Source organism: Mycobacterium sp., assembly GCF_035623875.1.
Lineage (GTDB): Bacteria > Actinomycetota > Actinomycetes > Mycobacteriales > Mycobacteriaceae > Mycobacterium.
The window spans coordinates 1-41,611 of sequence record NZ_DASPSP010000302.1 but is presented as its reverse complement, the minus strand read 5'-3'; the positions used below and the strand labels follow the sequence as shown (position 1 = coordinate 41,611).

44 protein-coding genes are annotated in these 41,611 nt (G+C 65.4%); 24 read left to right on the top strand and 20 right to left on the bottom strand.

Annotation, left to right across the window (positions count from 1 at the left end; translation table 11 throughout):
- Nucleotides 1–93: 93 nt before the first annotated feature.
- A complete protein-coding gene (locus VEI45_RS24330; protein WP_324857072.1) occupies nt 94–537 on the bottom strand; it encodes an SgcJ/EcaC family oxidoreductase in 444 nt (147 codons plus the stop codon).
- Between the two features lie 167 nt (nt 538–704).
- On the opposite strand from VEI45_RS24330, the gene VEI45_RS24325 reads away from it, so the two are divergent.
- From VEI45_RS24325 to VEI45_RS24315, 3 genes are read left to right on the top strand one after another with little or no spacing between them, the layout of a single operon-like run.
- Nucleotides 705–1,949, top strand: coding sequence for an NAD(P)/FAD-dependent oxidoreductase (locus VEI45_RS24325; protein ID WP_324857071.1), 1,245 nt, complete (start codon nt 705–707; stop codon nt 1,947–1,949).
- Nucleotides 1,949–3,040 carry a methyltransferase gene (locus tag VEI45_RS24320; RefSeq protein ID WP_324857070.1) on the top strand — a complete coding sequence of 364 codons (1,092 nt, stop codon included), beginning with the start codon at nt 1,949–1,951 and terminating at the stop codon, nt 3,038–3,040. Before VEI45_RS24325 ends, VEI45_RS24320 begins: the two co-directional genes overlap by 1 nt.
- A gap of 35 nt (nt 3,041–3,075) precedes the next feature.
- On the top strand, nt 3,076–4,545 hold the full coding sequence (locus VEI45_RS24315; RefSeq protein WP_324857069.1) for an HNH endonuclease signature motif containing protein: 1,470 nt from the start codon (nt 3,076–3,078) through the stop codon (nt 4,543–4,545).
- Here the strand turns inward: VEI45_RS24315 and VEI45_RS24310 are convergent.
- The 5 genes from VEI45_RS24310 to fadD3 are packed head-to-tail and all read right to left on the bottom strand — an operon-like array spanning nt 4,524 to nt 10,276.
- Nucleotides 4,524–5,705 carry a pyridoxal phosphate-dependent aminotransferase gene (locus VEI45_RS24310; RefSeq protein ID WP_324857068.1) on the bottom strand — a complete coding sequence of 394 codons (1,182 nt, stop codon included), beginning with the start codon at nt 5,703–5,705 and terminating at the stop codon, nt 4,524–4,526. The genes VEI45_RS24315 and VEI45_RS24310 overlap by 22 nt on opposite strands.
- A gap of 10 nt (nt 5,706–5,715) precedes the next feature.
- A complete protein-coding gene (locus VEI45_RS24305; protein WP_324857067.1) occupies nt 5,716–6,663 on the bottom strand; it encodes an acyl-CoA dehydrogenase family protein in 948 nt (315 codons plus the stop codon).
- A complete protein-coding gene (locus tag VEI45_RS24300) occupies nt 6,660–7,619 on the bottom strand; it encodes an acyl-CoA dehydrogenase (protein ID WP_324857066.1) in 960 nt (319 codons plus the stop codon). The genes VEI45_RS24305 and VEI45_RS24300 overlap by 4 nt, the downstream gene beginning before the upstream one ends.
- Nucleotides 7,620–7,625: 6 nt before the next feature.
- A complete protein-coding gene (locus VEI45_RS24295; protein ID WP_324857065.1) occupies nt 7,626–8,756 on the bottom strand; it encodes an acyl-CoA dehydrogenase family protein in 1,131 nt (376 codons plus the stop codon).
- Nucleotides 8,756–10,276, bottom strand: a complete 1,521-nt coding sequence (gene fadD3, locus VEI45_RS24290; protein ID WP_324857064.1) for a 3-((3aS,4S,7aS)-7a-methyl-1,5-dioxo-octahydro-1H-inden-4-yl)propanoate--CoA ligase FadD3 — start codon at nt 10,274–10,276, stop codon at nt 8,756–8,758. The genes VEI45_RS24295 and fadD3 overlap by 1 nt, the downstream gene beginning before the upstream one ends.
- 49 nt (nt 10,277–10,325) lie before the next feature.
- Here fadD3 and ipdE1 point away from each other — a divergent pair, with 49 nt between their 5' ends.
- The 4 genes from ipdE1 to fadA6 are packed head-to-tail and all read left to right on the top strand — an operon-like array spanning nt 10,326 to nt 14,047.
- The gene (gene ipdE1, locus VEI45_RS24285) at nt 10,326–11,471 is read left to right on the top strand and encodes an acyl-CoA dehydrogenase IpdE1 (protein ID WP_324857063.1); all 1,146 of its coding nucleotides are present in this window, start codon (nt 10,326–10,328) and stop codon (nt 11,469–11,471) included.
- On the top strand, nt 11,468–12,256 hold the full coding sequence (ipdF, locus tag VEI45_RS24280) for a (5R,7aS)-5-hydroxy-7a-methyl-1-oxo-2,3,5,6,7,7a-hexahydro-1H-indene-carboxyl-CoA reductase (RefSeq protein ID WP_324857062.1): 789 nt from the start codon (nt 11,468–11,470) through the stop codon (nt 12,254–12,256). Before ipdE1 ends, ipdF begins: the two co-directional genes overlap by 4 nt.
- Nucleotides 12,253–12,831, top strand: coding sequence for a TetR family transcriptional regulator KstR2 (kstR2, locus tag VEI45_RS24275; RefSeq protein ID WP_324857061.1), 579 nt, complete (start codon nt 12,253–12,255; stop codon nt 12,829–12,831). The genes ipdF and kstR2 overlap by 4 nt, the downstream gene beginning before the upstream one ends.
- A 55-nt stretch (nt 12,832–12,886) precedes the next feature.
- Entirely contained in the window at nt 12,887–14,047 is a 1,161-nt protein-coding gene (gene fadA6, locus VEI45_RS24270; RefSeq protein ID WP_324857060.1) for a steroid 3-ketoacyl-CoA thiolase FadA6, read from the top strand.
- Nucleotides 14,048–14,059: 12 nt separating this feature from the next.
- On the opposite strand, the gene VEI45_RS24265 is transcribed toward fadA6, so the two are convergent.
- The 5 genes from VEI45_RS24265 to echA20 are packed head-to-tail and all read right to left on the bottom strand — an operon-like array spanning nt 14,060 to nt 17,992.
- Nucleotides 14,060–14,485: a nitroreductase family deazaflavin-dependent oxidoreductase gene (locus tag VEI45_RS24265; protein WP_324857059.1), complete on the bottom strand. Its 426-nt coding sequence runs from the start codon at nt 14,483–14,485 to the stop codon at nt 14,060–14,062.
- A gap of 60 nt (nt 14,486–14,545) precedes the next feature.
- Nucleotides 14,546–15,604, bottom strand: a complete 1,059-nt coding sequence (ipdC, locus tag VEI45_RS24260; RefSeq protein WP_324857058.1) for a (3aS,4S,5R,7aS)-5-hydroxy-7a-methyl-1-oxo-octahydro-1H-indene-4-carboxyl-CoA dehydrogenase — start codon at nt 15,602–15,604, stop codon at nt 14,546–14,548.
- The gene (gene ipdB, locus VEI45_RS24255) at nt 15,601–16,356 is read right to left on the bottom strand and encodes a cholesterol ring-cleaving hydrolase subunit IpdB (protein ID WP_324857057.1); all 756 of its coding nucleotides are present in this window, start codon (nt 16,354–16,356) and stop codon (nt 15,601–15,603) included. Before ipdB ends, ipdC begins: the two co-directional genes overlap by 4 nt.
- Entirely contained in the window at nt 16,353–17,237 is an 885-nt protein-coding gene (ipdA, locus tag VEI45_RS24250; RefSeq protein WP_324857056.1) for a cholesterol ring-cleaving hydrolase subunit IpdA, read from the bottom strand. Before ipdA ends, ipdB begins: the two co-directional genes overlap by 4 nt.
- Nucleotides 17,234–17,992 carry a (7aS)-7a-methyl-1,5-dioxo-2,3,5,6,7,7a-hexahydro-1H-indene-carboxyl-CoA hydrolase gene (gene echA20 / locus VEI45_RS24245; protein ID WP_324857055.1) on the bottom strand — a complete coding sequence of 253 codons (759 nt, stop codon included), beginning with the start codon at nt 17,990–17,992 and terminating at the stop codon, nt 17,234–17,236. The genes ipdA and echA20 overlap by 4 nt, the downstream gene beginning before the upstream one ends.
- Before the next feature lie 67 nt (nt 17,993–18,059).
- Here echA20 and VEI45_RS24240 point away from each other — a divergent pair, with 67 nt between their 5' ends.
- From VEI45_RS24240 to VEI45_RS24230, 3 genes are read left to right on the top strand one after another with little or no spacing between them, the layout of a single operon-like run.
- The gene (locus VEI45_RS24240; protein ID WP_414687577.1) at nt 18,060–18,845 is read left to right on the top strand and encodes an SDR family oxidoreductase; all 786 of its coding nucleotides are present in this window, start codon (nt 18,060–18,062) and stop codon (nt 18,843–18,845) included.
- 14 nt (nt 18,846–18,859) lie between these two features.
- Entirely contained in the window at nt 18,860–19,765 is a 906-nt protein-coding gene (locus VEI45_RS24235; RefSeq protein WP_324857054.1) for an SDR family oxidoreductase, read from the top strand.
- Between the two features lie 23 nt (nt 19,766–19,788).
- Nucleotides 19,789–20,481: an MBL fold metallo-hydrolase gene (locus tag VEI45_RS24230; RefSeq protein WP_324857074.1), complete on the top strand. Its 693-nt coding sequence runs from the start codon at nt 19,789–19,791 to the stop codon at nt 20,479–20,481.
- On the opposite strand, the gene VEI45_RS24225 is transcribed toward VEI45_RS24230, so the two are convergent.
- The 5 genes from VEI45_RS24225 to VEI45_RS24205 all read right to left on the bottom strand — a co-directional run bounded on the left by VEI45_RS24225 (nt 20,474) and on the right by VEI45_RS24205 (nt 23,928).
- Nucleotides 20,474–21,496, bottom strand: coding sequence for a phosphoglycerate mutase family protein (locus tag VEI45_RS24225; RefSeq protein ID WP_324857053.1), 1,023 nt, complete (start codon nt 21,494–21,496; stop codon nt 20,474–20,476). The two genes, VEI45_RS24230 and VEI45_RS24225, sit on opposite strands and share 8 nt — an antisense overlap.
- Nucleotides 21,496–21,705: a nitroreductase/quinone reductase family protein gene (locus tag VEI45_RS24220; RefSeq protein WP_414687576.1), complete on the bottom strand. Its 210-nt coding sequence runs from the start codon at nt 21,703–21,705 to the stop codon at nt 21,496–21,498. The genes VEI45_RS24225 and VEI45_RS24220 overlap by 1 nt, the downstream gene beginning before the upstream one ends.
- 216 nt (nt 21,706–21,921) lie before the next feature.
- Entirely contained in the window at nt 21,922–22,380 is a 459-nt protein-coding gene (locus tag VEI45_RS24215) for a nitroreductase family deazaflavin-dependent oxidoreductase (RefSeq protein WP_324857052.1), read from the bottom strand.
- 10 nt (nt 22,381–22,390) lie between these two features.
- Complete coding sequence (locus VEI45_RS24210; protein WP_324857051.1) at nt 22,391–22,768, bottom strand: hypothetical protein; 378 nt, start codon at nt 22,766–22,768, stop codon at nt 22,391–22,393.
- Nucleotides 22,768–23,928: a steroid 3-ketoacyl-CoA thiolase gene (locus VEI45_RS24205; protein ID WP_324857050.1), complete on the bottom strand. Its 1,161-nt coding sequence runs from the start codon at nt 23,926–23,928 to the stop codon at nt 22,768–22,770. Before VEI45_RS24205 ends, VEI45_RS24210 begins: the two co-directional genes overlap by 1 nt.
- A gap of 121 nt (nt 23,929–24,049) precedes the next feature.
- Here VEI45_RS24205 and VEI45_RS24200 point away from each other — a divergent pair, with 121 nt between their 5' ends.
- From VEI45_RS24200 to VEI45_RS24175, 6 genes are read left to right on the top strand one after another with little or no spacing between them, the layout of a single operon-like run.
- Nucleotides 24,050–25,300, top strand: a complete 1,251-nt coding sequence (locus VEI45_RS24200; protein WP_324857049.1) for a cytochrome P450 — start codon at nt 24,050–24,052, stop codon at nt 25,298–25,300.
- Nucleotides 25,301–25,317: 17 nt separating this feature from the next.
- Nucleotides 25,318–26,337, top strand: coding sequence for an acyl-CoA dehydrogenase family protein (locus VEI45_RS24195; protein WP_324857073.1), 1,020 nt, complete (start codon nt 25,318–25,320; stop codon nt 26,335–26,337).
- Complete coding sequence (fadE29, locus tag VEI45_RS24190) at nt 26,322–27,485, top strand: acyl-CoA dehydrogenase FadE29 (RefSeq protein ID WP_324857048.1); 1,164 nt, start codon at nt 26,322–26,324, stop codon at nt 27,483–27,485. The genes VEI45_RS24195 and fadE29 overlap by 16 nt, the downstream gene beginning before the upstream one ends.
- A complete protein-coding gene (locus VEI45_RS24185; protein WP_324857047.1) occupies nt 27,482–28,435 on the top strand; it encodes a bifunctional MaoC family dehydratase N-terminal/OB-fold nucleic acid binding domain-containing protein in 954 nt (317 codons plus the stop codon). Before fadE29 ends, VEI45_RS24185 begins: the two co-directional genes overlap by 4 nt.
- Complete coding sequence (locus tag VEI45_RS24180; protein ID WP_324857046.1) at nt 28,432–28,833, top strand: MaoC family dehydratase; 402 nt, start codon at nt 28,432–28,434, stop codon at nt 28,831–28,833. The genes VEI45_RS24185 and VEI45_RS24180 overlap by 4 nt, the downstream gene beginning before the upstream one ends.
- On the top strand, nt 28,833–30,002 hold the full coding sequence (locus VEI45_RS24175) for a lipid-transfer protein (RefSeq protein WP_324857045.1): 1,170 nt from the start codon (nt 28,833–28,835) through the stop codon (nt 30,000–30,002). Before VEI45_RS24180 ends, VEI45_RS24175 begins: the two co-directional genes overlap by 1 nt.
- A 111-nt stretch (nt 30,003–30,113) precedes the next feature.
- Here VEI45_RS24175 and VEI45_RS24170 read toward each other — a convergent pair whose 3' ends face one another.
- Entirely contained in the window at nt 30,114–30,974 is an 861-nt protein-coding gene (locus VEI45_RS24170) for a MaoC family dehydratase (RefSeq protein WP_324857044.1), read from the bottom strand.
- 1 nt (nt 30,975) lies between these two features.
- Complete coding sequence (gene kstD / locus VEI45_RS24165) at nt 30,976–32,658, bottom strand: 3-oxosteroid 1-dehydrogenase (RefSeq protein ID WP_324857043.1); 1,683 nt, start codon at nt 32,656–32,658, stop codon at nt 30,976–30,978.
- A gap of 73 nt (nt 32,659–32,731) precedes the next feature.
- On the opposite strand from kstD, the gene VEI45_RS24160 reads away from it, so the two are divergent.
- The 7 genes from VEI45_RS24160 (at nt 32,732) to VEI45_RS24130 (ending at nt 39,259) form a co-directional block, all read left to right on the top strand.
- A complete protein-coding gene (locus tag VEI45_RS24160) occupies nt 32,732–33,517 on the top strand; it encodes a 2-keto-4-pentenoate hydratase (RefSeq protein ID WP_324857042.1) in 786 nt (261 codons plus the stop codon).
- 11 nt (nt 33,518–33,528) lie between these two features.
- Entirely contained in the window at nt 33,529–34,449 is a 921-nt protein-coding gene (locus VEI45_RS24155) for an acetaldehyde dehydrogenase (acetylating) (RefSeq protein WP_324857041.1), read from the top strand.
- Nucleotides 34,450–34,531: 82 nt separating this feature from the next.
- On the top strand, nt 34,532–35,596 hold the full coding sequence (gene dmpG, locus VEI45_RS24150; RefSeq protein ID WP_324857040.1) for a 4-hydroxy-2-oxovalerate aldolase: 1,065 nt from the start codon (nt 34,532–34,534) through the stop codon (nt 35,594–35,596).
- A gap of 99 nt (nt 35,597–35,695) precedes the next feature.
- The gene (locus VEI45_RS24145) at nt 35,696–35,989 is read left to right on the top strand and encodes a hypothetical protein (RefSeq protein ID WP_414687578.1); all 294 of its coding nucleotides are present in this window, start codon (nt 35,696–35,698) and stop codon (nt 35,987–35,989) included.
- A gap of 96 nt (nt 35,990–36,085) precedes the next feature.
- Nucleotides 36,086–37,225: a hypothetical protein gene (locus tag VEI45_RS24140; protein WP_324857038.1), complete on the top strand. Its 1,140-nt coding sequence runs from the start codon at nt 36,086–36,088 to the stop codon at nt 37,223–37,225.
- Nucleotides 37,222–38,004, top strand: coding sequence for an SDR family oxidoreductase (locus tag VEI45_RS24135; protein WP_324857037.1), 783 nt, complete (start codon nt 37,222–37,224; stop codon nt 38,002–38,004). The genes VEI45_RS24140 and VEI45_RS24135 overlap by 4 nt, the downstream gene beginning before the upstream one ends.
- Before the next feature lie 109 nt (nt 38,005–38,113).
- Nucleotides 38,114–39,259, top strand: coding sequence for a sulfotransferase (locus VEI45_RS24130; RefSeq protein ID WP_324857036.1), 1,146 nt, complete (start codon nt 38,114–38,116; stop codon nt 39,257–39,259).
- Here the strand turns inward: VEI45_RS24130 and VEI45_RS24125 are convergent, their stop codons facing one another.
- Both VEI45_RS24125 and VEI45_RS24120 read right to left on the bottom strand, forming a co-directional pair.
- Nucleotides 39,260–39,721 carry a hypothetical protein gene (locus tag VEI45_RS24125; RefSeq protein ID WP_324857035.1) on the bottom strand — a complete coding sequence of 154 codons (462 nt, stop codon included), beginning with the start codon at nt 39,719–39,721 and terminating at the stop codon, nt 39,260–39,262. It abuts the gene before it with no gap.
- A gap of 85 nt (nt 39,722–39,806) precedes the next feature.
- Nucleotides 39,807–40,967 carry a Rieske 2Fe-2S domain-containing protein gene (locus VEI45_RS24120; RefSeq protein ID WP_324857034.1) on the bottom strand — a complete coding sequence of 387 codons (1,161 nt, stop codon included), beginning with the start codon at nt 40,965–40,967 and terminating at the stop codon, nt 39,807–39,809.
- Between the two features lie 135 nt (nt 40,968–41,102).
- Here VEI45_RS24120 and VEI45_RS24115 point away from each other — a divergent pair.
- A partial coding sequence (locus VEI45_RS24115) for a gamma carbonic anhydrase family protein (protein WP_324857033.1) occupies nt 41,103–41,611 on the top strand: 509 nt, incomplete at its 3' end.

The window sequence follows — 41,611 nt, the reverse complement described above, 5'->3', positions numbered from 1 at the left end:
CCGGTCACCGCGGCGAACAGCGGGAAGCGTTCAAGCTCGGCCAGCGCGGCCCGCTCTTGGTCGGAGATAGGCAGGCTCACACCGCTGATTTTCTCATTGTGCGTAGGTCGTCTCGGTGTTCGCATCCTGGAACATTTCGGAGACGATCAGCCACGACCCGTCGGCCTGACGCTGCAATGCGCGAAGCGAGAAGTTGTCCCGGTCCAGCGTTCCGCCGCCAACGAGTCCCTGACCTTTGATTCGCAGGTGGGCTGACACCAGGACGACTTCGGGTGTCAGCACCCGGAAACTGGTCTCGGGCGGGCCCTCGGGTTCGCCGCGGTTGAAGTTGTCATCGGCGAATAGGCCCCGCAGGTAGTCGACGATTTCCTCGCGCCCGCGCTTGACCGTGCCGAAGGCGTTGACCCAGTCGGCGTCATCGGAATACACCGCCCGCAGCGCCTCCGCATCGCGGTTCCGGAAGCCGGTCAGCAAGGTCAGCAGCGTCTTGCCGATCGCTTGCTGGTCGCCGGGCGCCAGATTTGAGAACTCGGTCATGTCGCGATGCTAGGCGCCGCGGTGAACCTTTCGTCGAAGTACCGCGTGGTAGCAGCAGTAGGTTTCAGAAAGGTTTGAGCGATGAGTCCGCTGGTGATGCTCTACTTCTCGGTCGGCACGCCCTTCGCCGGATACGGCCTGGTGAGGCTGCAGGCACGGCTCGAGCGATGGGACTACCAGCGGCACGCCGAGGACTGAGGGCGGGGCGTCTTTTGAAGCTTCGAATCCTGGTTGTCGGCGCTGGCGTGAGCGGCATTTCGGTGGCCCGCGGGTTGATGCGCGACGGACACGACGTCAGCATCTTCGACCAGCGCCCGAACGTCACGGCGGGCGGTGGAGCCGTGACCGTCTGGCCCAATGGCGCGACGGTTTTGCGGCAGCTCGGTGTCGATATGGACGGAGCCGGGCAGCTGCTGTCCGCCGTCCGGGTCATGACCTCCACCGGTCGCCCGCTCGTCACGATGGACCTCAACGCGATGGTGAACCGGCTGGGCGCACCCGTGCGGATGGTCCCGCGACGAATCCTGCTGGAACGATTGCTCGACGGGTTTCCGGCCGATCGCATCCGATGCAACTCCCGCGCGCTCGAGGTGGTCAGTACCCGCAACGGGGTGCGAGTCGACTTCGAAGACGGCAGCTCGGTCGACGGGGACGTGTTGATCGGCGCGGATGGCCTGCACTCGGTGATTCGCAATGTCGCCGGCGCGCAGGTCGCAAAGCCGACCGGCTGGTGCAGCTGGCAGGGACTGGGCACCCTTCCGGACATCGCCGACCCGCACACCGCAATGATGATGATCGGCGAGCACGGGAACCTCGGCCTGTGGCCGGCCGGCGGTTGTCACCTGCAGTGGTGGTTCGACCTGCGCTGGTCGCCCGACTTCGTCAGACCGCAACGTCCGATCGAGATGATTCGGTCCCACTTCTCCGGCTGGTCCGACATGGTCGATCAAGTACTGGCGTCGTTGACTGACGACGATCTGGCCCCGTCGCCGTTCCCGCATTTCCGCCACCCGATTCCTCGCGCCGGCGCAGGCCGGCTGACGTTACTCGGCGATGCCGCTCACACGATGCCGCCGACGCTCGCCCAGGGAACCAATCAGGCGCTGCTGGACACGATGGTGTTGTGCAAGGCGCTGTCAGATTTCCGAAACGGTACGAGCCGCAGCAACAGTGAGCTGTGCAGCGCCCTGCGCTGGTACGAGAACACCAGGCGGCGCAAGGTCAAGGCGGTGTCCTGGTTGACCACCCAGCAGGTGTCGCGTCCCGAACCCGTGCTGCGGCCGGCGGCGCTGATCTCAGACCGGTTCATGACGTGGGCGCTGACGATGTTCCTGCGTTGGGTCAGTCACCGCGACATCTCGGCGGAGATCAGCCGAGACCTCGGGGCCGCGCTGGCTGTGGAGGTGAGGTGATGTCGACGACCGACAGGGTGCCGCCCGCCAAACTGGCCCGCATGGTCGAGTGGATTCGTCATCACCTTTATCGGCTCAACCAGCGGCTGGCACCCGCCCCCGCGGCGATGATGGAGATGATCATCGCCACCTGGACATCCCAGGCGATCACGGCGGCGGCCGAGCTAGGTGTCGCCGACGTCCTCGCCGACGGGCCGTTGCCGATCCACGAACTCGCGGCCAAGGTCGGCGCAGACGCCGACGCGTTGCACCGGCTGCTGCGGGCGTTGATCGGCCGGGGCGTCTTCAGCCGCCGCCCGGACGGTCGCTACGAGCTGAATTCCCTTGCTGACACGCTGCGTTCCGATGCGCCGGTGTCCATGGCGTGGGCGGCCCGGTTCTACGGCTCGCGTGAGCAACGCGAACGATGGACCCGGCTGGTGGATTCGATCCGAACCGGACGATCGGTGGTCCCGGTATTGCACGGCAAGGAAAGCTTCGACTATTTCGCGGAGCATCCCCAGCATGCCGAACTTTTCCACCGGACCATGACGAGCATTTCGGAGTTGACCGATGTTTCCGTGGTGGCCGGCTACGACTTCAGTGCCTACCCCACCATCGTCGATGTCGGCGGCGGGCAGGGTCCATTGCTGGCCACTATTCTCTCGGCGGCGCCGGCCTCACAGGGCGTCTTGTACGACCTTCCGGCGGCAGTGTCCGCCGCACCGGACCTCTTGTGCAAGCACGATGTCGCCGATCGGGTGCGTATCGAGGCCGGATCGTTCTTCGACAGCGTTCCGGGCGGCGGCGACGTCTACGTCTTGAAGAACATCATCCACGACTGGCCCGACGAGAAGGCGGTGCAGATCCTGCGCAATGTGCGCGCCGCTGCCGGCCCGCGCGCCACGGTGCTGCTGATCGAATTGGTCATACCAGACCACGACCGGGACTTCCCAGGGAAGTGGGCCGATCTGGAGATGCTGCTGAATCTGGCGGCCCGCGAGCGCACTGCCACCGAGTACCGAAAGCTGCTCAGCCAAGCCGGGTTACGGATGACGCGGGTAGTGCAGACCGCTTCGCCGCTCAGCGTGGTGGAGGCGCGGACGGCGTAGCGAACCTGTCGGGGCACCGTCGTACAATCGAAAATATGTTCGATAGCGTCGCATCGCAGCAGTTCAAGCGCGCCTTGGCCGACCTGGGCGACGCCGGAGTGGTGGATGCCATCATCGCTGCGGCCCGCGAGCAGAACGCGATGTGTGGGCGGGAGTTGGCCGCCATCGGCGAGTTGTATGCGCGACGCTCGCCCGAACTCGATGCGGATCGTCTGAACTGGGCTATCGACGGCCACGAGAACGTAGTTGCCGAGGTAGCGGCCGCTTTGAACATCAGCCGGGGCCGAGCCCGGGGGCGCTTGCGCTACGCGATTGCGTTGCGCGAGCGGCTGCCCCGCGTCGCCGAGGTCTTTGTGCGAGGGCTCATCGACTTCCGCCTGATGGCCGCGGTCGTGTCTCGCACCGAGTTGGTCGAAGATCCGGTCTTGATCGCCAAGTTGGATGCGGCGATCGCCAGGCATGCGCCGAAGTGGATGCGGCTGTCCGAGCCCAGGCTCTTCGAACGTATCGACATGTGGGTGATGCGGTTCGATCCGGCTGGCAGGCGAGTGCAGGGAGAGCGCACTGAGAATCGCTATGTCGAAATCGCACCCACCGATGGTGGGTTGGCAGGGCTATGGGCTCAGGTGCACGCTACGGACGGCGCGGCTCTAGACCAAAAGCTCGATGCGCTTGCGGGAACGGTGTGCGCAGCAGATCCGCGAACTAAGCAGCAACGTCGGGCGGACGCCTTGGCCGCGCTGGCTGCCGGACTGCCGGCGATGCGTTGCCTGTGTGACTCACCGGACTGCTCGGCGGCACAGCGACGCCCGGCCACCGACGTGGTGATCCATGTCTTCGCCGAGCAGGCGACGATCACTGGTGAGTCTCAATCGCCCAGCTATTTACCGAATTTTGGCCCACTTGCTTCAAATACCCTGCGCGACATGGCGACAACCGCGAAGATCAAGCCGCTCGTGAAGCCGTCGACCAGTCCCGAACCAGGTTATCGACCTTCGGCGGCGCTGGCCGAATTCGTGCGCTTTCGGGACTTGACGTGTCGATTTCCTGGATGCGATCAACCGGCGGAGGTTTGCGATCTTGACCACACCGTCCCATTTCCGCTGGGCCCTACTCATCCATCCAATCTGAAACTGCTCTGCCGTTATCACCACCTGCTGAAGACGTTCTACACGGGGTACGGCGGCTGGGCAGATCGTCAGCTACCGGACGGCACTGTGGAGTGGACTGCGCCCAGCGGCCACATCTATGCCACTACTCCCGGCGGCTGCTTCTTCTTCCCTGCCTTAGCCGCGTCGACGGGCGAGCTTAATGTCGCGCGAGGGATCGAACCGTCCGATATCGCACGAGGATTGATGATGCCGCGGCGGAAACGCACGAGGGCAGAAGATCGCCACTACCGCATTGCTTCGGAGCGGCGGATCAACGAAGAACGACTTGCTCAGGAGCGACTTTCCAAACAGCGCCGAAAACACGCGGCGCGTTACGATCCACTGCCCTTCTGACCGGGTAGCCACGCGCCCATGCGGCGTAACGCCTCCTCGATGTCGCTCGTGGGCCCGGCGAACGAGAGCCGGACGAACGAGCCGCCGTGCTCAGGATCGAAGTCGATGCCGGGCGCAATCGCTACTCCGGTGTCGGCCAGCAGCTTTGAGCAGAAGTCCATCGAGTCCGCGGTGAAGTCAGAGACGTCGGCGTAGACGTAGAACGCGCCGTCGGTGGGCGCCAACCGGTCGATGCCGATTCCGCGGAGACCCTCGAGCAGCAGCGAGCGATTGGAGGCGTAATGGTGCAGGTGTCCGTCGGCTTCTTCGACAGCCTCGGGGGTGAACGCCGCGACGGCGGCGTACTGCGACAGCACGGGCGGGCAGATGGTGAAGTTCCCGGTCAGGCGGTCCACCGCCCGGCGCAGCTCGGACGGCACCAGCAGCCAGCCCAACCGCCATCCCGTCATCGCGAAGTACTTGGAAAAGCTGTTGACCACCATGGCATTTCGCGACGTGCTCCAGGCACAACTGGTCTGCGGTGTGCCCGGGTAGACCAATCCGTGGTAAACCTCGTCGCTGATCAGCCGCACGCCGGCGTCATCACACCAGGATGCGATCGCCGCGAGTTCCGCGGGCGGGATGACTGTTCCGGTCGGGTTGGCCGGGCTGGCCACGACGACACCCTGCACCGGTGGGTCGAGTTCGGCGAGCATCTGCACGGTGGGCTGGAACCGGGTCTCGGGGCCACATTCGATCACCACGACCTCGCATCCGAGCGCTGCCAAGATGTTTCGGTAGCAGGGGTAGCCGGGACTGCTGACCGCCACCCGGTCACCGACGTCGAAACAGGACAGGAAGGTCAGCAGAAATCCGCCCGATGAGCCGGTCGTCACCACCACGTCGTCCACATCGACCTGCAAACCGTGCCGATCCAGATACGACGCCGCGATAGCCGCGCGCAGCTCGGGAATGCCCAGCGCCACCGTGTAGCCGAGTTGATTGAGATGCAGTGCCGCGGCGGCGGCAGCGCGCACCGGCTCGGGGGCACCGGCACTGGGCTGCCCGGCCGAGAGGTCCACCAGATCGCCGTGGCTACGCTGGCGCTCGGCGGCCGCCCGCAAGACGTCCATCACGTAGAACGGTGGGACCCCGGCGCGCAGTGCGAGGTGATCGCTCATGTCGCCAAGGTTAGAGCACTTCAGATTCCAGCCGGCGCAAGTATTCGCGCGCCGGGCCCAGCAGCTGCGAACTGCCATGCGCCCGTTTGAAATACAGCTGCATGTCGTGTTCCCAGGTGATCGCGATACCACCATGCAGCTGGATTCCCTCGGCGGCCACCGCGCTCAACGCGTCGGTGGCCGCGACGCGGGCCAGCGCCGCCGACGTGGCTGACGGTGCGTCTATGGCATCGTTCACCACGGCACGCGCGGCCTGCACCGCGACATAGAGATCGGCCATCCGGTGTTTGAGCGCTTGGAAGCTGCCGATCGGCCGACCGAACTGCACCCGTTCCTTGGTGTATTCGACAGTCAGGTCCAGGCAGCGGGCCGCGGCGCCGATCTGTTCGGCGGCCAGCAGGATCGTGGCGACATCGGCGACGCCGGGATCCGCGCCCAGCGGTGTGGTGCTGTGCGGCGTCAGGCGGGCCAGCCGACGGGTGGGATCCATGGTGGTGACCAGCTCGGCGTCAAAGGCCGTCCACCGGTCGAGCGTGCCGTCGTTGGTGGCGATGACGATGTCGGCGATATCGCCGTTGACCACGTAGTCGGGGTCGGTCACCAGCGCGCCGATCGACGCGCCTTCGGCAAGCGCGCCCAATGCTTCGCTGTCGGGATCGTCGGCGGCCAACAGCGCAAGTTCCGCCAGCGTGGTGCCGAGTAGCGGGCTGGGCACCAGCCCCTTGCCGAGTTCTTCGAGGACGACGGCCGCGTCACCGAGACCGCCGCCGGCACCGCCGTATTCCTCGGGCACCACCAGCGCGGCAGCGCCGACCTGCTCGCAGAGCAGCCGCCACAGCGACTCGTCGTAGCCGCGTTCGGATTCCATCGCCTCGCGCACCGCGGCGGGCGACGCATGTTTGGCCACCAGCGCCGCCACGGTCTCGCGCAGCAGTTCGCGTTCCTCAGTCTTGGTCATGTCAGCGCCTCCAGGACCCGACGCCGGTGCGTGGCCGGGTCACCCCAGGCGGACCGCAGCGCCTGCACGCGCAGCAGCCACAGCGACAAGTCGTGCTCGGCGGTGAAGCCGATCGCGCCGTGGGTCTGCAACGCCGACCGGGCCGCCAGCAGCGCGGCGTCCGAAGCCGCAGCCTTGGCCGCACTGACATCGCGAGCGGTGTTGGGCGAGTGATCCGCCAGCGACAGTGCCGCCCCGTAGACCAGTGGGCGGGCCAGCTCGACCGCGATGTGCACATCGGCGAGCTTGTGCTTGATCGCCTGGTACGAGCCGATGACTCGGCCGAATTGGGCGCGCTGCTTGGCGTAGTCGACCGCGGCGTCCAGCAGCGCCTGGCCGGCCCCGACCAGTTGCGCGGCGGTTGCCAGTGCGCCGAACTCGTAGGCGCGTGCGACGTCGGCCTGCCAGGCTTCGCAAACGGCCTCGGCGTCGAAGAGGTGGCGGCTTGGGTCAACGGACTCCCGCCGGTCGCCCACGTGCGCTTCGCTGACCCAGCCATCCTCTTCCGCGGCGAGGACCAGCCCGGCGGCGTCGGCATCCACCGCCCGCGGCACCTGCGGCCATAGCACGACAGTGACCATCAGTTCACCGGTCGCCAGCGCCGCGCAACGGTCGTCTTCCGCCAGCAGAACTGGCGCTACAGCAATGGATTCGGTGACCGGCCCGGGTACACACCAGCGTCCCAGCCGCTCCAACGCCACGACCAGGTCGACCGGGTGCGCGTCCAGGCCGTCGAACCGCTCCGGAACCGCTAGCGCGGTGACTCCCAGGTCGGCCAGCCGCGCCCAGACCTTGCGGCCGGGCGCGGTGTCACCGCCGGCCCAGGCGCGCACCGCGCCCGGCACATCGGCCGCCGCGAGTGCTGCGTCGATGCTGGCCGCGAAATCGCGCTGCTGCGCGTCAACGTCAAAAAACACAGCATCTCACCTTTTCTCCCGGGGCAGCCCCAACAGCCGCTCGGCGATGATATTGCGTTGAATCTCGTTGGTGCCGGCGTAAATCGGGCCGCCGAGGGCGAACAACAACCCGTTGGTCCAGGAGCCGGCCAGCTCGGCGTCGGCGCCCCGGATGTCCAGCGCGGTCTGGTGCACCGCGACGTCCAAGTCGGACCAGAACACCTTGGTCACCGAGGACTCGGCGCCCAACTCACCGCCGTTCGCCAGCCGGGTCACGGTGCCGAAGGTGTGCAACCGGTAGGCCTGTGCTTTGATCCATGCGTCGGCTACCTGGTCACCAAAAGCGCTGTCGCCGTTGGTCTTCCACAGCTGGGCCAGTCGCTCAGCGGCGGCCAGGAAGCGCGCAGGGCTGCGCAGCGACATGCCGCGTTCATTGCTCGACGTGCTCATCGCGGCACGCCATCCGTCGTGCACCTCGCCGATCACGTCGGCGTCGGGCACGAATACGTCGTCGAGGAAGATCTCTCCGAAACCGGTGTCGCCGCCCAGTTGGGCGATCGGCCGCACGGTGATCCCGTCAGCTTTGAGGTCGAACATGAAATACGTGAGCCCGCGATGGCGCTCCGCCACAGGGTCAGAGCGGAACAGTCCAAAAGCCCTGTCGCCGAACGGCGCTCGCGAGCTCCAGATCTTTTGGCCGTTGAGCAGCCAGCCGTCGTCGGTGCGGGTGGCCGTCGAGCGCAGCGAGGCGAGGTCGCTGCCGGATTCCGGCTCCGACCAGGCCTGCGCCCAGATCTCCTCGCCGCTGGCCATCTTCGGCAAAACGCGATCCAGCTGCTCCTCGGTGCCGTGCGCGAACAACGTCGGCGCCAGCATCGAGGTGCCGTTGGCGCTGGCTCGTCCGGGCGCCCCGGCGCGGAAGTACTCCTCCTCGAAGACCACCCACTGCAGCAGGGTTGCGTCGCGGCCGCCGTACTTGCGTGGCCAGGTGATGACCGATAGACCCGCATCGAAAAGCACCTTGTCCCAATGCCGGTGCTGCTCGAAACCCTCGGCCGTGTCATAGGACAGCGTCGGGAACGATTCTCGGTGCGCACCCAAGAACTCGCGCACCTCCTGCTGGAATGTCAGGGTGTCGTCGTCGAAATCCAGGTCCATCAGCGCATCTCTCGCAATTGCGGTTTGACTACCTTGCCACCCGCGTTGCGCGGCAGCGTGTCGACAAACCTCACCGAACGAGGGATTTTGAAGTTCGCCAAGTACTCACGGGTGTAGGCGATCACCGCCTGCTCGTCGAGCCCGGACCCGGGCCGTGTCACCAGGAATGCCCGGCCGACCTCTCCGAGCCGCTCGTCGGGAACGCCGATCACCGCGCAGTCCAGCACACCGTCCAGCCGGGCGAGCACCTGCTCCACCTCGGCCGGGTAGACGTTGAAACCGCCGCAGATGTACATGTCCTTGAGCCGATCGGTGATCTGGAGATTGCCTGCGCTGTCGAGCTTTCCGACGTCACCGGTGTGCAGCCAGCCGTCGGCGTCCACGGCATCCGCGGTGGCTTGCGGGTCGTCGAGGTAGCCGAGCATTACATTGGGCCCACGCAGCAGTACTTCGCCTTGATCGCCAATCCGCAGCTCGAAGTCGGCGACTGGCCGTCCGCAAGTGGTGGCCACCGTGACGGCGTCGTCGTCGGCGCGGCACATGGTGCCGAACCCGTTGCATTCGGTCAGGCCGTAGGCGGTCAGCACGATATCGATGTCGAGTTCGGTTTGCATCCGCTCGATCAACACGACCGGCACCGTGGCCGCACCGGTGACCGCGAACCGCAGCGAGCGCAGGTCGTAGCCGCCGCGGGCGGGATGGTCGAGCAGCGTCTGGAAGATGGTCGGCGGTCCGGGCAGCACGGTAATCCGGTGCTCGGCGATCGCGCGCATCGCCCGCTCGGCGTCGAAGGTCAGCTGTGGGATCAGCGTGGCGCCGGTCTGCAGGCAGGCCAGGATTCCGGCCTTGTAGCCGAAGTTGTGGAAGAACGGGTTGATGCACAGATAGCGGTCGTCGCCGGTGATCTTGCCGCAGGCCGCCCACGCCGCCGAACCGGACAACGATTGCCGGTGCGCGCACAGCACGCCTTTGCTGCGGCCGGTGGTGCCGGAGGTGAAGAGGATGTCGGAGACGTCGTCGGGACGGACCGCGGCGGCGCGGGCATCGGCGGCCGGGAGGTCAGTCCCGGCGGCGACGAAGTCGTCCCAGGTCCCGTCCTTGGCGTCTACTGGCACCCGCACGATGTGACGGAGATTGGGCAGCGCCCCCCGGTCGAGATCGGCGGTCTTATCCGTGCCGAGGAACTCGCCCATCGCCACCAGCAGCGGAGCGCCGGTGCGGACCAGGATGTCGGTGGCCTCGGCCGCGGTATAGCGGGTGTTCAGCGGTACCACGGTGGCGCCGGCGTAGTGGGTCGCCAGGCAGGCAACCACCCAGTGCCAGGTGTTCGGGGACCACAGTGCCACCCGCTCGCCGGTGCTCACGCCCAGCGCGATCATCGCCGCCGCGGTACGGCGGACCTCGTCGCGCAGCTCGGCGAAGGTGACGGTGCGATCTGGCGTGACCAGCGCATTGTGGTCGGGAAGCTCGCGCGCGATGCGGTCCAACACCGCAGGAATGGTCTGCGGATCGCTCGGCATCGATGCATGCTCCTAACAAAGCAAGTGCTTGGTAGGTTAGCCTACAGGGGTGCAGGGCGTCGAGGAGTTCCGGGCCGAGGTACGCGACTGGCTGGGCGAGAACCTGGTCGGTGAGTTCGCCGCGCTCAAGGGACTCGGCGGGCCGGGCCGCGAGCATGAGGCGTTCGAGGAGCGGCGGGCCTGGAACCGGCATCTCGCGAAAGCGGGCCTGACCTGTTTGGGCTGGCCGGTCGAGCACGGTGGCCGCGGCCTGTCGGTCGCGCATCGGGTCGCGTTCTATGAGGAGTACGCGATTGCCAACGCGCCTGCGAAGGTCAACCACTTCGGCGAGGAACTGCTGGGGCCGACGCTGATCGCCTTCGGCACGCCCGAACAGCAGCAGCGGTTTCTGCCCCGAATCCTCGACGTCACCGAGCTGTGGTGTCAGGGCTACTCCGAGCCGGGTGCCGGCAGCGATCTCGCCAACGTGTCCACCTCCGCTGTGCTCGACGGCGACGCGTGGGTGATCAACGGCCAGAAGGTGTGGACATCGCTGGCCCACTGGGCGCAGTGGTGTTTTGTGGTGGCACGCACCGAGAAGGGCTCCAAGCGCCACGCCGGGTTGTCGTATCTGCTGGTGCCGTTGGACCAGCCCGGGGTGGAAATCCGCCCGATCGTCCAGCTGACCGGGGACTCGGAATTCAACGAGGTGTTCTTCGACGACGCCCGCACCGATGCCGACTTAGTGGTCGGCGCAGCCGGCGACGGCTGGCGGGTCGCGATGGGAACGCTGACCTTCGAACGCGGTGTTTCGACACTGGGTCAACAGATCGTCTATGCGCGCGAGCTGAACAGCGTCGCGGAACTCGCCAAACGCACCGGCGCCGCCGGCGATCCGCTCATCCGCGAACGCCTGACCCGGTCTTGGGCCGGCCTGCGGGCGATGCGCTCCTATGCCTTGGCGACCATGGACGTCGAGCAGCCCGGACAAGACAACGTCTCAAAGCTGTTGTGGGCCAATTGGCATCGCGAGCTCGGTGAGATCGCGATGGACGTGCGGGGTAAAGCGGGCCTGGTCTTGGACAGCGGAGACTTCGACGAATGGCAGCGGCTGTATCTGTTCACCCGCGCGGACACCATCTACGGCGGCTCGAACGAGATTCAGCGCAACATCATCGCCGAGCGTGTGCTTGGCCTACCCAGGGAGGCTAGATGACGTTAGCGGTCGCGCCGAAAGAGGTTGCCGGACACGGGCTTCTGACCGGCAAGGTCGTGATTGTCACGGCGGCCGCCGGCACCGGCATCGGGTCGGCCACCGCTCGGCGGGCGCTGGCCGAAGGCGCTGACGTCGTCGTCTCTGACCACCACGAGCGGCGCCTCGGCGAGACGGCCAAGGAGCTGTCGGCGCTGGGCCTGGGCCGTGTCGAGCACGTGCTCTGCGACGTCACCTCGTCTGCTCAGGTCGACGCGCTGATCGCGTCGGCTCACGCGCGGATGGGCCGGATCGATGTGCTGGTTAACAACGCCGGCCTGGGTGGACAAACACCGGTGGTCGACATGACCGACGAGGAATGGGACCGCGTCCTGGACGTCACGCTGACGTCGGTCTTTCGCGCGACCCGGGCGGCGCTGTGCTACTTTCGCGACGCCGACCACGGCGGGGTGATCGTCAACAACGCCAGCGTGCTCGGCTGGCGGGCCCAACACTCGCAATCCCACTACGCGGCAGCCAAAGCCGGGGTGATGGCGCTGACTCGGTGCAGCGCAATCGAAGCCGTCGACTACGGCGTGCGGATCAACGCGGTATCGCCGAGCATCGCCAGGCACAAGTTCCTGGACAAGACCACCTCGGCAGATCTGCTCGATCGGTTGACAGCCGGGGAAGCTTTCGGACGAGCGGCCGAGCCGTGGGAGGTGGCCGCCACCATCGCGTTTTTGGCCAGCGACTACTCCAGTTACCTAACTGGAGAAGTGATTTCGGTGTCGAGTCAGCACCCATGAACCGGCGCGACGAGCTGTTGGCACTGGCGGCGACGATGTTCGCCGAACGTGGCCTGCGCGCGACCACGGTCCGCGACATCGCGGACGGTGCCGGCATCTTGTCCGGCAGCCTCTACCACCACTTCGCGTCCAAAGAAGAGATGGTCGACGAGTTACTGCACACCTTTCTGGACTGGTTGTTCGGCCGCTACCAGGAGATCATCGACAGCCAGTCCAATCCGCTGGAGCGGTTCAAGGGGCTGTTCATGGCGTCGTTCGACGCGATCGAGCACCGGCATGCCCAGGTCGTCATCTACCAGGATGAGGCCAAGCGGTTGCTGTCACAGCCGCGGTTCTCCTACATCGAGGACATGAACAAGCAGCAGCGCAAGATGTGGGTCGACGTGCTGCACCAGGGCATCGAGGAAGGCTATTTCCGTCCCGATCTCGACGTCGATCTGGTTTACCGCTTCATCCGCGACACCACCTGGGTGTCGGTGCGCTGGTATCAGCCCGGCGGACCCCTCACCGCCGAGCAGGTCGGTCAGCAATATCTCGCTATCGTTCTAGGCGGAATCACCAAAGAAGGAGATTAGAAATGGCACGTGTCGGCGACGATGCGGAGCGAAGCGACGAGGAGGAGTGACACAAATGACAGAGGCGTACATCGTCGAGGCCGTCCGTACCGCCGTTGGTAGGCGCAATGGATCGCTTGCCGGCGTGCATCCAATCGACCTGGGAGTGGCTGCATTTCACGGGTTGTTCGGGCGGGTCGACGTGGATCCCGCGGCCGTCGATGACGTGGTGGTCGGATGCGTGGACGCGATCGGCGGGCAGGCCGGCAACATCGGTCGCAACGCATGGCTGGCGGCGGGCTATCCCGAAGAGGTCCCCGGGGTAACCGTCGACCGGCAGTGTGGTTCCAGCCAGCAGGCGATTTCCTTTGGTGCGCAGGCGATCATGGCCAACACCGCCGATCTGATCCTGGCCGGCGGCATGCAGAACATGAGCCAGATCCCGATCGCGTCGGCGATGGTGGTCGGCAAGGAGTTCGGGTTCACCTCGCCGACCGGCGAGTCGAAGAATTGGCTGCACCGCTACGGCGATCAGGAGATCTCGCAGTTCCGCGGCGCGGAGCTGATCGCCGAACGGTGGAATCTGTCCCGCGAGGAGATGGAGCAGTTCGCGCTGACCAGTCACGAGCGGGCGCTGGCCGCGATCCGGGGCGGACACTTCGACAACGAAATAGTCGCCGTTGACATAGATGGGGTCGGCTTCCGGATCGACGAGGGGCCGCGCGAGACGTCGCTGGAGAAGATGGCCACGCTGAAGACGCTGTCCGAAGGTGGCCGACTGACCGCAGCGGTGGCCAGTCAGATCTCCGACGGCGCCAGTGCGGTGCTGCTGGCATCCGAGCAGGCTGTCAAGGATCACAAACTCACACCGCGAGCCCGCATCCATCACATCAGCGCCCGCGGGGCCGACCCGGTATTCATGCTCACCGGGCCGATTCCGGCCACCCGCTACGCACTGGAGAAGACCGGGCTGTCCATCGACGACATCGACACGGTAGAGATCAACGAGGCGTTCGCGCCGGTTGTGCTGGCCTGGCTCAAGGAAATCAAGGCCGACCCGGAGAAGGTCAACCCCAATGGTGGCGCGATCGCACTCGGTCATCCGTTGGGCGCTACCGGGGCAAAGCTTTTCACCACCATGCTCAACGAGCTGGAGCGCACCGGTGGCCGCTACGGCCTACAGACGATGTGCGAAGGCGGCGGCACCGCCAACGTCACCATCATCGAACGGCTTTAGGCGATCAGCGCCTCACGGCTTAGATGGTGCGTCTGTGACTTTGAGGTAATCCTCAATGCCGAGTCGGGCAAAGTAGCGTTGCCGCTGGGTCGACAGCAAGTGCATGGCAGCCGCCGCGTCGATGACCTCAGGCTGCACCACGTCGTAGCTTTCGCCCTGCGACGAGATACTTGCACGCCCGGCCGCAAGGATGTTCAGCAACCAGTCCACTCGTGTGCCATAGGGCAGTGGTACGACGAAACCGTCTGCGAAGCGCTCCACGACGACCGGTGTGGCGTACTGCTTGCCCGACCGTCGGCCGGTGTGGTGGATAGCCGCCGCATACCAGTGCTTGTGGCCGGCTAAGCGCAACATCAGCGGGTTGAGCAGGTATCTGTTGGAAGTACGAACCGCATTCAGCAGCGGCTTGGGCCAAGACCCCGGTGTCACAACACTCATGGCCCCATGGTGGCCCCGAGTCATGAGCCGAAGCCAGGGTCTTTAGTCAACGGCTTAATGCTATTGGACCATCGTCGATGCGGCCTGCAGGTGCTTGACCGCATCGGCGACAATCGCCTGGATCAGCTCCGCGCACGATGGCAGGTCCTCGACGATACCGGCCACCTGACCGGAAGCGAGCACGCCGGCGTCGGTATTGCCTTCGACCAGGCCGGCTTTCAGCAGCATCGGGGTGTTGGCCGCCATCACCACTTGCGACCAGGTGAGCTCCTTGCCGTGCCGCATCGCCAGGCCATCGCGAATCATCGACGCCCAGGTCATCTGAGACATCTTCTTGAACTTCGCGGCATTGCGCACGGCCGCGGTGAAGCCCCTTGCCCGCGAGCCACTTTCCAGCTTCTCGACCAGCCCGGTGCGCAACACTCGGTGCGGCATGCCATCGACGCGGGTGGTGACGACGGTCCCATCCAATCCGGCCTGCAGATAGCGTTGCTTGACCGCGTCAGGCACGGTGGAATCCGACGTGAGCAGAAACCGGGTACCCATGGCCACCCCGGCCGCGCCGTAAGACAACGCTGCGGCCAGGCCGCGACCGTCGAAGAAGCCGCCCGCCGCGATAACCGGGATGCTCACCGCATCGAGCACCGACGGCAACAGCAGCGTCGTGGCGATCGGCCCGGTGTGTCCACCGCCCTCGCCGCCCTGAACAATCACTGCGTCGGCACCCCAGGAGGCCACCTTGCGTGCATGCTTAGCAAGACCGACCGACGGAATCACCAGCGCGCCCGCGTCTTTCAATTTGCTAATCAACTCTTGCTTGGGAGCCAACGCGAACGACGCGATCTTGACGCCTTCGCGGATCATCAGATCCACCCGGTCGGGGGCATCGCCGGCGTCGGCGCGAATGTTCACGCCGAATGGCTTGTCGGTGGCCGCCTTGACCTTCCCGATCGCGGTGGCCAGTTCGTCGAGCGTCATGGTGGCCGACGCCAAGATGCCCAGTCCGCCCGCGTTTGCGGTCGCCGAGACCAGCCGGGCGCCGGCCACCCATCCCATTCCGGTTTGCACCACCGGGTGCTCGATACCGACCAGCTCGGTGAGTGGCGTGCGCAATTTCATGAACGTATCTCTCGGTCGCGCAATGCTTTAGGATCGATGGTCTCGCGGATCAGGCGCAATTCGTCGTCAGTGGGCAGCCGCGTCTCTGCCGCGTCGTCGAGACCGTGCACCTCGAACGAGGTGTTGTGTCGGACGTCGTCGGGCGACACACCCGGATGCAACGTCAGCGCCCGCATCGTATGGTCCGGCCCGCCGAAGTCGAACACGCCGAGATTGGACACCACTCGGTGCGTGTTGGCGAACCGGAATGCCGGGTTGTCGGTGTCCACCTTGTCCCAGCCGACACCGCAGACCACATCGACGGTCTCGCAGAACACCCGCTTGGAGTGGTTGCCGACCCAGTAGCTCGTCGCGTGGTTGATCGCGTTTCCCGGCGCGCCCCGGAGGCCGAACATCTGCCGGGTCGGGTGCTGCAGCGGACCGAACGCCGAGATGTTCTGATTCCCAAAGCGGTCAACCTGATTGGCCCCCATCACCACATGACGGCGGCCCCAGGCCAGTGTCTCGAACACCCGGCCGAACGGCATCCAGCCCTCGACGGCTGCGGACGCGCCGAGCGCCGGGGTGTCTGCCAACAGCTGCGCTTCACCGTCGGTCAGCAGGATGTCGGGGGAGAAGGTCAGGCGCGCCAGCCGCGCGCCGACCGAGGCCATGTTGGTCATCGGGCTGACCATGATCTCGCCGGCATCTCTGAACAACTCGGCGCAGGCGACCGCACAGACTTCAGCTCGGGTGCTTGCGGTGTCAGTCACGAAGCCGCCTGCTCTGCGAACTTGCGCACGGCCGACTGATATTCGGCTTCGCCGCCCGACAGGTAGGTTTGCACGAATTTCTGCCAACCCTCGTCCGTTGAGGCCGCCTCGGCGTAGTGGCGCTGGAACTTTTCGTCTCGGCCGTAATCCGGTGCGGCGGTGGTGAAGTGCGCACCGCCGGGTGCCTCCACCACGGCGTCGACCATCATCCGGTTCACCAGCAGCGCCTGCGGAGGCACCGCTTTGATCAGTTCCTCGGTCGACACGACGCGCTCGACCGACAGGCACCGCTTGTCGGCGGCCATCAGGAACAGGTCGTCGAAGTAGGGGTCGATCCCGGTGTATGCGGCATTGCCTTGCGCGTCACCGAGATTGAGATGCACGAAGGCGGCGTCCAAGCGCAGCGCGGGCATCGCGATCAGCGTTTCGTGTCCGCCGTCCGGCGCCGGGTACGGGCTGGTGACCGTTTGCAATTCGCCCTCCCAGAAGTCCGGGACCGAGCTGCCCAGCCCGGCGCGGATTGGCAGGAACGTCAGCCGTTGCGCTGCAGCCTGCAGTCCGCAGCGGAGCATGCCCTCGTCCATTTCCCGGGCCTCGATGGATCCGGTGGTGCGGGCTTTGGCGAACCAGGGGTCGTAGAACGGCGGCGAATCCAGCGAGACGAACCCGTAGTAGACGCGCTTGACCTTGCCGGCGGAGCACAGCAGGCCCAAATCCGGCCCGCCATAGGTGACCACGGTCAAGTCTTTGACGTCCGTGCGGAGCATGGCGCGAACGAAGGCCATCGGTTTGCGCCGTGAGCCCCAGCCGCCGATGCCAATGGTCATGCCGGTGCGCAGTTGCGCGACAGCCTCGTCGAGGGTGGTGCGCTTGTCGCTCATTCCTTCTTGCCCTTCGCCGTTCCGGCGAACGCGTCGCGATGCTCGTCGGCAACGCCGGCGAGATTGAGCTCGAAGGTAAAGCCTTGCTCCATGCGGTAACTGGAGTTGACCCGCTGGACGTCGATCAAGTTCAGCGCTTCCTTGGCCGCCCGGATCACCCGGGTGTCCTTGGCGGCGATGTCGCGCGCCACCCGCAGCGCGGCTTCGTCGAGTTCCTCGCGCGGCACCACCTCGTGCACCGAGCCGAAGTGGTGCAGGGTGGCGGCGTCCACGGTGGCCGCGGTGAAGAACAGTCGCCGCATCAGGTGTTGCGGCACCAACCGGGACAGGTGGGTAGCCGCACCCAGCGCGCCGCGCTCGACCTCGGGCAGCCCGAAGGTCGCATCCTCGGAGGCCACGATCACGTCGGCGTTACCCACCAGGCCGATGCCGCCGCCGACGCAGAACCCGTTGACCGCGGCGATCACCGGCACCGCGCACTCGTAGACGGCCCGGAACGCGGCAAAGCAGCCCCGGTTGGCGTCGATCAGCGCGGCGAAGCCTTCGGTGCGCTGCATCTCCTTGATGTCCACCCCGGCGTTGAAGCCGCGGCCCTCGGCCCGCAAGATCACCGTGTGCGTGTCCGGATCGTTGCCGGCGGCGGTCAGTGCGTCGGCGAGTTCGAACCAGCCGCGCGACGGGATGGCATTGACGGGAGGGAAGTCGACGGTGACCGCGACTATCCCCGGTTCGGCGGTGCGTGACGTGATTGTCATCGAGATCCTCGACCACTTCCTTGCGGGACGATTACCTAAGCAAGCACTTGCTTGGTACGCTAGCACAGTGACCCATGCCGACGGAGGCCCCGCGATCAGCTTCGGGCTCGCCGGCCGGGTCGTGCTGGTGACCGGCGGCGTTCGGGGGGTCGGCGCCGGCATCAGCTCAGTTTTCGCCGGACAAGGTGCGACCGTGGTGACCTGCGCCCGGCGCGCGGTCGAGGGCCTGCCGTATGAGTTCCACTCCTGCGACGTCCGTGACGACGACGCGGTCAAGGCGATGATCGACGCGATCGTCGACCGGCACGGCCGACTCGACGTCGTCGTCAACAACGCCGGCGGCTCGCCGTACGTACTGACCGCAGAGTCCAGCGCGAAGTTCAACCGGAAGATCATCGAGCTCAATCTCATTGGCGCGCTGTCGGTTTCCCAGCATGCCAACGACAAGATGCAGAACCAGGAGCGCGGCGGTTCGATCGTCAACATCTGCAGTCTCAGCGGTCGGCGGCCCTCCCCGGGCACCGGCGCATACGGGGCGGCGAAGGCCGGCCTGGAGAGCCTCACGCAGACGCTGGCGGTGGAATGGGGGCCCAAGGTGCGGGTGAACGCCTGCGTGGTCGGGATGGTCGAAACCGAACAGGCCGACCTGTTCTACGGCGACGCCGAGTCGATCGCCGCGATCTCCAAGAACGTGCCACTCGGCCGGCTGGCCACACCTGTCGATGTCGGTTGGGCTGCAGCGTTTCTGGCCTCGGATGCGGCGCTCTACATCAGCGGTGCGTCGTTAGAGGTGCACGGCGGGGGCGAGCCGCCGCACTATCTGGCCACCACGAACGCGAGCGCGATCAAGTAGAGGAGACGGGAAATATGGGTGTTGTCGACGGTCGCGTCGTCATCGTCACCGGAGCGGGCGGCGGTATAGGGCGCGCGCATGCGTTGGCCTTCGCCGCCGAGGGCGCGCGCGTTGTGGTCAACGATATCGGTGTGGGCTTGGACGGGTCACCCGCGGGCGGCGGCAGCGCTGCGCAGAGCGTGGTCGACGAAATCACTGCAGCCGGGGGTGAAGCCGTCGCCAACGGCTCCAACATCGCGGACTGGGATCAAGCCGCCGCTCTGATCCAGACCGCCGTCGACACGTTCGGCGGTCTGGACGTCCTGGTGAACAACGCCGGCATCGTCCGCGACCGGATGATGGCCAACACCAGCGAGGAGGAGTTCGACGCGGTCATCGCCGTGCACCTCAAGGGCCACTTCGCCGCAATGCGGCACGCCGCGTCGTATTGGCGGGGGCTGAGCAAAGAAGGCAAAACCGTTGACGCACGGATCATCAACACCAGCTCCGGTGCGGGCCTGCAGGGCAGCGTCGGGCAGGGTAACTACAGCGCCGCCAAGGCCGGCATCGCGGCACTGACCCTGGTCGGCGCCGCCGAGATGGGCCGGTACGGCGTGACGGTCAACGCGATCGCGCCGTCAGCCCGCACCCGGATGACCGAGACGGTCTTTGCCGAGATGATGGCAACGCAGGACGACGATTTCGACTCCATGGCGCCGGAGAACGTCTCGCCACTGGTCGTCTGGCTGGGTAGCGCTGAATCCCGTGATGTCACCGGGAAGGTGTTCGAAGTGGAGGGCGGCAAGATCCGCATCGCCGAAGGCTGGGCACACGGCCCCCAGATCGACAAGGGCGCCAAGTGGGATCCGGCCGAATTGGGACCCGTGGTCGGCGAGCTACTCGCCAAGTCTCGGCCTGCGGTGCCGGTGTACGGCGCCTAGCCAACAGCCGCCCAGGGGTGGGTGTGCACTTCGACTGGGAGCAGCTCACCGACAGCGTGCGTCGTTGTCGGCTACCGTTTCTCGACGTCACCGTCGGTCTGGTGCAAGGCCGCACCGGGGTACTGCTGATCGACACCGGTACCACGCTGACCGAAGCTGCGGCGATCGACGCCGACGTGCAACAGATCGCCGGACGCGGTGTGACGCATGTGGTGTTGACTCACAAGCACTTCGATCACGTGCTGGGTTCCGGAGTCTTCACCGACGCTGAAATATACAGCGCACCAGAAGTTTTCGATTACCTCACGACGGCCACCGATCGGCTTCGCGCCGACGCGTTACGTTATGGTGCCGACGTCGATGAAATCGACCGCGCGATTGCGGCCCTCCAACCGCCGCAACACGCCGTCGACAACGCCGTCGTCGACCTCGGAAACCGCAGCGTGACAATCGCTTACCTGGGTGGTGGCCACACCACCTCCGACCTGGTCGTGCTGGTGCCGGGCGATGACGGCGGCCGGGTCGTGGTCTACTGCGGCGATCTCATCGAGGAATCCGGCGACCCGGCGATCGATGCCGACTCCGATGTGGCGGCGTGGCCGGCCACACTTGATCGCTTGCTGGCGGTCGGCGGACCCGACGCCATCTACGTGCCGGGTCACGGTAGTGTCGTCGACGCGGATTTCGTGCGCCGCCAACGGGATTGGCTCAGATAGTGCCGCCCAACGCGGCGACGATGTCGTCGAAAACCTCGACCGGGAATTGCGAGAGCGCGGTGTCGACTTGGCTGAGACCGGTCTGAAGCGCAGCATCAATCGTCGTCGAATTGCCGGTCAGCAGAGCCTCGTAGATGTCGTAGCCGGCGAACTGCGGCGCCTCCATCAGGTTGCGGAAGTCGACGAAAAGCTCTGTCCCCAATCCCGGGTCTTGCGGCACGGATATCCCGTCATAGCTGACCAGCGTCCAATCCCCGGGACTTCCTTCGACCACGACTTGGCCGGCGTTCGGTAGCAACTGGCCGGTGTCCTCGTAAGTTGTGAGCAGGGCCGAAAAATCGGGATTGTTGACGTTCATCAGCGTCCAGACAACGATCGCGCCTTCGCTGGAGAACGCCACGTCATTCAGGCTGCCACCGGACCCGACGGTGTTGTCGTAGATCGTTTGAACGGCGCCGCTGAAGTCTTGGTCGAACACGACTCCGTTGAGGCTGGGGTCGCCCAACTCTGGCACCAGGACATCGCCGAGCACCCACGAAACCGGGCCCAGGAAGTACAGGATGCCTTGGAGGCTGTTAGTCGGATCGCCGTCGAAAGAGCCCGCGGGGATTTCGTTGAGCCCGGCCAGTTCCTGGGCAGTCACAGTCTGGCCAGTCAGGCTGCTCAGCTCGGCCAGCAACGGCGCCGCGGTCTCCTGGGTCCTGAGCTCCTGCGAGTCGTAGACCCCGGCGATGTTGGTCCCGTACTCCGAGATGATCGAGGTGGCGACGGTGTTGGCCTGGCTTTCGTCGGTGGCGTCGAGCCCAGTCCCGGGCGGCTCCGTGTCGATGATGCCCGCCGCATTGTCGACCGATTCACCGTGCCGCACCAGGTCCAGAATGATCGACTCGTCGTCGGCCCAGGCCAGCGCCGATCCGATGGACATCAGGGCCGTCGAGAGCAGCCCGACGGTAACAAAGCGGAGCCGATTTCTCCGCGATGGAAATACGAAAGGGCGCTGGCGCGGATTGCTCATCACTTCTCCCTTGGCCGCTGGGCGTGTGAGGGCAATGGCAATTTACCGCAGCCAACCTCGCTGTTCGCCGAAATCCGCGGGCAGATCGACGCCGGTTCGCATACCACCAACGGGATAACCCGGTCGGTGGCCGCGCGGTATCCGCGATACGGCGGATACATCTTGATCAACCACGGCCAGTAGCGGTCCCGCTCCAGCCTGGCGCGCATGCCGGCCGTTGGTAGGCCCGTATACCCAGATATGCACGCGGGCAGAGTATTTGAGCAAGGCAGCGAGGAACGCTAATTCCGGATCCATCCCTGCCGCGCCATGTGCAAAGCGTAGGTGTGGCCTCGGATTTCGCGACACTTAACCGAATGCGACGACACGCCGATGCGAGTCGCAATGGCTTAAGTCTCGCGCAGCGGGCGCGGCCGTTGTCCGGGTTAAGGGTCGCAGACGACGATCGGTATGGTCCGGTCGGTCCACGACTGGTAGTCCTCGTATGTCGGATACATCTTGACCAGCTGCGGCCAGTACTTGGCGCGCTCGTCGTCGGTGGCGTCCCGGGCGGTCAGGTCGAGGACTTCTTTTTTGACCTGGACCGAAACCTTAGGGTTGGCCTTGAGGTTGAGGTACCACATCGGGTTCTTCGCCGCCCCGGCCTTGGATGCCGCGACGATCACCCGGTCACCGTCGCGCAGGAAATACAGCGGGCTGACTCGTGGCTGGCCGCTCTTGCGGCCCATGGTGGTCAGCAAGGCGACCGGAATGTTCTGGAATGTGCCGCCCAGTCCTTCCCCGCCGCCACGGCGGTACATGAAGGTGTTGAGGCGCGACATCCACTTGGTGAGGAAGTCGGTGAACGGCAATCTCAGATAGAGCGGTCGTGGTTTGGCGGGCATGACTGCGATCCTAGGGTCGCTGGATGAACGGGTGGAAGCGAACCCTGATGTGCCGGATCGTGGTCTCCCCGGCCGGGATGACGAAGGTCTCGTCGACCCGCGCCGCCATGCGCCGTCCAGCGAATGACGCCTTGATCAGTACGTTGTACACCGCTCGCACCTCATCACCGGCGATGGTGTAGTCCGGCTTGGTGGTCGCCGCGATGATCCGGTACTGCGGGCCGCGGTTGAGGCTGCGCCGCAGGTGATTTCCGGAAAAGCCGGTCCTGACGCCCTGCTCGATCCGAATGCAGTCCGGCGCGAACGGGACCACGGCGGCGTCGTGGCTGACCAGTGCGTCGATGTACGACTGCGCCGCAGCGATGCGATCGTCGTCGGTAGCGCCCACTAGATGCGCTCGAGAATGGTGCCCGTCGACAGCGCGCCGCCGGCACACATGGTGATCAGCGCCGTGCTCTGATCGGAGCGCTCCAGCTCGTGCAATGCGGTGGTGAACAGCCGGCTGCCGGTGCAACCCACCGGATGCCCCAACGCGATCGCGCCGCCGTTGACGTTGACTCGGGCCATGTCTGCGTTGTGCACCCGGGCCCAGGACAACACCACCGACGCGAACGCCTCGTTGATCTCGACGAGGTCGATGTCGCCCATCTTCATGCCGGCCTTCTCCAGCACCTTCGCGGTGGACTGTACCGGCCCGTCCAGGTGGTAGTAGGCCTCGGCGCCGACCAGCGCCTGGCTGACGATCCGCGCCCGTGGGGTTAAGCCTTGCGCTCTGGCTACGGACTCATCCATCCACAACACCGCCGCCGCGCCGTCGGAGATCTGCGACGACGTGCCTGCGGTGTGGATGCCGCCGTCGAGCACCGGCTTGAGCTGGCTCAATCCCTCCAGCGTGGTGTCCCGCAGACCCTGGTCACGGCTAACCATGTGGCGCTCGCTGGTGGGTTGCTTCTGCTCGTCGAGCACCGGCGCCTCGACCGGTGAGATCTCCCGGTTGAAGCGGCCCTCGTCCCAGGCCTGCTTGGCATGCTGCTGGGAGGCCAAGCCGAACTCGTCGATGTCCTCGCGGGTGATGCCGCGACGCTTGGCGATGCGCTCGGCGGCGGTGAACTGGTCGGGTAGATCGATGTCCCACGATTCCGCGCGCCAGTTGCGGTCGGGACCGGCGTTGGCGCCCAGCCCAACCCGGCTCATCGCCTCGATCCCGCAGGCGATGCCGATGTCGATGGCGCCCGCCGCGATCAGCCCGGCGATCAGATGGTTGGCCTGCTGGCCGCTGCCGCATTGGCAGTCGACGGTGGTGGCGCCGACGTGCTCGGGCAAACCCAGGGTCAGCCACGCCGTCCGGGTGATGTTGTTGGATTGCTCCGCGTACTGTGTCACGCAGCCGCCGATGACCTGCTCGACGTCGCCGGCGTCGATACCGGCCTTATCCACTAGCGCCTTCTGAACTGCGCCCAGCAGCTCGGTGGCGTGCAGCCCCGACAACCATCCGGCGCGTTTGCCGATGGGGCTACGGGTGGCTTCAACTATTACCGGGTTACCCATGGGGTCAGGCTAGAACACGTTTCATTACCCTGACAAGCGACGATGCCCTGACACCTTTTGGTCTGCGGCGAGAGCATGTTTTACTGGCACTAGAACACGTTGTAGTTCAGGAGATAACTCTATGGTGCCCCCTAACATTCCGGCTGACTTCGACTTCCTCGATCCCGACGTCAACCTGGCCGGACTTCCGGTGGCGGAACTTGCCGAGCTCCGCAAGTCCGAGCCGATCCACTGGGTCGACGTGCCCGGCGGTACCGGTGGCTTCGGGGACAAGGGCTACTGGCTGGTCACCAAGCACGCCGACGTCAAAGAGGTGTCGCGGCGCAGCGACGTCTTCTCCAGCTGGCAGAACGGTGCGATCCCGGTCTGGCCGAAGGAGATGCAGTTCGAGCAGATCGAACTGCAGCGCAACGTGATGCTCAACATGGACGCCCCGCACCACACCCGGCTGCGCAAAATCATCTCCCGCGGTTTTACGCCGAGGGCGGTCGGGCGGCTGGAGGAGGAACTCGCGCAGCGGGCCCAGAATATCGTCAAGACCGCGGCGGCTGCGGGCTCCGGCGACTTCGTCGAGCAGGTGTCGTGTGAGCTGCCGCTGCAGGCCATTGCCGGACTTCTGGGCGTGCCGCAGGACGACCGCGACAAGCTGTTCCGCTGGTCCAACGAGATGACCGGCGGCGAGGATCCCGAGTTCGCCGACGTCGATCCGGCGCAGTCGTCGATGGAACTGATCAGGTACGCGATGGCCATGGCCGACGAGCGCGGCAAGAACCCGACCGACGACATCGTCACGACGCTGATCCAGGCCGACGTAGAAGGGGAGAAGCTCTCCGACGACGAGTTCGGCTTCTTCGTCATCATGCTCGCGGTGGCCGGCAACGAGACCACCCGCAACTCGATCACCCATGGCATGATCGCGTTCTCGCGGAACCCCGATCAGTGGGAGCTGTTCAAGAAGGAGCGTCCGTCGACGGCTGCCGACGAGATCATCCGCTGGGCCACGCCGGTGTCGGCATTCCAGCGCACCGCGCACGAGGACGTCGAGCTCGGCGGGGTCAAGATCAAGAAGGGGCAGCGGGTGGTGATGTCGTATCGCTCAGCCAACTTCGACGAAGAAGTGTTCGAGAATCCGCAAACGTTCAACATCCTGCGCGACCCGAACCCGCACGTCGGCTTCGGTGGCACCGGTGCGCACTATTGCATCGGCGCGAACCTGGCTCGCATGACCATCAACCTTATCTTCAACGCGGTCGCCGACAATATGCCGGACCTCAAACCGATCTCGTCGCCCCAGCGGCTACGGTCGGGCTGGCTCAACGGGATCAAGCACTGGCAGGTCGACTACACCGGCAAGTACGCGGTAGCGCAGTGACGGATTCAAAAGCGACGATGGACTTCACGCCGGACCCGGCGCAGCAGGCCGTTGCTGACGTCATCACGTCAGTACTGGACCGGGACAACACCTGGGAAGCGTTGGTAGCGGGCGGGGTGACCGCGCTGCCGGTGCCCGAGCGGCTGGGCGGCGACGGCGTCGGCCTGCCCGAGATCGGGACCGCGCTGACCGAGATCGGTCGCCACGGCTTGGTCGGTCCGGCGCTGGCCACCCTCGGTTTCGGTGCGACGCCGCTGCTGGACTTGGCCTCCGATGATCAGCAGGACCGCTACCTCGGCGGCCTGGCCAAGGGCTCGCAGCTGACCGCGGCACTCAACGAACCCGGCACGGCGCTGCCGGAGCGGCCGGCGACAACCTTCGTGCACAGTCGTCTGTCCGGCACCAAAGTCGCTGTCGGGTATGCCGAGAATGCAGAGCGGATGATCGTCACTGCCGACAGCGCCGTCGTCGTGGTGTCACCCAAGACCGAGGGCGTGCACCTTGCCAAGACGCCGACTTCCAACGGATCCGACGAGTACGTGGTTACGTTCTCCGATGTCGCCGTGGCTGAACAGGATGTGCTGGTCGGCGCGACGACTCAGCGGGTGAATCAGCTCGCGCTGGCCGCGATCGGTGCCTATGCGGCCGGCCTCGTCGCCGGCGCATTGCGGTTGACGGCCGACTACGTGGCCAACAGGCACCAGTTCGGCAAGCCCCTGTCCACCTTCCAAACCGTGGCCGCGCAGCTCGCCGAGGTCTACATCGCCTCGCGGACCATCGATTTAGCGTCGACATCGGTGATCTGGCGACTGTCCGAAGGGCGCGACACCACCGACGATCTCGACGTCCTCGGCTACTGGATCACCTCGCAGGCGCCGCCGGTGATGCAGATATGCCATCATCTTCATGGCGGGATGGGCATGGACATCACCTATCCCATGCACAGGTACTACTCCACGATTAAAGACCTGACCCGGCTGTTGGGCGGGCCTTCTCATCGTCTCGACCTGGTGGGAGCGCAATGTTCATCGAACTAACGCCGGAGCAGCGACATCTGCAAGCCGAGCTACGGCAATACTTTTCGAACCTCATCTCGGCCGACGAGATGAAGGCGATGGGGGAGGACCGCCACAACGCCGCCTACCGCGCGGTGATCCGGCGGATGGGTCAGGACGGCAAGCTCGGTGTCGGATGGCCAAAAGAGTTCGGTGGCCTCGGCTTTGGTCCGATCGAGCAGCAGATCTTCGTCAACGAGGCCCATCGGGCCGACGTGCCGTTGCCGGCGGTGACGCTGCAGACGGTAGGGCCCACCCTGCAGGTGTTCGGTAGCGAAATGCAGAAGAAGAAGTTCCTGCCGGCGATCCTGGCCGGTGAAGTGCACTTCGCGATCGGCTACACCGAGCCGGAGGCGGGAACCGACCTGGCGTCGTTGCGGACCACTGCCATACGTCACGGCGACGAGTACATCGTCAACGGCCAGAAGATCTTCACCACCGGCGCGCATGACGCCGACTACATCTGGTTGGCGTGCCGCACTGACCCGGAAGCTGTCAAGCACAAAGGCATTTCGATCCTCATCGTCGACACCAAGGATCCCGGCTACTCGTGGACACCGATCATCTTGTCCGACGGCGCCCATCACACCAACGCCACGTACTACAACGACGTGCGGGTGCCGGCCGACATGCTGGTCGGCGAGGAGAACGGCGGATGGCGGCTGATCACGACCCAGCTCAACAACGAGCGGGTGATGCTCGGTCCCGCCGGGCGGGTGGCCGGGATTTACGACCGGGTACGCGCGTGGGCGTCAAAGCCGGGTGGTGATGGCGTCACTCCGATTGATCACGACGACGTCAAACGCGCGCTGGGTGAGATCTATGCGATGTGGCGGATCAACGAGCTGCTGAATTGGCAGGTGGCCGCCGCCGGCGAGGACATCAACGTGGCAGATGCCGCATCGACAAAAGTCTTTGGCACGGAACGAATTCAGTACATCGGCCGACTCGCTGAGGAGATCGTCGGTAAGTACGGTAACCCCGCCGAGTCGGACACCGCCGAGTTGCTCGACTGGCTCGACTCGCAAACCAAACGCAACCTCGTCATCACCTTCGGCGGCGGCGTCAACGAAGTGATGCGCGAGATGATCGCGGCATCGGGCCTCAAGGTTCCCCGGGTACCGCGATGACCGACATTCACGAAGCCGTCGCGGAGATCAAAGCGGCCGGCGCTGCCAAGCCGCGCGCAGCGCGCGATCCGGTGAACCAGCCGACAATCAACAACTGGGTGGAAGCGATCGGCGACAGCAACCCGATCTACGTGGACGAATCAGCGGCCCGCGCCGCAGGGCACCCGGGAATTGTCGCCCCACCGGCCATGATTCAGGTGTGGACGATGTTCGGTCTGGGGGGAGAACGTCCGACCGACGACCCGATGGGCCCCATCATGAAGCTGTTCGACGACGCCGGCTACGTCGGTGTGGTCGCGACCAACTGCGAGCAGACCTATCACCGCTACCTGCAGCCCGGCGAGGAGGTCAGCATCACCTCCGAGATGGGCGATGTGGTCGGGCCCAAGCAGACCGGGCTGGGTGAAGGCTGGTTTGTCAACCAGCACATCATCTGGCGGGTGGGTGACGAGGACGTCGCCGAAATGAACTGGCGCATACTCAAATTCAAGCCGCGCGAATCCGAGCAGTCACCGGCTGCTGTGCCCGCGGACCTGGATCCCGATGCCATGATGCGCCCTTCGGTGTCTCGGGACACCGCGTTCTTCTGGGAGGGCGTCAGGGCGCACGAGTTGCGGATTCAGCGGCTGCCCGACGGCAGCTTGCAACACCCGCCAGTGCCGGCCATCTGGCAGGACAAAGCCGAACCCATCGATTACGTTGTAGCCGGCGGGACGGGGACGGTGTTCAGCTTCGTGGTGCACCACGCTCCGAAAGTGCCCGGCCGCACACTGCCATTCGTCATCGCACTCGTCGAGCTGGAAGAGGGGGTGCGGATGCTCGGTGAGCTGCGCAACGTCGATCCTGCCAAGGTGAAGATCGAAATGCCGGTTCGCGCAACCTATATCGACTTTCCGGCCGGTGACAGCGGGCCGGAGTGGACCCTCTACGCCTGGGAGCCGGACGCATGAGCGCCCCGACGATAGAGGTCGGCGCCAAGCTGCCCGAGCTCAAGCTGTACGGCGATCCCACGTTCATCATCTCGACGGCTCTGGCCACCCGGGACTTTCAAGATGTGCACCACGACCGCGACAAGGCGCAGGCCAAAGGTTCGAAAGACATCTTCGTCAATATCCTCACCGACACCGGGTTGGTAGAGCGGTATGTCACCGACTGGGCCGGACCGTCGGCGCTGATCAAGTCGATCGGGCTGCGGCTGGGTGTGCCGTGGTACGCCTACGACACGGTGACATTCTCCGGTGAAGTGACCGCGGTGGAGGACGGCCTGATCACGGTAAAAGTCGTGGGCAGCAACAGCCTTGGCGACCACGTCATCGCAACCACCACGGTCACGATCGGGAACGCTTAATGTTGTCGGGTAAGGCTGCCATCGTCGGCATTGGTGCCACCGACTTCTCCAAAGACTCCGGTCGCAGCGAGCTACGGTTGGCCGCCGAGGCCGTCCGCGACGCGCTCGACGATGCGGGCCTGACGCCTGCTGACGTCGACGGGCTCACCACCTTCACGATGGACACCAATAAGGAGATCGCCGTCGCGCGGGCCGCGGGTATCGGCCAGCTGAAGTTCTTCGCCCAGACCCACTACGGCGGCGGTGCCGCGTGCGCGACCGTCCAGCATGCGGCGATGGCGGTGGCGACCGGCGTGGCCGACGTCGTCGTTGCGTACCGGGCGTTCAACGAGCGGTCTGGCATGCGGTTCGGCCAGGTGCAGACCCGGTTGGTGGGAGATGCCAGCGCCCAGGCCGATTCGACTTCTGCGGACAATTCGTTTTCCTATCCGCACGGGCTTTCCACACCGGCGGCGCAGGTGGCGATGATCGCTCAGCGGTACATGCATTGGTCAGGTGCTACCAGTCGGGACTTCGGTGTCATCTCGGTGGCTGATCGCAAGCATGCCGCAAAGAACCCGAAGGCCTACTTCTACGAGAAGCCGATAACCATTGAGGACCATCAGAATTCGCGGTGGATCGCCGAGCCGCTGCGTCTGCTGGATTGCTGTCAGGAAACCGATGGCGCGGTGGCGATCGTGGTGACGTCGACTGAGCGGGCAAAGGACCTCAAGCACCGGCCGGCGGTCATCGAGGCGGCTGCTCAAGGCTCGAGCCCCGACCAGTACACGATGGTCAGCTACTACCGACCCGAACTCGGCCTGCCTGAGATGGGACTGGTAGGTCAGCAGCTGTGGCAGCAGTCCGGGCTGTCGCCGACCGATATCCAGACCGCGGTGCTCTACGACCACTTCACCCCGTTCACGCTGATTCAGTTGGAGGAGTTGGGATTCTGTGGCAAGGGCGAAGCCAAGGACTTCATCGCCGACGATGCCGTCGAAGTGGGCGGCCGGCTGCCTATCAACACCCACGGCGGGCAACTCGGCGAGGCCTACATCCACGGTATGAACGGCATCGCCGAGGGAGTTCGCCAACTGCGGGGCACGTCGGTGAACCCGGTGCCCGACGTCGAGCATGTGCTGGTCACCGCCGGCACCGGCGTGCCGACCTCGGGCCTGATCCTGGGCTAGTTCAACTGGTTACCAATCCGGCGAGGGGCCCGAACAGCCCAAGGATGGGATCGATGAGGTCCTGTTGGATGTTAGGTCCCACGGCGGTCTCTCAGAAAACAAGTCCCTAGGCTATGCCGGAACCAGCTCCACCCCGGTGAGCACAACGGCGTTGTCGCGGGCGGGCGCGACGACGCTGGCCAGCAGCCGGCCGTCTTCCTTCCAGACGGCGGCCTTCAGGGTCTCGCCCGGGTAGGCCACGCCGGTGAAGCGTGCGCCGTAGGACGCGACGGCCGCGACGTCGGCGTCGAGTAATGCGTCGACGAGCGCCTTGCAGGTCATGCCGTAGGTGCACAAGCCATGCAGGATGGGCCGCGGAAACCCTGCGGCAGAGGCGAATTCGGGGTCGGAGTGCAGCGGATTGCGATCGCCACAGAGCCGGTATAACAGCGCCTGCTGCGGCAGCAGGGGTATATCGAGCTCGAGATCCGGCGCCCGGTCCGGCGCGGCAGCAGTCGTTGACGGCCCGCGCTCGCCACCGAATCCGCCTTCGCCGCGGGCGAAGATCGACCGCCGCTGTGTCCACAGCAGGGTCCCGTCGGGTGCGGTCGCTGTGGTTTCGGACCAGATCACCGCGGCCTTGCCCTTGTCCCAGATATCGGTGAACCGGGTGACGGCCTTGGCGGCCCCCGAGGGAGGCAGCGGCGCCGGCGCGGTCACCTGCTCGCTGGCATGTAAAACCTTGCTCAGCTCGATGTCGATGCCGGGGAATCGCACGGTCGGCGGCTTGGTGGCGTGAAAGGTGGCTGCGACGTTGGCGAACGTCGGCAGCACCTGCGGGGTATCGTCGACCAGGTAGCGCAGCTCACGTGGGTCCATCGGGTCGGCGCCCGCACCCAATCCCAGGTGGTAGAGCTGCACATCGCTACTGCTCCAAGCGAATTCGATCGGATCGAGCTCGGCGGCCAATGCCACTTCCGGATTGATCGGCATGTCAGTTCGCTCCTGCAAGATGCAGAGCGGCCACGTAGCCGAAGGTCATCGCAGGGCCGATGGTGCCGCCCGGACCGGGATACGTGTGTCCCATCACCGGCGCGCTGACATTGCCCGCCGCATAGAGGCCTTCGATGACGCTGCCGTCGTCGCGCAGTGCTCGGCCATGCTTGTCAGTGCGGATGCCGCCCTTGGTGCCCAGGTCGCCGGGCACCATCTTAACGGCGAAATACGGCGGGTGACTGATCTCGCCGAGGTTGGGGTTCGGCTTGTTGGTCGGGTCGCCGTAGTACCTGTCGTAGGCGCTCTCGCCGCGGTGATAGTCGGCGTCGACACCCGAGCGGGCAAAGCCGTTGAAACGCTCAACCGTCGCGGTGAACTCGTCTACCGGCAGGCCGGTCTTGGTGGCCAGCTCCTCGAGCGTATCGGCCTGGACGATCACGCCGGAGTCCAGCCATTTGCCTGGAATACGTTGTCCCGGCTGCAATCCGGCGAAGATGTAGCGGTTGCGGTATCGCTGATCGAACACCAGCCACGCCGGAATGTTCTCACCCGGACCCGGACCCTGGCCGTACTCGCCGCCGTACATGTGGTGGCACGCCTCGACGTAGGGCATGGATTCGTTCATGAATCGCTGGGCGGACATGTTGACGATGATGGAGCCGGGCGAGTTGCGCTCGGACAATGCGAACCACGGTGCGCCCACCAGCGGGACCGTCGGCCCCCACCACGCGTCCTCCATGATCTCCAGTGCTGCGCCGAGCTTTTCGGCGGCCAGAATGCCATCGCCGGTGTTGGCTTTCGCGCCGACTGTCCATTCGGTGGTGATCGGTGCGCGCTGGTACTTCACTCGCATTTGCTCGTTGTGTTCGAATCCACCGGAGCCGAGAATCACGCCTTTTCGGGCCCGGATCAGTTGCGGCTCGCCGGATTCGGGTGTCTCGGTACCACGCACGTAGACGCCGCGGACCGCACCGTCCTCGACGTACAGGTCGGTCAGGGCGGTGTTGAGCTGTACCGGGACGCCGGCTTTGCGCAGCCCGATCCGTAGCGGCGCGATGAGCGCGCGTCCCATGCCGACGAGGTTCTTGCCGGTAGCCTTTGCCCACATGGTGCGCGTGCCCACCTTCAGGCTGCGCAGCACGCCTCTGGGATGCCGCTTGAGCTGGTTCAGCCGCACGTAGTCCTGTTGCATCACAACGACATTGAGCGGGACCTTGCCGTATGGGGGTTCAAGCCCGGGCAGGTCGGGGCCGAGCTTGTTGACGTTGAACGGCTTCGGCTCGATGGAACGGCCCCCCGGGCGGCCACCCGGGGCCTCCGGGTAGTAGTCGGAATACGCGGGCACCCAGCACATCTTCAGCGGCGTGTGCTTCAGCACGAACGACAGCATTTCTGGCCCGCGTTGGAGGTAGGTGTCGATGCGGTCCGGCTCGACGATGTCGCCGATGATGCCGTGCAGATAGGTGCGCGCCGCTTCCGCCGTGTCCTTGACGCCGTCGCGCTTGAGGACCTCGTTGTTGGGAATCCACACGCCGCCGCCCGACCGCGCAGTGGAACCGCCGTAGTGGGCAGCCTTCTCGATGACTATTGTCGAAAGACCCCGGTGGGCGGCCGCGAGGGCAGCAACCATGCCCGCGCCGCCGCTCCCGACCACGACGACGTCGAACTCCTGAGCTGTCATGTAGAACACGTTATAGAATTGCCGGGGCCGGGCGCTACTGCCCCGGTCACACGAACAAGGGGACTTCGGTTAAATGATCCCGCTAGCCACCCGTGATGTGCTGGCCGCCGATCTGGCGCAGGCCGAGCGGAGCCGCCAGCCGATCGCGCCGTTGACGGCTGCGCACCCCGAGATCGACGTCGTCGACGCCTACGAGATCCAGCTGATCAACATCCGTCAGCGGGTCGCCGAGGGCGCTCGGGTGGTGGGGCACAAGGTTGGCCTCTCGTCGCTGGCGATGCAGCAGATGATGGGCGTCGACGAGCCGGATTACGGGCATCTGCTCAACGACATGCAGGTATTCGAAAACAAGCCGGTCACCGCGGCGAATTACCTCTATCCGCGGGTGGAGGTCGAGGTCGGTTTCATCCTGGCTCACGACCTGCCGGGCGCAAACTGCACCGAGGACGACGTGCTCAAGGCCACTGAGGCTTTTGTGCCGTCCATCGAGCTGATCGACACCAGAATCACCGATTGGAAGATCGCGTTGTGCGACACCATCGCCGACAACGCCTCCTCGGCGGGGTTTGTGCTCGGTTCGGGGCGGGTGGCGCCAGCCGACATCGACATCACCGCGATCGACGCGGTGCTGACCCGCAACGGCGAGGTGGTGGCCAAGGGCCGCAGTGATGCCGTGTTGGGTAATCCGGTGAAGGCGGTGGCGTGGCTGTCCCGCAAGGTGGAAAGCTTTGGGGTACGGCTGCGGGCCGGCGATATCGTCTTACCGGGCTCGTGTACGCGGGCCATCGACGCCCGACCCGGCGACGACTTCGTCGCCGAGTTTGCCGGCCTCGGATCCGTCCGGTTGTCTTTCAAGTAAAGGGAGCGTCAATGCCGTCAAAGGCAAGTGTTGCGATTGTCGGGTCGGGAAATATCAGCACCGACCTGCTGTACAAACTGCGGCGCTCGGAGTGGCTCGAACCGCGCTGGATGGTGGGCATCGACCCGGAGAGTGAAGGCCTGGCACGCGCGCGCAAGCTGGGTCTGGAGACCACCCACGAGGGGGTCGACTGGCTGCTCGCCCAGTCCGAGAAACCCGATCTGGTGTTCGAGGCGACCAGCGCCTACGTGCACCGCGATGCGGCCCCGAAGTACGAGGCGGCGGGCATCCGGGCCATCGACTTGACGCCGGCCGCGGTCGGTCCGGCCGTGATTCCGCCGGCGAACCTGCGTGAGCACCTCGACGTGCCCAACGTCAACATGATCACCTGCGGCGGACAGGCGACCATCCCGATCGTCTATGCGGTGTCGCGGGTGGTGGAGGTGCCTTACGCCGAGATTGTGGCGTCGGTGGCTTCAGCCTCAGCGGGGCCGGGCACCAGGGCCAACATCGACGAGTTCACCAAGACCACCAGCAAGGGCGTGGCGACCATCGGCGGCGCCAAGCGCGGCAAGGCGATCATCATCCTCAACCCGGCCGACCCGCCGATGATCATGCGCGACACCATCTTCTGCGCCATCCCCGAGGACGCCGACCGCGATGCGATAGCCAAATCGATCCATGACGTCGTCGCCGAGGTGCAGACCTATGTGCCGGGATACCGGCTGCTCAACGAGCCGCAGTTCGACGAGCCGTCGATCAACTCCGGCGGCCAAGCCCTAGTCACCACGTTCGTCGAGGTCGAAGGTGCCGGGGATTACCTGCCCCCGTATGCGGGCAATCTCGACATCATGACCGCCGCGGCCACCAAGGTGGGCGAGGAGATCGCCAAGGAATCCCTGTCCGCGACAGCGGGAGGAGCGCAGGCATGAGTCGCGCCATCGACGATGCAGTGGGGGCACCCCCAGCCGCGCAGCGGCGAGGGGGACGAAGCGATGAGGAGGAGTGGCGCCAATGACTACCGACATCTTCTTCAACCCGATCTGGGATGTCCGGATGACCGACACGTCGCTGCGGGACGGCTCGCACCACAAGCGTCACCAGTTCACCAAGGACGAGGTCGGCGCCATCGTGGCCGCGCTGGACAGCGCGGGTGTGCCGGTCATCGAGGTCACGCACGGTGACGGGCTGGGTGGCTCGAGCTTCAACTACGGGTTCTCCAAGACGCCCGAGCAGGAACTGATCAAGCTGGCCGCGCAGACCGCCAAAGAGGCCAAGATTGCCTTCCTGATGCTGCCCGGGGTGGGCACCAAGGAGGACATCAAGGAGGCCCAGAACAACGGCGGGTCGATCTGCCGGATCGCCACCCACTGCACCGAGGCCGACGTGTCGATTCAGCACTTCGGCCTGGCGCGCGAGCTGGGGCTGGAAACCGTCGGGTTCCTGATGATGGCGCACACGATTGCGCCGGAGAAACTGGCCGCGCAGGCGCGCATCATGGCCGACGCCGGCTGCCAGTGCGTCTACGTGGTCGACTCGGCCGGTGCGCTGGTCCTCGACGGGGTAGCCGATCGGGTGTCCGCGCTGGTCGCCGAACTCGGCGACGACGCCCAGGTCGGCTTCCACGGCCACGAGAACCTCGGCCTGGGCGTGGCCAACTCGGTGGAGGCCGTGCGGGCGGGTGCCAAGCAGATCGACGGCTCCTGCCGCCGCTTCGGCGCCGGCGCGGGCAACGCGCCCGTCGAGGCGCTGATCGGGGTGTTCGACAAGATCGGCGTCAAGACCGGCATCGACTTCTTTGATATCGCCGACGCCGCCGAGGACGTCGTGCGACCCGCCATGCCGGCCGAATGCCTGCTCGACCGCAACGCCCTGATTATGGGGTACTCCGGGGTGTACTCCAGCTTCCTCAAACACGCCGTTCGCCAGGCTGAGCGCTACGACGTCCCGGCACACCAGCTGTTGCACCGGGCCGGCCAGCGCAAACTCATCGGCGGTCAGGAAGACCAGCTCATCGACATTGCGCTGGAGATCAAGCGCGAACAGGCGGCGAGCGGGCAGCGAGCCGTCGCACACTAGCCTCACAGCTTCAGCAAAGGCAGCGGTAACGCTGTCGCGGGTAGTCTCGATTAGTACATCGAAGCAAAATTCGGTGCCCTAAGGAGCAACCCGATGACCATGACTTCCCGAACCCCATGGTCCCTGCGCCGCGGACTGTACGGTTTGCTCGCCGGTGGCCTGCTGAGTGCCGCCGCCTCGACGCTGATCGCGTTGCCTGTGGCGAACGCCCAATGCGATCAGACCGTGGGCAATTCCATCGACTCGTACCTACAGCGGCATCCCGACCTGCACCAGCAGCTGCAGGCCGCGTCGCAGGCGGAGGGTGGCAACGGCAACGTCATCGATTACCTGAATCGGCATCCGGACGTGCGGCAGCATCTGATCGACCTGTCGCAGCAGTGCGCGCCGTAGCCGGAGAGTGAGCGAGCCTCGTCCGTAAGTGCCCGCGCCAACACGCGGGAATGTTCGCCCATTGACGAAAATTAGAACACGTTCTAGCGTCAACACGTGTCCTCTCCTCTCGTCTCCAAGCCGCTGGTCTCCGCGATCGCCGAGGCCGAAGAACTGGTCGCCGCCGCACCGCATATCGAGACCGAAGCCGACCTGCTGGAGGGGCTGCAGTACCTGGCCGGTTGCGTGGCCGGCTGCACGCACATGGTGTTCGACTACGAGCGTGATCACCCGATGCTGCTGTCGGGTACCGGGCCGTTCACCAAGATGGGCCTGGACAACCCGGACACCCTCTACTTCGGCTGCCGGGTCCAACCAGACCACGATTACCTCGTCACCGGCATCCGCGGCACCACCACCGACCTGAGCTTCCAGTTGCTCGGCGGTGAGTACACCGACGACAACGTGCCCGCCAGCCAGGCTGCGTTCGACGACCGCGAGCTCGAGATCGCCGCGGACGGCAGCTTCCAATGGCAGGTGCGACCGACCAGCCCCGCCCAGCTGGTGATCCGCGAGGTCTACGGCGACTGGTCGGCGCAGCGCGGCACGCTGGCCATTTCCAGGTTGGACACCGCGGGCACCGCGCCGCCCCCGCTGACCCGCACAGCGATCGAAAAGCGTTACGCCACAGCGGGAAAGCAACTGGTGAACCGCGTGAAGACATGGTTGCAGTTTCCGCAGTGGTTCTATCTAGACATTCCGGTCAACACGATGGTCGCGCCCCGGTTGACGCCGGGCGGACTGGCCACCCAGTACTCGTCGGTCGGACACTTCGACTTGCGACCGGATCAAGCGCTGGTGATCACGATCCCGGTCTCCGATGCTCCCTACCTCGGGTTCCAGCTGGGCAGCATGTGGTACATCTCGCTGGACTACATCAACCACCAGACATCGCTGAACAACACTCAGGCCCAAGCGGATCCGGACGGCAAGTTCCGTATCGTCGTCGCTGACCAGAATCCGGGAGTGACGAACTGGGTCGAGACGCTGGGCCATCGACGCGGCTTCCTGCAGTTCCGCTGGCAGCGGGTCTCCCGACAGCTCGCCGAGGCCGATGGCCCCACCGTCGAGCTGGTCGACGTCGATGCGGTTCCCGCGTCGCTGCCGCACTTCGAGCACAACAAAATTTCCGAAGACGACTGGCGGGCGCGAATTGCGTTGCGCCAACGACAAATTGCAGCAAGGATGCTGGGATGACGAAGATGCTCGACGGTAAAGTAGTCGTGATCAGCGGAGTGGGTCCGGGTCTCGGCACCACTCTGGCTCACCGGTGCACCCGTGCGGGCGCCGACCTGGTGCTGGCTGCGCGCACCCCCGAACGCCTCGACGACGTCGCCAAGCAGATCGCCGACGCCGGAGGCCGGGCAGTGACGGTGCCCACCGACATCACCGACGATGATCAGGTGAGCAACCTCGTCGACGCGACCATGGAGGCCTACGGCAAGGTCGACGTGCTGATCAACAACGCGTTCCGGGTGCCGTCGATGAAGCCGTTGGCCGGCACGACATTTCAGCACATCCGCGATGCGATCGAACTGAGCGCGCTCGGGGCGCTGCGACTCATCCAGGGCTTCACGCCGCCGCTGGCCGAGTCGCACGGCTCGGTCGTCAACGTCAACTCCATGGTGATCCGGCACTCGCAGGCGAAATACGGCGCCTATAAGATGGCGAAGTCCGCGCTGCTGTCCATGTCGCAGTCGCTGGCCACCGAGCTGGGCGAGAAGGGTATCCGCGTCAATTCGGTTGCGCCCGGCTATATCTGGGGTGACACTTTACAAGCCTACTTCAACCATCAGGCCGGCAAGTACGGCACCACAGCCGAGCAGATCTACCAGACCACCGCGGCGAACTCTGACCTCAAACGGCTGCCCACCGAGGACGAGGTGGCGTCGGCGATTCTGTTCATGGCCAGCGATCTGTCCAGCGGCATCACCGGGCAGACGCTCGACGTCAACTGCGGCGAGTACCACACCTGATGGCCGCCGCCGACGACGATGCAGAGCACAGCGATGAGGTGGGGGCACGCCCCCTCGCCGCTTCGCGGCTGGGGGTACCCCCACCCGCTTGCCGGGGAGAGGCGGCGTAATGACCCAACGCACCGACATCGCAACTGTCGACGAGCTGCACGCCTCGGCCACTAAGCTGACCGGGCTGGACGACTTCGGCGCCGACGACGACAACTACCGCGAAGCGCTGGGCGTGCTGCTGGACGCTTACCAGCGGGAAGCCGGTCTTACCGTGTTGGGCAGCAAGATGAACCGCTTCTTCCTGCGCGGCGCGCTGGTGGCCAGGCTGCTATCCGAATCCGCGTGGAAGCAATACCCGCAACATGCCGATGTCGCCATCAAGCGGCCGATCTTTGTCACCGGGCTGGTGCGCACCGGCACCACGGCGCTGCACCGGCTGCTCGGCGCCGATCCGGCCCATCAGGGCCTGCACATGTGGCTGGCCGAGTTCCCGCAGCCGCGTCCGCCGCGCGACACCTGGGAATCCAACCCGCTGTATCGCCAACTCGACGCGCAGTTCACCCAACACCATCAGGACAACCCCGGCTACACCGGCCTGCATTTCATGGCCGCATACGAACTGGAGGAATGCTGGCAGCTGCTGCGGCAGTCGCTGCACTCGGTGTCCTACGAGACGCTTGCCCACCTGCCCAGCTATTCAAAGTGGTTGTCGCAGCAGGACTGGACGCCGGCATATCGGCGGCACCGCAAGAACCTTCAGCTGATCGGACTCAACGACACCGACAAGCGGTGGGTGCTGAAGAACCCCAGTCATTTGTTCGCGCTGGACGCGCTGATGTCGACCTATCCCGATGCGCTCGTCATCCAGACGCATCGACCCGTCGAGACGATCATGGCCTCGATGTGCTCTCTGGCGCAGCACACCGCCGAAGGGTGGTCGACGAGCTTCGGCGGCGATCAGATCGGCGCTGACGCAATGGAAACCTGGTCGCGCGGTCTGCAGCGGTTCAACACCGCACGTGCCAAATACGATCCGGCTCAGTTCTACGACGTCGACTACCGGGGATTGATCACCGACCCGATCGGCACCGTGGCTGACATCTACCGCCATTTCGGTATCCCGCTGACCGACGAGGCCCGGCAGGGCATGGAACAGAGCCATCTCGACAGCCAATCCGGCGAGCGTGCGCCCAAACACTCATATTCGCTTGCCGACTACGGGCTGACCGCCGAAGAGGTCAAGGAGCGTTTCGCCGGGCTGTAGCTAGCCGTCGCCGGCGGGAGGGGCGGTGGACACCGCCTCTAAATAGCCCTCGGCAACGGCATGTTCGATGCTGTCGGTCAGTTTCGGGCAGGCGCGCGTGCGCGCGCTGTCCTCACCGGACGCGCGTAGTTCGGCGAAGTAAGCGCAGCGTTGCGACGCCTCGGTATTCCACTGCACCGCCGTATGCCCCGGTCCCAGCCGCTTGACGTTGACCGTGGCATGGCAGAAACGGCAGTCCACCGGCTGCAAACCCGACGTCAGGTAACGCGTGCGGTCAGTCTGGGTGGCCGCACGCACCGCAGCGGCGCGCTCCGAATCACCGGCGAAAGCCGGTGCCTTAGACCAAGATCCGCCGCGCCTCCCACCGGCCGGTACCGGATCGTCATGGCCGTGATCACCATGCAACTCCAGCATCAACCGAGCCAGCCGGTCGACGTCGGGCAGCTCATCGCCTTGGTTCATATGCGCCGCTCCTCTCCCCCTCGCCGCTCCGCGGCTGGGTGGCGCCCCCACATCGCTGGCGCTCTGCATCGTCGCCGGCGCGGGCTCATGTCGCCGGCTGCTCCGCCTTTGCTTCTTCTTCAGCGGCTTGCCGTTCCAAATTCTCCTCGACCTCGACGTGCCACTTCTCGTTGGCGATGGTGGTATCCACCTCGATCTCGAAGCGGTCGGTCATGTCCGGCGTGACGTCGGCGACGTCGACGTAGAACTGCTGATACCAGCGTCGCATCTGGTAGACGGCGCCGTCCTCCTCGACCAGCAGCGGATTGTCGATGCGGGTCTTGTGTTTCCAGATCTCGACGTCCTGCAGAAAGCCCTTGCTGACGCCCTCGGTGAAGACTTTGGAGAGCTTATCCGTCATCGCTTCGTCCATGCCCTTGGGCTTTTCGACGATGACGCCCCACTGCAACACAAACGAATCCTGGGTCACCGGGTAGTGGCAGTTGATCAGGATCGACTCGGCCTTGTAGTCGCCGTACTTGTTGTGCAGCCAGTTGATCATGAACGACGGGCCGAAATACGACGCCTCCGAATCCAGGTGCGCCTCACCGTAAGACGTGCCCATATCGTTGACGTCGGGCCGCCCGACATTGTGCAGATATTGCGAGGCGATGTGGCCCTCGAAGACGTTCTTGAAGTACGTCGGCAGACCGAAGTGGATGTAGAAGAAGTGCGCCATGTCGGTGACGTTGTCGATGATGTCGCGGCAGTTGGAGCCTTCGATCAGGATCGAGTTCCACCGCCATTCGGTCCACTCGTCGCTGATCGCCTCGGGAATCTCCGGAATCCGCACCTCGAGCTGCGGCAGGTTGCCCTCGTGGTCGTGCCAGACGAACAGCAGACCGCCGCGCACGTCGGTGGTCCAGGAGCGGGTGCGGGCCAGTCGTGGCGTGCGCTTGGCGTACGGCACCAGTTTGCATTTGCCGTCACCGCCCCAGCGCCAGTCGTGGAACGGGCAGGCGACTTCGTCGCCCTTGACGGTGCCCTGCGCGAGGTTGCCACCCATGTGCCGGCAGTAGCCGTCGAGGACATGTACGTCGCCGTGCGAGTCGGCGAACACCACGAGGTGGGTGCCGAACGCCTCGATCCCGTGCGGCTCGCCGTCCAGGTAATCTTTGACCGGGCCAAGGCAGTGCCAGCCGCGGGCATAGCGGTCGGGCAGGGTGCCGGCGTCGATCTCGCGAATACCGGCAATATCGGTAGCCATGACGCCTCCAACTTCGTCAGCTTCTAACTAGAACACGTTACAGTTTTACTACCGGGTCGCGCAACGAAGGCTGCCTTTAGCGCCGGTTAATCGGGTCAAGACGCCGCGGTACCCGGCCTGCGGTATATGTGAACGATGCCGCTGTTTTCCTTCGAAGGGCGATCGCCGAAGATCGATCCCACTGCCTTCGTGGCACCGACCGCCACCCTGATCGGCGATGTCACGATCGAGGCCGGCGCTTCGGTGTGGTTCAACACCGTGCTGCGCGCCGACTATGCGCCCGTCATCGTGCGCGAGGGGGCCAATGTGCAGGACGGATCGGTGCTGCATGGGCCGCCCGGCATCCCGGTCGATATTGGCCCGGGAGCAACGGTGGCGCACATGTGCGTCATCCACGGGGTCCATGTCGGAGCCGAGGCGCTGATCGCGAACCATGCCACCGTCCTCGACGGCGCGGTGATCGGTTCGCGCAGCATGGTCGCGGCCGGCGCATTAGTGGTCGGTGGCACCAAGATTCCCGACGAGGTTTTGGTGGTCGGGGCGCCGGCCACGATCAAGGGCCCGATCGCGGGCACGGGCGCCGAGATGTGGGTGAATGTCAACCCGAAGGCCTATCAGGACCTGGCCCAGCGCTATCTGACCGG

Excerpts from the sequence above, each read along its gene's own strand:
- VEI45_RS24215 (WP_324857052.1), bottom strand. The coding sequence starts at position 22,380 with ATGCCCGCCAAACCACGACCGCTCTATCTGAGATTGCCGTTCACCGAC.
- VEI45_RS24220 (WP_414687576.1), bottom strand. The coding sequence starts at position 21,705 with ATGCGCGCCAGGCTGGAGCGGGACCGCTACTGGCCGTGGTTGATCAAG.
- VEI45_RS24135 (WP_324857037.1), top strand. The coding sequence starts at position 37,222 with ATGACGAAGATGCTCGACGGTAAAGTAGTCGTGATCAGCGGAGTGGGT.
- fadA6 (WP_324857060.1), top strand. The coding sequence starts at position 12,887 with ATGACAGAGGCGTACATCGTCGAGGCCGTCCGTACCGCCGTTGGTAGG.
- VEI45_RS24125 (WP_324857035.1), bottom strand. The coding sequence starts at position 39,721 with ATGAACCAAGGCGATGAGCTGCCCGACGTCGACCGGCTGGCTCGGTTG.
- VEI45_RS24265 (WP_324857059.1), bottom strand. The coding sequence starts at position 14,485 with ATGAGTGTTGTGACACCGGGGTCTTGGCCCAAGCCGCTGCTGAATGCG.
- VEI45_RS24120 (WP_324857034.1), bottom strand. The coding sequence starts at position 40,967 with ATGGCTACCGATATTGCCGGTATTCGCGAGATCGACGCCGGCACCCTG.
- VEI45_RS24225 (WP_324857053.1), bottom strand. The coding sequence starts at position 21,496 with ATGAGCAATCCGCGCCAGCGCCCTTTCGTATTTCCATCGCGGAGAAAT.
- kstD (WP_324857043.1), bottom strand. The coding sequence starts at position 32,658 with ATGACAGCTCAGGAGTTCGACGTCGTCGTGGTCGGGAGCGGCGGCGCG.
- ipdF (WP_324857062.1), top strand. The coding sequence starts at position 11,468 with ATGACGTTAGCGGTCGCGCCGAAAGAGGTTGCCGGACACGGGCTTCTG.
- VEI45_RS24160 (WP_324857042.1), top strand. The coding sequence starts at position 32,732 with ATGATCCCGCTAGCCACCCGTGATGTGCTGGCCGCCGATCTGGCGCAG.
- VEI45_RS24130 (WP_324857036.1), top strand. The coding sequence starts at position 38,114 with ATGACCCAACGCACCGACATCGCAACTGTCGACGAGCTGCACGCCTCG.
- VEI45_RS24195 (WP_324857073.1), top strand. The coding sequence starts at position 25,318 with ATGGACTTCACGCCGGACCCGGCGCAGCAGGCCGTTGCTGACGTCATC.
- VEI45_RS24155 (WP_324857041.1), top strand. The coding sequence starts at position 33,529 with ATGCCGTCAAAGGCAAGTGTTGCGATTGTCGGGTCGGGAAATATCAGC.
- VEI45_RS24175 (WP_324857045.1), top strand. The coding sequence starts at position 28,833 with ATGTTGTCGGGTAAGGCTGCCATCGTCGGCATTGGTGCCACCGACTTC.
- VEI45_RS24325 (WP_324857071.1), top strand. The coding sequence starts at position 705 with ATGGGACTACCAGCGGCACGCCGAGGACTGAGGGCGGGGCGTCTTTTG.
- VEI45_RS24310 (WP_324857068.1), bottom strand. The coding sequence starts at position 5,705 with ATGAGCGATCACCTCGCACTGCGCGCCGGGGTCCCACCGTTCTACGTG.
- fadD3 (WP_324857064.1), bottom strand. The coding sequence starts at position 10,276 with ATGCCGAGCGATCCGCAGACCATTCCTGCGGTGTTGGACCGCATCGCG.
- VEI45_RS24320 (WP_324857070.1), top strand. The coding sequence starts at position 1,949 with ATGTCGACGACCGACAGGGTGCCGCCCGCCAAACTGGCCCGCATGGTC.
- VEI45_RS24305 (WP_324857067.1), bottom strand. The coding sequence starts at position 6,663 with ATGACCAAGACTGAGGAACGCGAACTGCTGCGCGAGACCGTGGCGGCG.
- ipdC (WP_324857058.1), bottom strand. The coding sequence starts at position 15,604 with ATGAAATTGCGCACGCCACTCACCGAGCTGGTCGGTATCGAGCACCCG.
- ipdA (WP_324857056.1), bottom strand. The coding sequence starts at position 17,237 with ATGAGCGACAAGCGCACCACCCTCGACGAGGCTGTCGCGCAACTGCGC.
- VEI45_RS24205 (WP_324857050.1), bottom strand. The coding sequence starts at position 23,928 with ATGGGTAACCCGGTAATAGTTGAAGCCACCCGTAGCCCCATCGGCAAA.
- dmpG (WP_324857040.1), top strand. The coding sequence starts at position 34,532 with ATGACTACCGACATCTTCTTCAACCCGATCTGGGATGTCCGGATGACC.
- VEI45_RS24235 (WP_324857054.1), top strand. The coding sequence starts at position 18,860 with ATGGGTGTTGTCGACGGTCGCGTCGTCATCGTCACCGGAGCGGGCGGC.
- VEI45_RS24145 (WP_414687578.1), top strand. The coding sequence starts at position 35,696 with ATGACTTCCCGAACCCCATGGTCCCTGCGCCGCGGACTGTACGGTTTG.
- VEI45_RS24170 (WP_324857044.1), bottom strand. The coding sequence starts at position 30,974 with ATGCCGATCAATCCGGAAGTGGCATTGGCCGCCGAGCTCGATCCGATC.
- VEI45_RS24185 (WP_324857047.1), top strand. The coding sequence starts at position 27,482 with ATGACCGACATTCACGAAGCCGTCGCGGAGATCAAAGCGGCCGGCGCT.
- fadE29 (WP_324857048.1), top strand. The coding sequence starts at position 26,322 with ATGTTCATCGAACTAACGCCGGAGCAGCGACATCTGCAAGCCGAGCTA.
- echA20 (WP_324857055.1), bottom strand. The coding sequence starts at position 17,992 with ATGACAATCACGTCACGCACCGCCGAACCGGGGATAGTCGCGGTCACC.
- VEI45_RS24180 (WP_324857046.1), top strand. The coding sequence starts at position 28,432 with ATGAGCGCCCCGACGATAGAGGTCGGCGCCAAGCTGCCCGAGCTCAAG.
- VEI45_RS24315 (WP_324857069.1), top strand. The coding sequence starts at position 3,076 with ATGTTCGATAGCGTCGCATCGCAGCAGTTCAAGCGCGCCTTGGCCGAC.
- VEI45_RS24200 (WP_324857049.1), top strand. The coding sequence starts at position 24,050 with ATGGTGCCCCCTAACATTCCGGCTGACTTCGACTTCCTCGATCCCGAC.
- VEI45_RS24295 (WP_324857065.1), bottom strand. The coding sequence starts at position 8,756 with ATGGACCTGGATTTCGACGACGACACCCTGACATTCCAGCAGGAGGTG.
- VEI45_RS24330 (WP_324857072.1), bottom strand. The coding sequence starts at position 537 with ATGACCGAGTTCTCAAATCTGGCGCCCGGCGACCAGCAAGCGATCGGC.
- kstR2 (WP_324857061.1), top strand. The coding sequence starts at position 12,253 with ATGAACCGGCGCGACGAGCTGTTGGCACTGGCGGCGACGATGTTCGCC.